Annotated in this window: 59 protein-coding genes (1 of these 59 only partly in view); 7 read left to right on the plus strand and 52 right to left on the minus strand. The window is 34.2% G+C overall.

Annotation, left to right across the window (positions count from 1 at the left end; genetic code table 11):
- The 18 genes from OO013_RS16390 to OO013_RS16475 all read right to left on the minus strand — a co-directional run.
- A protein-coding gene (locus tag OO013_RS16390) for a radical SAM/SPASM domain-containing protein (protein ID WP_266058049.1) crosses the window boundary here: on the minus strand, window positions 1-733 show its 5' portion. It extends 149 nt beyond the left edge of the window; only the first 733 of its 882 coding nucleotides appear in the window; it begins with the start codon at window positions 731-733; the stop codon falls past the left edge of the window.
- A 374-nt stretch (window positions 734-1,107) separates the two neighbouring features.
- Complete coding sequence (locus OO013_RS16395) at window positions 1,108-1,734, minus strand: hypothetical protein (RefSeq protein WP_266058050.1); 627 nt, start codon at window positions 1,732-1,734, stop codon at window positions 1,108-1,110.
- A gap of 556 nt (window positions 1,735-2,290) precedes the next feature.
- Entirely contained in the window at window positions 2,291-2,791 is a 501-nt protein-coding gene (locus OO013_RS16400; protein ID WP_266058051.1) for a hypothetical protein, read from the minus strand.
- A 99-nt stretch (window positions 2,792-2,890) separates the two neighbouring features.
- The gene (locus tag OO013_RS16405; RefSeq protein ID WP_266058052.1) at window positions 2,891-3,367 is read right to left on the minus strand and encodes a hypothetical protein; all 477 of its coding nucleotides are present in this window, start codon (window positions 3,365-3,367) and stop codon (window positions 2,891-2,893) included.
- A 163-nt stretch (window positions 3,368-3,530) separates the two neighbouring features.
- Window positions 3,531-4,688, minus strand: a complete 1,158-nt coding sequence (locus OO013_RS16410) for a hypothetical protein (RefSeq protein ID WP_266058053.1) — start codon at window positions 4,686-4,688, stop codon at window positions 3,531-3,533.
- Between the two features lie 2 nt (window positions 4,689-4,690).
- Window positions 4,691-5,416, minus strand: coding sequence for an ABC transporter ATP-binding protein (locus OO013_RS16415; RefSeq protein ID WP_266058054.1), 726 nt, complete (start codon window positions 5,414-5,416; stop codon window positions 4,691-4,693).
- Between the two features lie 3 nt (window positions 5,417-5,419).
- Window positions 5,420-6,637 (minus strand): ABC transporter permease, encoded by a 1,218-nt coding sequence (locus OO013_RS16420; RefSeq protein ID WP_266058055.1) that lies wholly within the window; start codon window positions 6,635-6,637, stop codon window positions 5,420-5,422.
- Window positions 6,638-6,654: 17 nt separating this feature from the next.
- Window positions 6,655-7,869, minus strand: a complete 1,215-nt coding sequence (locus OO013_RS16425; protein ID WP_266058056.1) for an ABC transporter permease — start codon at window positions 7,867-7,869, stop codon at window positions 6,655-6,657.
- A gap of 1 nt (window position 7,870) precedes the next feature.
- Entirely contained in the window at window positions 7,871-8,623 is a 753-nt protein-coding gene (locus tag OO013_RS16430; RefSeq protein ID WP_266058057.1) for an outer membrane lipoprotein-sorting protein, read from the minus strand.
- Between the two features lie 304 nt (window positions 8,624-8,927).
- Window positions 8,928-9,269 (minus strand): ASCH domain-containing protein, encoded by a 342-nt coding sequence (locus tag OO013_RS16435; RefSeq protein ID WP_266058058.1) that lies wholly within the window; start codon window positions 9,267-9,269, stop codon window positions 8,928-8,930.
- 46 nt (window positions 9,270-9,315) lie between these two features.
- Complete coding sequence (locus tag OO013_RS16440; RefSeq protein ID WP_266058059.1) at window positions 9,316-9,687, minus strand: hypothetical protein; 372 nt, start codon at window positions 9,685-9,687, stop codon at window positions 9,316-9,318.
- Window positions 9,688-9,749: 62 nt separating this feature from the next.
- Window positions 9,750-10,172 carry an acyl-CoA thioesterase gene (locus OO013_RS16445; RefSeq protein WP_266058060.1) on the minus strand — a complete coding sequence of 141 codons (423 nt, stop codon included), beginning with the start codon at window positions 10,170-10,172 and terminating at the stop codon, window positions 9,750-9,752.
- 205 nt (window positions 10,173-10,377) lie between these two features.
- Window positions 10,378-11,559 (minus strand): TMEM43 family protein, encoded by a 1,182-nt coding sequence (locus tag OO013_RS16450; protein ID WP_266058061.1) that lies wholly within the window; start codon window positions 11,557-11,559, stop codon window positions 10,378-10,380.
- Between the two features lie 233 nt (window positions 11,560-11,792).
- Window positions 11,793-13,208 carry a pyridoxal phosphate-dependent decarboxylase family protein gene (locus tag OO013_RS16455; RefSeq protein WP_266058062.1) on the minus strand — a complete coding sequence of 472 codons (1,416 nt, stop codon included), beginning with the start codon at window positions 13,206-13,208 and terminating at the stop codon, window positions 11,793-11,795.
- 259 nt (window positions 13,209-13,467) lie between these two features.
- A complete protein-coding gene (locus OO013_RS16460) occupies window positions 13,468-13,755 on the minus strand; it encodes a YdhR family protein (RefSeq protein WP_266058063.1) in 288 nt (95 codons plus the stop codon).
- Window positions 13,756-13,808: 53 nt separating this feature from the next.
- Complete coding sequence (locus tag OO013_RS16465) at window positions 13,809-15,455, minus strand: serine hydrolase domain-containing protein (protein ID WP_266058064.1); 1,647 nt, start codon at window positions 15,453-15,455, stop codon at window positions 13,809-13,811.
- A gap of 216 nt (window positions 15,456-15,671) precedes the next feature.
- The gene (locus tag OO013_RS16470) at window positions 15,672-16,796 is read right to left on the minus strand and encodes a sensor histidine kinase (RefSeq protein ID WP_266058065.1); all 1,125 of its coding nucleotides are present in this window, start codon (window positions 16,794-16,796) and stop codon (window positions 15,672-15,674) included.
- A gap of 195 nt (window positions 16,797-16,991) precedes the next feature.
- Window positions 16,992-18,107, minus strand: coding sequence for a ligand-binding sensor domain-containing protein (locus OO013_RS16475; RefSeq protein WP_266058066.1), 1,116 nt, complete (start codon window positions 18,105-18,107; stop codon window positions 16,992-16,994).
- A 121-nt stretch (window positions 18,108-18,228) separates the two neighbouring features.
- Between OO013_RS16475 and OO013_RS16480 the strand changes: the two genes are divergently transcribed.
- A complete protein-coding gene (locus OO013_RS16480; protein WP_266058067.1) occupies window positions 18,229-19,137 on the plus strand; it encodes a winged helix-turn-helix domain-containing protein in 909 nt (302 codons plus the stop codon).
- Window positions 19,138-19,204: 67 nt separating this feature from the next.
- On the opposite strand, the gene OO013_RS16485 is transcribed toward OO013_RS16480, so the two are convergent.
- The 6 genes from OO013_RS16485 to OO013_RS16510 all read right to left on the minus strand — a co-directional run bounded on the left by OO013_RS16485 (window position 19,205) and on the right by OO013_RS16510 (window position 24,542).
- Window positions 19,205-20,281, minus strand: coding sequence for a hypothetical protein (locus OO013_RS16485; RefSeq protein ID WP_266058069.1), 1,077 nt, complete (start codon window positions 20,279-20,281; stop codon window positions 19,205-19,207).
- A gap of 56 nt (window positions 20,282-20,337) precedes the next feature.
- Window positions 20,338-21,423, minus strand: coding sequence for a serine hydrolase (locus OO013_RS16490; protein WP_266058070.1), 1,086 nt, complete (start codon window positions 21,421-21,423; stop codon window positions 20,338-20,340).
- 433 nt (window positions 21,424-21,856) lie between these two features.
- Complete coding sequence (locus OO013_RS16495) at window positions 21,857-22,222, minus strand: GerW family sporulation protein (protein WP_266058071.1); 366 nt, start codon at window positions 22,220-22,222, stop codon at window positions 21,857-21,859.
- A gap of 24 nt (window positions 22,223-22,246) precedes the next feature.
- Window positions 22,247-22,792 carry a hypothetical protein gene (locus OO013_RS16500; protein WP_266058072.1) on the minus strand — a complete coding sequence of 182 codons (546 nt, stop codon included), beginning with the start codon at window positions 22,790-22,792 and terminating at the stop codon, window positions 22,247-22,249.
- Window positions 22,793-23,007: 215 nt separating this feature from the next.
- On the minus strand, window positions 23,008-23,871 hold the full coding sequence (locus OO013_RS16505; protein ID WP_266058073.1) for a TonB-dependent receptor plug domain-containing protein: 864 nt from the start codon (window positions 23,869-23,871) through the stop codon (window positions 23,008-23,010).
- Window positions 23,872-24,044: 173 nt separating this feature from the next.
- Window positions 24,045-24,542, minus strand: coding sequence for a pyridoxamine 5'-phosphate oxidase family protein (locus OO013_RS16510; RefSeq protein ID WP_266058074.1), 498 nt, complete (start codon window positions 24,540-24,542; stop codon window positions 24,045-24,047).
- A gap of 261 nt (window positions 24,543-24,803) precedes the next feature.
- Between OO013_RS16510 and katG the strand changes: the two genes are divergently transcribed.
- Window positions 24,804-27,101, plus strand: coding sequence for a catalase/peroxidase HPI (gene katG / locus OO013_RS16515; protein ID WP_266058075.1), 2,298 nt, complete (start codon window positions 24,804-24,806; stop codon window positions 27,099-27,101).
- A gap of 73 nt (window positions 27,102-27,174) precedes the next feature.
- Here the strand turns inward: katG and OO013_RS16520 are convergent, their stop codons facing one another.
- The 13 genes from OO013_RS16520 to OO013_RS16580 form a co-directional block, all read right to left on the minus strand.
- On the minus strand, window positions 27,175-28,413 hold the full coding sequence (locus OO013_RS16520; protein WP_266058076.1) for a M56 family metallopeptidase: 1,239 nt from the start codon (window positions 28,411-28,413) through the stop codon (window positions 27,175-27,177).
- Between the two features lie 2 nt (window positions 28,414-28,415).
- Window positions 28,416-28,790, minus strand: a complete 375-nt coding sequence (locus OO013_RS16525; RefSeq protein WP_266058077.1) for a BlaI/MecI/CopY family transcriptional regulator — start codon at window positions 28,788-28,790, stop codon at window positions 28,416-28,418.
- 290 nt (window positions 28,791-29,080) lie between these two features.
- The gene (locus tag OO013_RS16530) at window positions 29,081-30,730 is read right to left on the minus strand and encodes a serine hydrolase domain-containing protein (RefSeq protein WP_266058078.1); all 1,650 of its coding nucleotides are present in this window, start codon (window positions 30,728-30,730) and stop codon (window positions 29,081-29,083) included.
- A gap of 99 nt (window positions 30,731-30,829) precedes the next feature.
- On the minus strand, window positions 30,830-31,909 hold the full coding sequence (locus OO013_RS16535) for a helix-turn-helix domain-containing protein (protein ID WP_266058079.1): 1,080 nt from the start codon (window positions 31,907-31,909) through the stop codon (window positions 30,830-30,832).
- 341 nt (window positions 31,910-32,250) lie between these two features.
- Window positions 32,251-32,613 carry a response regulator gene (locus OO013_RS16540; protein ID WP_266058080.1) on the minus strand — a complete coding sequence of 121 codons (363 nt, stop codon included), beginning with the start codon at window positions 32,611-32,613 and terminating at the stop codon, window positions 32,251-32,253.
- Between the two features lie 7 nt (window positions 32,614-32,620).
- Window positions 32,621-33,793, minus strand: a complete 1,173-nt coding sequence (locus OO013_RS16545) for a sensor histidine kinase (protein WP_266058081.1) — start codon at window positions 33,791-33,793, stop codon at window positions 32,621-32,623.
- 257 nt (window positions 33,794-34,050) lie between these two features.
- Window positions 34,051-34,467, minus strand: a complete 417-nt coding sequence (locus OO013_RS16550) for a DUF3995 domain-containing protein (protein WP_266058082.1) — start codon at window positions 34,465-34,467, stop codon at window positions 34,051-34,053.
- A gap of 148 nt (window positions 34,468-34,615) precedes the next feature.
- A complete protein-coding gene (locus OO013_RS16555; RefSeq protein ID WP_266058083.1) occupies window positions 34,616-34,963 on the minus strand; it encodes a hypothetical protein in 348 nt (115 codons plus the stop codon).
- Between the two features lie 44 nt (window positions 34,964-35,007).
- On the minus strand, window positions 35,008-36,180 hold the full coding sequence (locus OO013_RS16560) for a hypothetical protein (RefSeq protein ID WP_266058084.1): 1,173 nt from the start codon (window positions 36,178-36,180) through the stop codon (window positions 35,008-35,010).
- Between the two features lie 5 nt (window positions 36,181-36,185).
- Window positions 36,186-37,409, minus strand: coding sequence for an NADase-type glycan-binding domain-containing protein (locus OO013_RS16565; RefSeq protein WP_266058085.1), 1,224 nt, complete (start codon window positions 37,407-37,409; stop codon window positions 36,186-36,188).
- A gap of 288 nt (window positions 37,410-37,697) precedes the next feature.
- Window positions 37,698-38,582: a TlpA family protein disulfide reductase gene (locus OO013_RS16570; protein ID WP_266058086.1), complete on the minus strand. Its 885-nt coding sequence runs from the start codon at window positions 38,580-38,582 to the stop codon at window positions 37,698-37,700.
- A gap of 147 nt (window positions 38,583-38,729) precedes the next feature.
- Entirely contained in the window at window positions 38,730-39,977 is a 1,248-nt protein-coding gene (locus tag OO013_RS16575) for a serine hydrolase domain-containing protein (RefSeq protein ID WP_266058087.1), read from the minus strand.
- A 33-nt stretch (window positions 39,978-40,010) separates the two neighbouring features.
- Window positions 40,011-40,433 carry a MotA/TolQ/ExbB proton channel family protein gene (locus tag OO013_RS16580; protein ID WP_266058088.1) on the minus strand — a complete coding sequence of 141 codons (423 nt, stop codon included), beginning with the start codon at window positions 40,431-40,433 and terminating at the stop codon, window positions 40,011-40,013.
- Between the two features lie 207 nt (window positions 40,434-40,640).
- Between OO013_RS16580 and OO013_RS16585 the strand changes: the two genes are divergently transcribed.
- Both OO013_RS16585 and OO013_RS16590 read left to right on the plus strand, forming a co-directional pair.
- Window positions 40,641-41,714, plus strand: a complete 1,074-nt coding sequence (locus OO013_RS16585; RefSeq protein WP_266058089.1) for a sensor histidine kinase — start codon at window positions 40,641-40,643, stop codon at window positions 41,712-41,714.
- Entirely contained in the window at window positions 41,707-42,423 is a 717-nt protein-coding gene (locus OO013_RS16590) for a LytR/AlgR family response regulator transcription factor (protein WP_266058090.1), read from the plus strand. The genes OO013_RS16585 and OO013_RS16590 overlap by 8 nt, the downstream gene beginning before the upstream one ends.
- Before the next feature lie 85 nt (window positions 42,424-42,508).
- Here OO013_RS16590 and OO013_RS16595 read toward each other — a convergent pair whose 3' ends face one another.
- From OO013_RS16595 to OO013_RS16625, 7 genes are all read right to left on the minus strand, one after another.
- On the minus strand, window positions 42,509-42,877 hold the full coding sequence (locus tag OO013_RS16595) for a YrdB family protein (protein WP_266058092.1): 369 nt from the start codon (window positions 42,875-42,877) through the stop codon (window positions 42,509-42,511).
- A gap of 9 nt (window positions 42,878-42,886) precedes the next feature.
- Window positions 42,887-43,489, minus strand: a complete 603-nt coding sequence (locus tag OO013_RS16600; RefSeq protein WP_266058093.1) for an alpha/beta hydrolase — start codon at window positions 43,487-43,489, stop codon at window positions 42,887-42,889.
- Complete coding sequence (locus OO013_RS16605) at window positions 43,486-43,755, minus strand: hypothetical protein (protein ID WP_266058094.1); 270 nt, start codon at window positions 43,753-43,755, stop codon at window positions 43,486-43,488. Before OO013_RS16605 ends, OO013_RS16600 begins: the two co-directional genes overlap by 4 nt.
- A gap of 195 nt (window positions 43,756-43,950) precedes the next feature.
- Window positions 43,951-45,270 (minus strand): Na+/H+ antiporter NhaA, encoded by a 1,320-nt coding sequence (nhaA, locus tag OO013_RS16610; protein WP_266058095.1) that lies wholly within the window; start codon window positions 45,268-45,270, stop codon window positions 43,951-43,953.
- Between the two features lie 163 nt (window positions 45,271-45,433).
- Window positions 45,434-45,895: a hypothetical protein gene (locus OO013_RS16615; protein ID WP_266058096.1), complete on the minus strand. Its 462-nt coding sequence runs from the start codon at window positions 45,893-45,895 to the stop codon at window positions 45,434-45,436.
- Window positions 45,896-46,115: 220 nt separating this feature from the next.
- Window positions 46,116-46,721, minus strand: a complete 606-nt coding sequence (locus OO013_RS16620; protein ID WP_266058097.1) for an ankyrin repeat domain-containing protein — start codon at window positions 46,719-46,721, stop codon at window positions 46,116-46,118.
- The gene (locus OO013_RS16625) at window positions 46,711-47,532 is read right to left on the minus strand and encodes a hypothetical protein (protein WP_266058098.1); all 822 of its coding nucleotides are present in this window, start codon (window positions 47,530-47,532) and stop codon (window positions 46,711-46,713) included. The genes OO013_RS16620 and OO013_RS16625 overlap by 11 nt, the downstream gene beginning before the upstream one ends.
- A 258-nt stretch (window positions 47,533-47,790) precedes the next feature.
- On the opposite strand from OO013_RS16625, the gene OO013_RS16630 reads away from it, so the two are divergent.
- Complete coding sequence (locus OO013_RS16630; protein WP_266058099.1) at window positions 47,791-48,462, plus strand: autotransporter outer membrane beta-barrel domain-containing protein; 672 nt, start codon at window positions 47,791-47,793, stop codon at window positions 48,460-48,462.
- A 2-nt stretch (window positions 48,463-48,464) separates the two neighbouring features.
- Window positions 48,465-49,562: a BamA/TamA family outer membrane protein gene (locus OO013_RS16635; protein WP_266058101.1), complete on the plus strand. Its 1,098-nt coding sequence runs from the start codon at window positions 48,465-48,467 to the stop codon at window positions 49,560-49,562.
- Window positions 49,563-49,775: 213 nt separating this feature from the next.
- Here the strand turns inward: OO013_RS16635 and OO013_RS16640 are convergent, their stop codons facing one another.
- From OO013_RS16640 to OO013_RS16675, 8 genes are all read right to left on the minus strand, one after another.
- Window positions 49,776-51,023: a serine hydrolase domain-containing protein gene (locus tag OO013_RS16640; protein WP_266058102.1), complete on the minus strand. Its 1,248-nt coding sequence runs from the start codon at window positions 51,021-51,023 to the stop codon at window positions 49,776-49,778.
- 128 nt (window positions 51,024-51,151) lie between these two features.
- Window positions 51,152-51,604, minus strand: a complete 453-nt coding sequence (locus OO013_RS16645) for a WD40/YVTN/BNR-like repeat-containing protein (protein WP_266058103.1) — start codon at window positions 51,602-51,604, stop codon at window positions 51,152-51,154.
- Between the two features lie 215 nt (window positions 51,605-51,819).
- Window positions 51,820-52,164, minus strand: a complete 345-nt coding sequence (locus OO013_RS16650) for a DUF6970 domain-containing protein (RefSeq protein ID WP_266058104.1) — start codon at window positions 52,162-52,164, stop codon at window positions 51,820-51,822.
- A 77-nt stretch (window positions 52,165-52,241) separates the two neighbouring features.
- Window positions 52,242-52,967, minus strand: coding sequence for a hypothetical protein (locus OO013_RS16655; RefSeq protein ID WP_266058105.1), 726 nt, complete (start codon window positions 52,965-52,967; stop codon window positions 52,242-52,244).
- Between the two features lie 148 nt (window positions 52,968-53,115).
- Window positions 53,116-53,505: a group I truncated hemoglobin gene (locus OO013_RS16660; protein WP_266058106.1), complete on the minus strand. Its 390-nt coding sequence runs from the start codon at window positions 53,503-53,505 to the stop codon at window positions 53,116-53,118.
- A 221-nt stretch (window positions 53,506-53,726) separates the two neighbouring features.
- On the minus strand, window positions 53,727-55,370 hold the full coding sequence (locus tag OO013_RS16665; protein WP_266058107.1) for an arylsulfatase: 1,644 nt from the start codon (window positions 55,368-55,370) through the stop codon (window positions 53,727-53,729).
- A gap of 179 nt (window positions 55,371-55,549) precedes the next feature.
- Window positions 55,550-55,819 (minus strand): hypothetical protein, encoded by a 270-nt coding sequence (locus tag OO013_RS16670; RefSeq protein ID WP_266058108.1) that lies wholly within the window; start codon window positions 55,817-55,819, stop codon window positions 55,550-55,552.
- Window positions 55,820-55,955: 136 nt separating this feature from the next.
- Entirely contained in the window at window positions 55,956-56,402 is a 447-nt protein-coding gene (locus tag OO013_RS16675; protein WP_266058109.1) for a hypothetical protein, read from the minus strand.
- 281 nt (window positions 56,403-56,683) lie between these two features.
- Here OO013_RS16675 and OO013_RS16680 point away from each other — a divergent pair, with 281 nt between their 5' ends.
- Entirely contained in the window at window positions 56,684-57,412 is a 729-nt protein-coding gene (locus OO013_RS16680; protein ID WP_266058110.1) for a hypothetical protein, read from the plus strand.
- The last annotated feature ends 259 nt before the right edge of the window (window positions 57,413-57,671 follow it).

The raw sequence follows: 57,671 nt of genomic DNA on the forward strand, positions 1-57,671 counted from the left end.
TTTTTAAATTACCCAAATTAATCGATGCCTTTTGGTCTAAACAACAAGGCACAACGGTTCCATTAGAATGAATGCCTATATGACTGATTGTTCCATGGCAACGGCCTTCTAATCCCTGATGTGGTAATGAAAATGAAGGCCATTCGAAACGAGAATCAAAATTGAGATAAAGTCTATTCCAGATCCGCTTCGATTTTATTGCCCCCAGTTCAATATTTCTATTGATTGATATATCAAATTGAGACTCGATCATGGAAAATATATCTTCATTATCAGAAGCATTACTATTCAGATTCCATAGCCTGAAATTTATATATAGATCAGGCTTCTCTACATTTGCTGATTTTACAAACTCCAATATTGGTGAAAGATATGATTCAATTTCCCTTTCAGGAAAGTTGTCTTTAAAAGCCTGAAGTGAGAAGTTTATCTGACGAATACATTTAGAATTTAAAATGTTATTCTTATGCTTTTTGATTAAAATACCATTGGTAGTCAGGTCGACTTTAGTATTGTACTTATCACAGATTTCTAAAATATTTAAAAACTTTGGGTGGGCAAGTGGTTCCCCTAGTAAATGTAAACAGATAACTTCCGTTAGTGGAGCTACCTGTTTTATAATGTCTTCAAATTCAATCAGATCCATTATTTTTTTATCCATTTCCACTACAGGGCAAAAAGAACACTGCACATTGCAGATATTCGAAATTTCCAGGTAAACTTTTTTAAACATCCATTTATCAATTATGAATAACTGTAGATCTGATTTTGATTTTCACGCTATTTACGTCTAAATTTCTTAATCATAACAATAATTTTTGTTTTTGATTATAAAATATAAAACTGCAATGAATCTTCTGGAATCTGGAAGACAGCATAACAAAACAGGGCCATTAGTTTCTGATACTAAATGGCCCTGTCTGTTATTACTTATTAAAAAAACTTTATTGAATAATTAAATCCCCGGTGATATTAATTTTTCGGTTAGACATTAAATCTGTTAAGGAGGCTTTTAATTTACAAGGATTATTTATTTGATCACCAGTAAAGGTGATATTTATCGGTAACTGGTTATTTTTAAAACCATCAGGATCAACACCCGTTAAACTAAACGTCTCTAAAACATTGGAACTTCCCATTATTGTCGATAATTTCAATTGATAAAGATGGGAAAGCTTTACCGTCAACTATTTCCAGACCATCTATTCCTTCTAAAGCAAATATAAATTCGTTAGCAATATTAATTTCATTATTGACTACCACATGGTTTTCGGTTTTATCCCAAAGATAAATTTCAGTGAAAGTAAGTTTCTCCTTTTTTATTTTTAATAGTTTATTAGCTTCCATGGTAAAAGGTAATTCATAATTTAACGAACCATCTCCTTTTTTATCCCAGATTTTAACAAGTGCTTTATATGATTCTTCGTTATCATGGGGTAATACTGCGGTAAAGTTAGCTTGAAGTTGCAGTGGTGATAACTCTGTTCCATCTTCCAGATTTGCTAATAGGTCATCATTCTGTAGAACTGTATCCTTATCATTCTTAACAATATATAAAGATAAACCAGGATATGATTTACCATTTTCATTTTTCAGGCCTGTGATGTTATTAAATATAAATTTAACCTTCTCACCATTTATAAACTTGTTCCTGTTTTCAATTACTCCATTAATTTCTATAATAATTTCATCTGAACTTAATCCATCTCCTCTTGTATAGGCACCAGTGTTCAAATCTTTATTGGTTTATTGGTTAAATTCACAGGCAAATAAGGCTAATGTAACTAAAAAGCATTCAAATAATTTTACTCTTTTCATTTTTGTTGTGGTAATTGAAAAGGCTATTTTAAATCTCATTTAGCCTTTATTGTTTTGGTTAATATTAAAAAGTTTTTCGATTCCCGGAATATATAAAGCTCATCATGATATGCTGAATAAGTTATTATTTGTTCCCAGATAAAATGCGAAAATAATTCTTTTTAATTTAAAATCAAATCTTGATTTAATGCTATGTGTTGTGTGTTTTAATTAAAAGATTTATAGTACAATTTAATGCAACTTGAAACTAAGGATATGGAATTGATTGAGAATTTCACTTCAGCCTGGCATACAATAACAACACCCGATCTTTAAAATTACCCATGAAATCAAGAATTGGATTAATTGAACATGTAGCTTAAAACCAAGGTATAGTTAGTTCTTTTCACCGGATGATGTCAAATTTTGTATGGTAATTGAATTAGACAAGATATTTTAACTGATTATTATTTTGTTACAAAACAGGCTGGAGTTAAAAGTACCCTAAAACAAACAGAGTATATATAAACAATAGGGTGTTTACTATAAAGAAACTTACAGTTTGTTCTCTGTTATTAATAAAAAACAATCCTGTAATTGCACAGGCGTAAAAAATCACCGGTATATAAGCCAGAATGTTTAAAATTTTCCATCGGGCAGGCAATTCATATTCCTTACTATCAAGTTTAATATAACCCGTTTTGACTTGTCTTAAGACAGGCGTTATTGATAGTCTTATTGAATCAGCCTCCCAATATTTAAATTTTTGAAAGGCCTGAATCATATAATTGTAATTCTCAGTTTTTAAATAGCGATAATTTGTTTTTGTTTTTCCTCTTCCGGTAAATCTACCGTAATGTGAATAAGCTTCTCTTTTAGTATAATTGAGTTTCTCAGTCTTTTCGGGGCCCGGTAGTATATAGAAATCCACAATTATAATAATTGCTAATATTCCAAAAAATATATTGATTCTCTTTAGAGTTTTAAAAATCATTGGTAAAAAGTTGTTAGTCTACCATTTTAGCTCAAATTTATATTGTTCTAGCCTTAAAATAGCAATAGTTTACAGCAGGTAGATATTGGTGCTTGATGCTTAAATGGGATTGGGTGAATTTTTTAGTTTCGGTAGAATTTGTTGTAGTTGGTGGTGATTGCGAATTCCAAAAGTAAAAGTAAATCCATATTTATCTTTTAATTGGAGCGCGAAGCCATTGTAATCAGTTAAATAAGCTTTTTCATTCTTGTAAGTTAAAAATCTTCTTCCTACCCCCTTATAATCCTGAATTGCATTATATTCTTTAATTTCATAATCATAACATCCTTCAAGTTTTAATTCTCTCCAATAAAAATGATAAGGTGTGAATTTGTATTTAATTGAATTCTCAAAAATAATAATTTTTAAACGCATAGTTACCAGGATAAATAGTAATCCGATATCTAGCGGTATAAGAATAATGATGGAAGTAAAATATTGGTATAAAAAAAAGGTGTTACACAATATTAAAAATACTATAAGTATTAAAATATCCGTATAAGGTCTCTTTATTTCCTGAAAAAGAACTTTTTTCATTATATAGTTTTATTTAAGAGGAGGGATAAGAATTGCTAGGTCATTAAAAATTCTATCCGGATCTCGTGAAATTCAGTAATTAATAATATTCCTTTATAGCTAAAATGTTATGAATTTAACCGCAATTTATATTATATACTAAGAATTGAACTTTTGTAACCAACTAAAAGCTCCACTTAAGTCTGGCATACAATAATTTCGCTTGAGCTTTAAATTTACCAGTGTAATCATCAAAGAAAAACTGCCCGATGACATCAAGATCCAGATTTGGCTTAATCGAATAAGTAGCTGTCGGATTGATAAATATCGCCTGGGTAGAAGGGTAGTATATCGTGGCTAATCCCCCGGTAACCAGCGGATGAAAATTATAGGATGTCTGAACGAGTATAGAATGGGTGAGCGGAGATAAATTTCTGGCAGTAAGTCGCTGAGTTATATCAAATATTGGAATTGCAGTAACCAGGGTATCACTACCATCCGAGTTATAAAGGTAGGATCCATGAAGATATAAAGAGCTTTCAAAACTGTAATCAACAGATATAGAAGCCAGTAAGGCGTTAGAAAACTCATCTTTATCAGTATAAGGTTTAAAATAGCTGACTTCCCCTTTAAAGCCGGCATCACCTAAATTACCTGCCCACCCAACTCCTGCAGTCAGGTCTTGTCTGGCTTTCCCTGTAAAAACCTGGAAGTCATACCCCTTTTTATTGAATTTATACATGCCAGCTATGACCATTTCATCAAAGTCATTATTCGCAGTAACAGCGAATTCGATACTTGAAGCAAATCCAAGGTATTTCCTGATTCGAAGTGCATCACTACCCGGGCGCTCTTCATAATCAAAATCAAAAAAGGAATAGGAATTAAATATATCGTTAGGATTCCATACCAGGTTTACCCCCCAGTTTATGCGCTGCCTTCCTGCCCGTACTTCCCACTTTTCGTTATACCATTCTACATAAGCCCGGTCGATCATTGTGTGAAACAACCATGACTTATTTTTTGGTCCGTAAAAAGACAGATCGAAATAATCGTTGTTTCGATCCACAAATTCTCCATAGTTGGGTATTGCTTTAACCAGGTCACCATAAAAGAGTCTGTTACGTACTTCCAATTGGAAATGCCATTGCTCATTGGGATACCAGTCAAAATTGAGTCTGTTGTGGATGAGGTTATCAATCAATGTGGAATCATCAGCGAAGTTGACAGTTACCAGGTCTTTTATATAACCTGACAGGGTCCAGTTTTTAGGTTTGTCTTCTTGTGCCTCAATTGAAAGTATAGATAATGCCCATAATATAGTAAACCAAAACAAACGCATGGTTAAGTAGTTACTTTATTGGTATCGCGGACTTCATCATTAGAAATAGCACCATCGACAAGAGTGATAACTCTCCTGGCACGGTCTATAACTCGTTGGTCGTGGGTTGAAAATATAAAAGTCATACCCTCATCTTTGTTAAGCTTAGCCATCATGTCGAGAAGGTTTCCGGCTGTTTTTGAATCCAGATTTGCTGTTGGTTCATCAGCCAATACGAATTGTGGTTTGGACGCTAAAGCCCGTGCTACAGCGACTCGTTGTTGTTGCCCCCCGGATAATTCAGAAGGCTTTTTGTCACCCTGATCTTCAAGACCGGTTTCCTTCAATAGTTGTTCGATTCGATCCTTGCGTTCTTTTTTACTTTCTTTTTGTAAGAGCATTACAAACTCGATGTTTTCTCTGGCAGTAAGTACAGGGATTAGATTATAAGCCTGAAATACAAAGCCGATATTGTGTAGTCGAAAGTCGATCAGCTTATTTTTACTTAAGGTCGATAAGTCTTTACCATGAATCCACACTTTACCTGATGTCGGCGTGTCAAGACCACCTAAAAGATTGAGTAAGGTAGTTTTACCTGATCCTGACGGACCAACCAATGCAGTAAATTCCCCCTTCTCAATGTGCAGATGTACGTTGTTTACTGCTTTTACCGGTACGGCCCCTTCATCGTATATTTTGGAAAGTTCCTCGGTGTGGATTACACAATTTTTATGGTTATCATCTTTCATGACTTATATTTTTCTAATGGCTTTTACAGGATCAAGTCTTAAAGCTGTGATAGCAGGATAAATCGAAGCCAGAACAGCTGTGGCTGCAACCAGAATCATTATGTTAAAATAGTACCTTGTTTCAAGTTGCGGATATATAACAGATTTAAACCCAAAGGCAGAATACCCTTCTTTATAGATACCACTCATGTCAAGCCCGTTGGTACCCAGGTATTCTATTGTTATAAAAGCAAAAAGTAAACCCAATGGGGCTGCGATCATCACCATAAAGATGGTTTCCAGGGAAATCATCCCAAAGAGTTTCCATTTGTTCATTCCGATAGCCATGAGCATGCCTATTTCCCTTACTCGCTCTAATACCGCCATGAGCATGGTGTTTACAATGCCAAAGGAGAGAGCAAGCAATATGATTACAAAGAAAATGATCATATACTGATCGAGTGAGTCGATCATAAAACCAAGTTCCGGGGCCAGTTCTTTCCAGCCTTGGGTCAGGAGATCCGGATACTTCGAAGTGAGTTTTTCCTGGAATAGAGGTACATTATCAGCATCTTTTAACAGGATAGCGATTTCATGAACATTGTCGTTTGTATTCTGTAATTGAGAAAGATCTTTTTGATTAACGTATAAATTACTCTCTTCCAGCGTTGAATTATAACTCTGAAAAATGCCAATAATTCTAAATGCTCCTGCGACAATGTTTCCATCAATATCCTGAAATGTGAGTACGATCTTAGAACGGAGTTTTACCTTAAGTTTTTCTGCCAGTTTCTTACCAATAATTACTTTGTTTTTATCCTCAGGAGAAAGATATTCACCTTCGGTAACATTATGGCTCAGTTGCGTTACGCTATCTTCTGATGCCGGATCAATGCCAATGAATTTTCCTCCGAAACTTTTTCCTGGTGAAGCAACCATTCCAAAAGCCAGTACCCTGCCACTTATATCTTTAACAGCTGGATCGTTATTTATATCATGTATAATTTCTCCACTATTGGTTATAAAGTATTTCGGGTCATTATCCTTTTCATATTCAGGATGATGAATTTGAAGGTGAGATACTTCACTTCCAATAGCGTCTTGCAATCTCTGGTCGATCATACCATAGATATAGGCCAGGATAAAAGCTCCTGCCCACATCCCCAACATCACGGCGATGATGACTACAAGGCTTCGCACCTTATTTCTCCAAATATTTTTCCACGCTATTGCAAAAAGCATCGTATTGTTTATTTAAGTTATGTCCGCATTGCAGTCACAGGATCTAATTCTAATATCTTTAATAATGGATACACGGATATCACCAATGCAATAATGAGCACGATTAAGGTCTGCTTGTAAAATATGAATGGTTCGACTGAAAAATAATAAATAGGTTCAAATCCCCATTCTTCATAGATCTTTTGCAAACTTCCACCGACTTCAATAGGGTATAAATGAAAATATACAACCACAGGTATACTAATCAGGGTTCCGATTGCTGCACCTAACAAGGAAATGAATATGTTTTCTAATATAATCTGAATGGAAAGCTTAAATCGACGCATGCCGATTGCTACAAGGACTCCAAATTCATATTGTCGTTCCAGTGTCATCATAAGTACCGTTCCGAATATTCCGAAAGCAATCAGAATATAAAGTACCATAAGGAAGACTACATTTTCTCCACGTTCATTTTGCAACATTTGGTTAAGCTCGGGCATCAGTTCTTTCCAGCCCATTATCTCATATTTGTCCGAAATAATTTTACTGAGTTCTGTTTCCAGTTTATCGGCTTCGTTTACATCATCAATGGCTAATACCAAAGCAGTGACTCGGTCCGGAGCACCATAAAGTTGTTGAGCCAGCTTAATCGGCAGGTATACCATTCTTTTATTCAGGTCCGGACTGGCAAAGTGAAGCAAGCCTTTTATCGGGTATTTGTCTGCGGCATTAATTCCATGATATCCCTGGCCGATGATTACAAGGGTATCCCCGACGCCAAGACCCAGATATTCAGCTAATCCTTCAGCAACCAGTACCTGTTTGTCGTCTGCGGTTAAATATTCACCTTCTGATACTTTATTATCCAGTTTAGTGACAATTGGCTCAGCTTCCGGTTCGATACCGACAACCATACAACCCCGGGTATGTTCCTCTGATGCAGAGAGAGCAAAAGACTCCAGTCTTTTAATCACACCATGGATGCTTTCATGATCATTAAGCTGATTAATCAGGGTATCATTGATCAGCATTGAATTATCAAGGGACTGATCATCCCAATAGCCATTTTTATGCACTTGTATGGCTCCGGAATAAAAGGAGACCACATTATCTTGCAGCTTGTATAGCACACCTTCGGTAACGGAACTCATTACAGTGGCCAGTAAAACTGCAAATACGATACTGGCAGCCGTAATCAGTGTTCGCTTACGGTTTTTCCAGATATTCCGCCAGGCCAGTTTCAGCAACATCTTATTTTACACGTTTCATATTTTGTAAAGAAAAGAAGTCTGTGGTGATGGGAATATCATAGGCTACCGATTCATATTCAATGATCGTTTTATAACCATCTTTATCTACCGGGATGTATTCCATTTTAGCAGGAAGGAGTCTTCCTCCCAACTCCCTGATATCAGAATATATGATCTTGTTTACCAGATATCCATCTTCATCATAGAGTTCTGTTTTAAGCTCCATAAAATCTTCTTTGTCAATCCAGCTATAGATCTTGCCCCAAACTACCGGGGCATTAGGTTTTGGGATAAGCTCAATTTTATACACCTGCCTACCTAAGATCACGGAATCTCCTACAAGTGAATGTTCATAATCTTCAACGATGGAGGATTCTTTAATCAGGTCGTCATTAGTAAAGTCGGAGCCCATCCATGATTGCATCATCATCGAAGGAGGGAGTTTGATATTTCTTTCGATAGAGGGTATCCAGTTCCAGATTTCTTTGTCTCTTTTTAAGAAAACAGTTCCTTTATCACGTGCCGGTGCTGTAACTAAAATGAGGGAGTAGTCCGTGCCATGTGACCAGCTTTTCAGTTCCATCTCCCGTTTCCACGTAGGACGTTTAATGGTGATGGTCATGGTGGCTTTTCCGGTATCACCTCGTCTTTTCATATCAGCTTTTTTTACAATTTCTTTTGCATCCTGGCCTTTTATGAGAATAGGAAATAGGAAAATCAATATTGCTAGGATGAGTAGTTGAAGCCATTTCATGATCCGGTCCTGTTTTTATTGATTCCAATAAAATCATTTGTTTAATAAAATGTAATGACCATCTTCACTTGAGGAGGTGATTTTGATCAATGGTTGTTGCTGGTAAATGTTATTTATGTAGATTTTCGGCAATACAATTGCCATTCTCGATCATCCTCATTTCAAATGAGGACGATTGTTTTCTCCGTTGACACCAATAATAAAAGTTGTTTTATCGTCCTTGTTAGCGAAGCGTAACGAGGATGTATTGAGACCAGCGTTTGTAACGATATATAGAATATATTTCCTCTTTATTTTGACCCATTTAGTCGATAATATCAAAAGAAATAATAGTCAACGGTGAATTTTTCTTGATATCAGGATAATACTTTTTCAGGTCATTTTTCAGTGTTTCCACAGAATCATAGCCATCACTTATAGCATCGGCTTTTTCAAGGTCGCTAAAGGTTTTACTGTAATCTAGTTTTTTAATGATGATGTTAATTGGTGGCTTAGAGCTAAAGGTTAAAGAGGTTTCCAAATCCTTGAAAAGCATATGTCCATATCGGATCGTAGTTGTCTTGGTTTTTGACCTGACCAAATCATAATAAATGTCCTTTAAATTAATAGACTCAGCAATATATTTCCGGACCTTGTTTTTACTCATTTTTGAACATATATAAAACAGCCTGTGTTATCTTGGGAATGATGCTTTATTGTTTCTCCAATATATATTTATCTCCTGTAGAATTAGTCATGATCAGGGTGCCATTATCATATTCATAGTCCCACTCACCATTTAAGATTAGCGACCAGTCAAATTCAGCAGTCCAGGGGCATTCGTTAGTAAAGGTAATGGCGCTATTTGTAACCATATAAGTACCACTACATATGGCAGGGAATTTTACCGTTTCACTTTGTCCGGAAAAGGTTCCATTCTGAAGGCTCAGTTCCACGCCTGATGTATTACCATTTCTTTCAAATGTTCCCGTATATTCTCCTTCAATTTTGAGTTGAGTTTCATCATCATTACATCCATAAAGGGTAATGAATAATCCTATTAATATAAAAAACTTAAATCTCATAAGTGGTGAATATTGATAGTATATACGACTATTTAAACCACAAATTTTATTCCATTCTTATTTTAATTTTTTAATAACATTTGGCTTATCACTTCCTTAGCCTGATCACTTAGTGGGTGACTGCCTTTTTTTTCTTTATGGGTTTGAACAATGACAGTCTCAGCCTTTGCAACACAAATATTTTCTTGAAAGATCATCTGGAATAACACAATCGAACTATTTCCAATTTTAATCACACCAGTACCTATTTCTACTTGACCGGGCCAATGAACTTCCTTGACAAAATCAAGTTTTAGAGAGGCAATAACAAAGCTGGTTTCTTTACTAACAATCGGGTTGGAACTGTTAAAGAAAAACTCAACTCTACCGGTTTCTAAAAATGTAGAAAACACTGCATTATTGACATGTCCCAGCCGGTCGGTATCAGCATATCGGAGTTTATCATAGCTTTTAATGGGGAAATCTTCTAATTGTAAATCTTTCATGGTAGTTCAATAAATGAAATTATAAAAATAGCTTTTTTTAAATCAAACAAATTGTATTTCTCTCACACTATAAAAATGATTTAAAAAATGATTTATTGAATTTGGAAATTCGCTTACTTATTAATTGCATTTCAATTTAAATACAAGGAGTCCGATATTTCATTATCGGACTCCTGATTTATATGATTATAAAATAAATATTTTGCTATGCTGTTGCTGTTCTGACCTTTGATTTTCTAAACATTAAAAATGCCGTAATGCCAACACCAACTACTAACAGAGATACCCCAAGTATCGGACGATAAAAAATCCATGCAATAGCGATGGTAATAATTGATAGTGAAAGTGCAGTTAACCCGGCAAACAGAGATAACCCAAAATCTACAATATTGCCCAATATGGGTAAGACATCTGCTAGAACCACTAATGGTTTAAACACTAATGAAATGCCAACAAACATCAGGAAAAATCCGAGTAATCTAAGTAACCACGTTATTATAGTATTCTTTTTTTGAGCTGAGGCAAACATTTGGTCAGCTGAATGAACTCCGGCAGATACTAATTGAATGTTTGTGCCATTACTGGATTGGAAAGGTTCAAATGTATTACCAATTTGTTTTGATACTATACTGTATTCTTCACCTGATTGAACTGTTTCAAATGAAATCTTAATATCTCCAATTTGTGGTGAAGAAGGAGTTCCCTGGCCAATGTATATTTTTTGAGCTAACACTCCATCTGAACCTTCATTTATTAGCCTGGCATTTTTATGTTGTGTTGTATCTAAAGAATTGATCGGGTAGGGCTGGTAATTATTCATCTTTGATAATAATGATCCTGATACGTCAAATGAACCCATAGTTGCGTCAGGAACGGAATGTGTATAACCTGCGTAAGGAAAACTTTGAGGATTTGTATGACCTTCTGTTACCTTAAAGTTATTGGAATTTTCAATTGATTCTTTCCAGTCTTTAGAATAGGTATATTCTTTGGTTGTTTTTTCACTTCCTCCAATTTCCTTTTCCTTCTTGGTTTTCGTTTTTTCTACCCACTGATACATCGATACTCTTCGTCTTAACTTTAACGCATTAGACTGAACGTTAAACTCGTTATCTTTAAGAGTATCATTGGTGACAACTTTTCCAGTTAAGTGCACAAGTTTTCCCGCGTTGTTATCCGATAAGTCATTTGAATTAATTGAGACTACCTGACTTGCTCCTTCGGTTAGTCCTTCTGCTGTTCTGACAGCACGGCCTTCATTTAACCACAACACAATAAATGAAGCTAAAAAAAGTAAAACACCGAAGAGAACTTTTTTTATCGACCCCATAATTCTTGAGCCCCAGCTTTCCGTTGATACCTCCCTGAATGAATCTTGATTTTCCATATTTATATATTAAAAAATTAATTATTACTTAATTAAAAGTCATTTCCAAAAATCAATAGAAGAGGTATTTCAATTTGGTCGGGACTTATAGGTATTGTTAATACCAGCTAAGGGAAAAGCGTAACCCTATTTCTCTAAATTTATATGATACATTTCAGCAGCATGTTGATAAACAGATCCGAAAATAATTTATTTTTAACCAAAATCAAATATTCACTAATACTATGTCTATCTCAAGATCTTAACATACTCATTTGGTCGTCAACTATTTTTTTTGCCTTTATAAGTGACTTGACAGAACGGGAAATATCTTCTTCACTGGTAACCCAAGAACAGATACTTACCCTGATAATACGTCTGCCTTTCCATACAGAACCACCCACCCAGCATTCCCTCAGGTTTTGTACTTCCTCTATTACTTTATCAGTTACGTCATCGGTTTCACACTGCACAATCACCTGATTAAATACTACTTCATTGAGTACTGAAAATCCATCTTCTTTGGCAATCTCATTAGCAAATTGAATGGATCGTTTATGCATATTGGTGACCATTTCATCGATACCTTTTCTACCGAGGTATTTTAAGGTAGCCCAAAGTTCAATGATTCGTGCTCTTCTGGACATTTCAGGGGTGAAATACATTCCATCACGATCCTTTCCCTGAATAATATACCCTCCTGACATATGCAAAGAAGACATCAACGCTTCCTGGTCATCACACATAATTATTCCTGAATCATAGGGTGTATTTAAAGTTTTATGACCATCTACTGCCCATGAATTGGCATGCTCAAATCCTTTGGTCAGATGTTTGAGTTGCGTTGTGGCACCAGCCCAAAGCCCAAAAGCACCATCGATATGGATCCAGGCACCTTGTTCTCTGGCTTTTTTACAAATCGAGTTGAAATCATCAAAAGAACCGCTGTTTACATTTCCGGCCTGTAGTATCAGGATGGTGTGGTTATCAAGCTCGGGGATTTGCTCAGGGATTATCCTGCCCTCATTATCAACATCTACCCATTCGATGTTGCCTTTTCCCAGCCCATTTAAAGCTATGGCTTTTAATACAGTTGAATGAGCATCTCTACCTGTTACAACCCTTATTTTAGGAGCACCAAACAGCCCATTTTCATTGAAATCCCAGCCACTATTCTGAAGCACGCGATACCTCGCAGCTGCAAGACCACAAAAGTTTGCCATCGATGTCCCACTTACGAAACCTGCAACAGTTCTTTCCGGAAGTCCGAATAGTTGGATCAGCCAATTTTGAACGACAGTTTCGAGTTTTGAAGCGATAGGAGACAGAACCTGCATTGCTGTATTCTGATCCCAGAATATCGACAGATTTTTAGCTGCGAGTCCGGCAGGAACTACACTTCCATTAACAAAACCGAAGTAACGGCCACCGACCTGTGTAACAGCAGCAGGCGAGCCATGTTTATGGAGAAGATCAATTACATCGTGTGCATTTCCCGAATTTTCAGGGAGTTCTTCGTCAAATACAGATAAATTTTCGAGAGCTTCTTCAGTTGGGTATACATTTCTATCTAAAGCTTGTGACAGGAATTCTAAACCAAAAGATTCAGCTTTTTTAAATAATGATTCATCCTGAAACTCAGATAGCATTTGTTTTTGCAGATTCTTCATTTGAATTTATGATAATCCCCAAAATGGGAGTTGTGACATATTTAGGTGGTCAATTTAATTTATCCATTATTAAGGTCAAATAGTTAATCGGCAACGGTGAAAGATTTTTTTAGTCGGTCACAGATTTTAAGATGAGAAATAGAGGTCTCTACTATAAGTGTTTTTCAGATTGATAGGGCATAATATATTTCTGAACCTTGTAGGAAGGTTTGTGCTAAAGAAATGTTCTAGGATGATCTTAGTTGATTAGCATCGACATTTAATCTCTTAATTGAAATAATATATTCATCAGTTCGATGTTGGGTGGTTCTGTGATCTCATATACTTCAGGGATACTTTTTGCCAGATCAGAATTTCGAAAAGACTGTAGAGATTCAGGAGAATCCCAAATATAAATACCTCCATATTCTCCTTCCTGATTGGTTTTGACATAATATTTTTGCAAAAGACCATCTATTGCTTTGAACTGCGGTTGTCTTTCTTTTGCTTTCCTTAACAGTTCTTCTTCCTGAAGATTTGTTTTCAATCTGATGAATTGTAAGATCATAATAATTAAAATTATTGGTATATAAAGTCAGCTAATTTGAGGATAAGTTCTTTTTATTGTCTCTGAAAATAGACATTCATTGTACGGCCGCTATAAATACTCAAGCCTTTTATTTCTCCATCTTCACTTCTTGCGAATTTCAGGCTCAATCCTCTGTCGGATTTAAATATATCTCTTGTAACTGGCTCTAATTCTATTTCTCCAAGCCACCGATGTTTAATGCTCAGATTATTATCGTTATTTTCGATATGATATATTGTTTCCAATTCATCACTCCAGTAATTGGCTTCAAATTCTTGTAATTCTCCTTGTTGTGGAGCCCATTTTTCAACTTTATTCAATGTTCTTTCGGAACCATTAATGATAGTAAGTTGAATTTCACCGGTTTCCAGTTCGTTAAATTGTATATGACCATTCCAGCCGTCCATTACAAAGGTATTTTCTGATGAAGGTATTAGCTTTCTTTGCCCGTTAATTGACAGGGAATCATCAGAGATCGTAAATTCTATCGTGCTATTTGTAACAGGGGAGAGGTATAATCCGGAATATTGTTCCAGTATATTTTTATTTACAGCAACAGGTTTGCTCTTAATTTCGGAAGAGGAGGTCATGTGCTCACCAAGTATAAGTTCAGCGATTTCTGTTGATGGAAACCATCCTTTACTTCCAAAGTTTGATATGATGATTATTCCTAAATCATAATCAGGATAATAACTCAATTGGGTTGAAAATGCTTCATGTCCTCCTGTATGGCTGTATCTTTTTAAGCCCCTGTAATTTCCAGATCTTATTCCTAATGCATATTCAGAATCAGTTCCATCAGTTAGAATATAAGGATCGAGAAATAGTTTTTGTACCTCGCTGCCTCCGATTTCTGCAGTTCGATAATTATTTATCCATTTGACCAGGTCGGTAATACTGGTATAAATATCGGCGGCACCAAAAATAGCTCTGTTGCTTTCTTCGTTAACAAAACCTTTATCTTCTTCCATAGAATAGGATTCCGCAGCATTATAAATTACCTCGCCAACATAACTTTCAATCTGAGTGTTATTCATGTTAAGTGGGGTCAAAATGTTTTCCTGAACCCATGTATCAGCTTCCTGTCCGGTCACTTCTTTTAATACCTCTGCTAAAATCACCCAGGCTGTACTATTGTATGTCCAACGGGAACCTGGGGCAAATTCTAAACCAGGCTGATTCCTTACTACGTTAATGCATTCCTCCCTTGAAAGACGATCGATGCCAATATCTCTACCGGCCAGGTAAGACATAGTATACGCTTCGCGGTAACCACTGGTATGGGAGAGTAGATGTTTTAATGTTACAGGATGGTCAAATTCTGGCCAGTCATCCATGTATTTACTCACAGGGTCATTTATATTGAGTTGTCCATTAACATGCAGCATGGCAAATGCATAACCAAGAAATTGTTTACTCACCGAGCCAATATTATAAACCATTTCAGGATCGTTGGAAATGCCATATGATAAATTCGCCATTCCATATCCTTTACTCAAGGTTAATTCACCATTTTGAACGACTCCTACTACCACACCAGGAGTAGAATCATTCACCTGGGAGGGTATCATTGCATCAATTTTAACCTCAAGATCTTTTTTGGTAGTGATTTGACCATAACTGGTTAGTGAGCAGATTATTCCATAAACAATTATCGTGATAAGAATGGAGTTTTTCATTTTCGGAGTTTTGAAAGTAAATAATAATAAGGTTATATCAATTTAATGGTTTTAGCTTACAATGCCCGGTGTTCCAAAGTATTGTTTATCTAAATATTCCGATGGAATGTTAACAAGTATTTATTAAATATAAGCGAAACGCTCTTTTTGTAATACTTTAAATGGGTAGATAGCAAACGGTAGATAGTAAATGATTTTAGTTCTGCAATAATTTAATTAATACCTGGGTAGTATCACATTAAATGTAGTCCCATGCTCTTTATCACTTTCCAGCTCCACCTTTCCTTCATGAGCTTCTGCTATTTTGTTAACGATAAATAAGCCAAATCCAAAACTGCTTTGTTTGCTTTCTGAATTGCTATCGGTGTCTTTAAACATACCTTTGAAAATGATTTCTTTTTTATTTTCAGGTATGGGTTCTCCTTCGTTATGAACTGAAATAATTGCTTTTTCATCTTCTGCTGAAACATTTATATCCACAGGTCCTCCTGGCTTACCATATCGCAGTGCATTAGTAGTCAAATTAGATATAACCTGGCCGATACGAAGTTGATCCCATTGTCCGTTTATAGGTCCCGGTGAATTAAGGTGTATATCTGCATTTGGGTAAGTGATTTTAAATTCTTCAATAACATGTTTGCATTGTGAAGTCAAATCACATGATGTTTTGTTGATAGTAATGCCTGTTCCAAGTCGAAGATTTGTTAATTCGAGCAGATTTCGAATTAAGTCGTTCATTCTCTTAATACTGGTTTTGGAATGTTGAATTAATTCTTTTCCGTCTGGTGAAAGGTCTTCCGTTTTTTCAAGGAGTTCCTGGATGGATGATATACTGGCTAAAGGACTGCGTAAATCGTGCCCCAGAATTCCCAGGAACCAATTTTTGCTTTGATCCATTAAATTATGATACCGGGCTACTGAATGCATCCAGGCCCTGTCAATAGCTTCATTGAAACGGATTATATCTTCAAATTTTTGTTCACCTCCTTCAATACCTATTTTTTCATCGTAAAGACGCAATACACTAGCTCTTAAGGCACGGAATTCCGAACTTACATGGACAATGTCAAAACCAATGTCTACACGCTGTTCTCCATGGAGTTTGGAAGGTTTATTGTCGTGTTCAAGTACTTTTTCTAAGTTTTTTGATTTTTCCTCTCTTTCTTCTTTCGTCTGGAATTTTTTCATTTCCTCCGGGATTTGATCAAGCATTTCACTAATATGGTCCTCGATCATTTTACTCCCCATGCTCAAAGCGGGTTCAATATAATTTTGGGCGTAATTAACCCATTCCTCTATGATCAAATCTTTATTTTCTTGTATGAATTGTGCCAGTCTCATAATACGGAAGATAGAATTATACTTAATTAAAAAGAGATACTGCGTACAACTTGCAGTATCTTGATTAAAATAATTAAAGTTTTGAATTAATACAACGGTTGTACCAGGAATTAAAAATGTGAAAATGGATCAAATTCATTGGGTGTTACGCTTCAGGGTAAATGTTTAGATTGTTTGGTGAGAATAGAGTTTGATTTAACATTTTTCCCATGGTCCATCCCGGGTGACACGGGCAAAATGAGTTCCATCAAAAAAGTACAGACCGTCACCGCCTCCTATCCATAATAATCCATTTTCATCTTCATAAATTGTTTGTACTGCCCGAATTTTAAGACCTTCAGATACTCCGAAATTTTTTAGAGTTTGTCCATCAAACCGGTAAACTCCAAATCCTTCAGAACTAAACCAGATATTGCCGGTTTTGTCTTCAAAAACCACACAGACCTCATCGTCTCCTATATCACCATTAGTATGGCTGAAGTTAATAAATTTACTATCAGTTAATTGACTAATCCCTCCATAACGTGAGCCGAACCAAATCCTCCCTTTTTTATCTTGTAAAATACTCATCACATAATTATCGCACAGACCATCCTTCGCGGAAAACTTTTTGAATTGGTCCCCCATCTTATCAGATGGTGTATATTTTATCACGCCTTCACCATCAGTGCCAAACCAAAGGCTCCCGTTTTTATCTTCGATTATTGTTGATATTCTGATTTTAGGGTTATTTATACCCGCATTTGATAATGTGAATCTTGAGAATTGATTCTCTTTTTCAGGATCATGGTTAAAAACTCCATTAGCTGTGCCAACCCAGATAATACCTCGGCTATCTTGGAAGATTGTCCAGATCCTTTCTGTATTTTGTCCATTCTTTATAGTGTAATTAATGAATCTGGTGCCATCGTATTTTGAAACACCTCCATTAGTAGATATCCAGATGTTGCCTTTCTGGTCTTCGATTATTCCGGTGACCTGGTTTCCACTTAAGCCTTTCTTGGTAGAAAAATATTTAAGTGAATCTCCATCATATTGAACTACTCCAAGTGAATTAGTGCCAAACCAAAAATTATCCTCGTTATCCTTAAAGATTCTTCGAACATACTGTGCAATGGATTCTGTCTTATTAATTTGAAGACCAAATTCTTTCCCATATTGCTCAACGAATTGTAAATAGTATTCCTGATCAGGATTGTTACTATTTTTAACAAGATCATTTTTTGCTATCTCTTTCTTTTCAGGTCCTTTGCAGGTAACAGTAACAAGAAATAGAAACACTTTTACTGTGACTAATAGAAGTTTATTCATCGTAATTATTTTCTTACGAAAGTAAAATGTATCACTTCGATACATTGTTAAGAAGTGTAAATTAATGTAAATCCTATAGTAAAACGTTTTAAATAGTGTCATGATCAGGTAGATTTGTAAAATGACTCTCAGGGATATTAAAGTATTTGTACTCTTATTTAGCTTGTTCTTATTTACCAGGGATGATAGTATTGGTCAATCGGACATCAAAGAGTCACATATTTTAGTGTCTTTGCGGATGATCGGTCACCAGGTTTTGTTGTCTACAGGAGATAGTACTTCCCGGGTTTTACCGATCGAAAAAGAAGGTGAACGATATAAAATTCAGTTTTCCTCAGAATTTAAATTTGATCCGGATGAGATTGTAAAGGTGGTTGATCATGTAGTTAATAATAGCGGTATTGCTGAAAACTACATTGTAGAAATTGAAAAATGTCAGACAAGTGATATAGTCTATAGCTTTCAAATCAGCGAATCAGAGCAATCAAATCTTGTTCCCTGCAGGGGGAGAGTCCAACCATCAGGATGTTATGTTTTATATTTTACTATAAAAAATGTAAAGTCTCAAAATCTGGCTAATGCTAACCTGAATAAAACGATGTCTTATGGAATGGGGAAAATTGAATTCACAGAAATTATCTTCATTTCCGTATTAGCGATAATGTTCATTGGTGCTACCATTAATTTTACTAGCGGACCAAAACGAAAGACTGAAGAATCTGAAAAAATTTCGATAGGGGGATACCAATTTGACGCTCAAAATACAAAGCTTTATTTCAATGAAGAAGCAATCGAACTAACTAGTAAAGAGTCTGATTTGCTTTTCCTTTTATACACATCTGTAAATACTACGGTTGAGAGAGACCATATTTTGAAAGAAGTATGGGGTGATGAGGGTGATTATATTGGGCGGACTCTGGATGTATTTATATCCAGGCTGCGTAAAAAACTGGAAGGAGATGCTTCCGTGAAAATTGTAAATGTTCGAGGGGTAGGGTACAGGCTGATCTTAAATAAGGAAAATAAATAAGGCCATATCTTTAACTGAGTATATAGTGGCCTTATATATTTTAAAAAGTTGAATTTTAATAATTAAATCACTTAACCTCCATTGAAAATTCTCTTTCGATCTGTTCCGGAAAATATAAATAAAAGTTCTGGATGTTATCGGCTGCATATATCACCAGGTACTTTTCACCAAACTCTTCTTTACCTTGTTTTTCCTGGTTTTCAGCCGCAAATATTCTGAGAATTTTATCATTTACCTTAGCATCAAACTCATCTGGTGTCATATCAGGGTTATCCTTGAATAAATTATAGTTAAAGGCGTAAGTCGTAATTTTCCCTTCACCTGTCGGTCCGGATTTAATTGATTTATCTTCTTTTTTTAATTTGATAAATTCAAAATAAGGTATTTGCTTTATTCTGTTCCCCTTATCATCAATATTGATGAATTCTAAATTATTAAAAATGGTTTTGTCTTTATTCTTGAAATTCAATACTACCTTATTGTCAAACATATCAATTACCTTAAATGACAGGCTGTCTATAGAAAGAGTCTTTCCAACATCTGATCGTGTGATTTTTTTGTATTGATATCCTGATGTTACTAAAGCTTTAAACGTTACTTTTCCACGAGCAGAATCTAACTCTTTTTCTTCAAATCGAAAGGTCGCTGAAACAGTTACCCAGTTATAAGAATATGACGATCCATCCCGATAGCCTGCTTTAAATTTACTACCAAAATTAACGCTTCCTTTTTCATCAATTTTTATCTGATTATTGTTTTTATCTCGTAATTCTGAATCAATTATTTTCATGTCGTACAAATCCAACATTCCCGACTCAATAAATTGTGGGAAATAAGAATTAAATTCTAATCCATTACCCATAAAATCATTTTCTGAAAAGGAGAGAGTTGCATTTTCGATCATACTGTCCAGAGCAGTATTTAATTTTTCATCTGGCAGGTTTAGTTTATCCCAGGGAAATGAAAAATCTTCTTCAAGTTTTGAATATAGTTTTTCCTTTTTGAAAAGGTTAGAATTTGTCTGATATAAAATGCCCTTAAAAAACTCGACAGCTTTTATTTTGGCTGAATCAATTTCCTGACCATTAATATTAATAGAAAGAAGAATGAATAAAGAGATAAATAGTATTTTGGATTTGTACATAAATTAAAAAGTAACTTTTTTTAATGGAATAAACTATTTTGGGGTTGTTGCTATCTTTATTTCTTTAGTTCTTTTTCCACTTCAGACCTGAACTCTTTATCAGTAAGAATTTTTAATTCAAATTGGTTCATACTCATTTGAAGTCTTGTGTTTTCAAGGAATTCCAGATCATTTAAAAAATATGCCATTTCTGTCTTGTTCCCTTTTTTATCAGTTGCATATAGTGCTTTAGTAAGAACAAAGGCAGTTGATCCCCCTTTCATCCCAGAATGCTCTAGCCATTGACGATTTGCAGGGTTGTCAAGTAAAAACTCCATGACTTCATCAAGGTATTGCTGTGTTTGGTGATTAAAATATGTTCTGGAATTAATTTTCTTCATAACCCCAACATATTCTTCAACTGTTGATTCTGGTAAATTGTCAGACCAGATTCGTTGAATGTTCATACTTAAATCACCTTTATCCTTCTTGTAAGTGCTGTCCTTTTTCAATTTTTCATGAATAACATTTGTTGTTTGGATGTATTCATCAATTGGTAATGCTTTAAGTTTAGATTCTAGATCCTTGTTATCAGAATCTGGGAATTTTTCTTTTCCTACAAAAAGTGCTGATACGATATAGTAGATTTCTGAATGTTTTTTAATTCCCAGGCTATCTAAGCGATTATTAATATTTTCCAAACCAAGCTTATCTGATAGCCATTCCGTGTTTGCATTGGAGCTGAAAGCAATCATTCCTTTTGCAATTTCTCGAATAGAGATTTCATCATTTTCAATTTTATCACTTACCTTATCCAACCACTTTTTATGAGCCCCGCCATCCGTATTAGGAATGTAGAATTTATCCAATTCTTTGATCGAAATTTTTTCGTCCGGATTGATCATTCCACTGGAAGCTTGTTTAGCATATTCTATTGCAATTATGATCTTTACTGTACTTGCTAAGGGCATCATTTTATCGGGACTTTTATCTACGAGCAATGTGTCATTCCGATATAATTTGATTGCTGATTTCTCAGGATTATCTTTGATGAAATTTAGAACGAAATTTTCGTTTGGTTTAAAATAGTAAACTCCAATTGCTCCCAATAATAAGATAGTTCCGGCTACGATACCTAAAACAATAAACGTCTTTTTTATCATATGATTTCCTTTTATTCTGCATCAAGAGAAAAATAAACTTATATAATTCCTGATACAGGATGGTTGTTTTGGTTGACAGTAAATATGTTATTTTCAAATAATGTCAATTGTACAATACTTGCTTTTTAAGATGACAAAAATTGTCATGATTTTTTGAAGATATCAGATATTCATGCCGGGAGAAACCTAATTTTGATAGTCGGATTGAAGATTATGTTATCGGAAGATATGGGATGCAAATAAATAGACAAGATAAGTAGTGATACTAGAGTATTCAATAAACACAGAAAAGGGCTATAGATTTCTTTTGTAATTCGATAAAGAGGCAAGGACAGGAAGTTTAAAACCCCCTCATTAGGAATGAGGGGGTCGGGGGGATTTTAAAGCTTAAAAAGCGATTTTAAAGGATTCAAATATATATGTAGATTCTTATTTAGTTTTTTGCTTTTTCTTTTTTATCTAAAATTTTATTAACCATATCAGGGATTTTTTCAAATGCCGCAGACATACCTTTACTACCTTTCGTAGCGGGTAAAAATGAGATTTCTTTATCTCGAGTAACAAGGAAACCTATTGGGTCGATACCTAAACCAACACCGGCTCCGCCACCTTCTCCTTTACCTGCTTTATTTGAATCTCCGGATCCACCTCCACTACCAAAACCCATTCCAATTCTGACAACGGAAACGCAGGTGAATTCCCCCAATTCAAAAGGCTTACCTATTATCGTTTCAGTATTTGCTTCATCTTTGATAAAGTCGGTGATTTTGTTTAGTAATTGATCAAAGTTAACTTCCATGGCTGTATAGATTTTATTTTATAATCATTTGCTTATCAGTAATTTAATAGCAGGAGGAATGATTTTTATTAGCCTGTTATTTATAATTAGTTCCAGTTCATTCTTTCCTGTAAAGTTTATTTCAAATGTCCTTTCAGAACGGTTTAGTAATCTAACTAAAGGGTATAACTGCGCATTTCTAACGTAATCATCCGTATCGACATTTACTCTTAAATACTTTAATTTAAAAGTTTTAAGTGCCTGAAATGCAAATTTCCTAATTGCTGCTGCAGATTTACCTTTTTTCTCTTTCCGAACTTTTAATTTTCTACTTGTATCCTTTTTATCTTTGGTCTTTTTCTTCTTTACTTTTGAAGGTTGGATATCAAATTTTCCAACCAGCGTATTTAAGTGTATTATTGGGTCCAAATCATTGATTTCCAGATCTGCATTGATCAAGCCTTTTAAGTTAAAGGAATACTGATCCTGCTTAGTATTGATTATGATAAATACTGGAGCTATTAAAATCCAACTCATCATGATCACCAATATTCCTATCAGAATTAACAGTGTATAAATAACCCAGATCATGTACTGAATTTACTTACCCTTATTCTTATAATTAATGATAAGGATCATCCTTAATAATGACTTTTTAATTTGTTGAAGATCAGTTTATTGATTAGTTCCTTTTGGAAATTTTTATTATATAAGAAAGGCCCGATATTATTGAAACTATCATCAATAATATCGGGCCATTTTAAACAGATGTAATTCTTTATACTTTGGCTTTGTTGAAGCCTGATTTAATTTACGGTGGTTACCAATACTACTCCATTTTTTGCTCGAGTACCATATAATGAAGTGCTTCCGTCATCCTTTTTAAGTATTTTTATACTTTCTATTTCGCTTTCAGTATATTGGTTCAGGTCAGTTACACTAGGACGTGGGATACCATTAATTACTATCAAAGGGAAATCAGCCGGATCTGTTTGATCATTTATGTTTAACTCTTTTCTAATTTTGGTTTGAGCTTTTTTATAGAAGTCAGTTTTTTCCTGATTATCACTCATGAATTTGTCAATAGAAAAAGAAGTCATCCCCCAACTATAAGTTCCCGGTTCAAGGGAAACTTTAAAATCTTTGATAATCTTTTCAGTATCTATTTCATTGTTGATATCCCTTAATATTTTGACCACTTTTTCTCTGTTTTGATTGATTTTGGATGCCGGAGACCACATACTAACTATTTTATAGCTTTCCGGAGTTGAAATTTCAAGGTAGACCATTGATCCGTCGATTGCTTTGTATGGATCATCTCTAACAGTCATCACCTCATTTTGAAGAACAGAATTTAATAGTCTTCTTGAAGTTGCGGAATTAAAAATCGTGTCTTTCATTTCAGGTTCGCTTCCAGTGGTAAAGACTTCATATTCAGCAGTGGTCTCCTCCTCGACATTGAGTGTTAAAACAGAATTCCATTGCCATATTCTGATGTTTAATGAATCTTCTGATGGTCTTAAATCCTCTAATCCATGTGTTTTAAGTAAACGAGGAAGCTGCTCGATAAAATTATGGACTTTTGGATTGTCAGGAATATTGAACTGCTTCTGACAGAATAATGAATTACTAAATAGTAATAGGAAAAAAACAGTGTTGATGATTCTCATTTTTTCAGTCTGGTTTAAAAAGTAGAAGTGAATATGAGTTCCCGGCATTTCACCAGGTATTATAAACTTCTCCTATAGTTGATAAATTATTTGGACTCAAAAATAAGATGAAAGGCTTTTATATGGTATAACTTTTATAAAAAAATAACCCGGCTTTAACCGGGTTTTACTTATCAATTACCAAATTTTTCATTTTCTCCCATATCTGGGACGGATTCTTCTTTAATATTTGCTTTAGCTACTTCATAAAGTTGAAGAATTTTGTTTTCATCAGTCACCCAATGTTCTCCTTTGTTAATTTTCACTTCCAACATTGCAACTTCAGGATCGTCTTTGCCTTCTTTGAACCAGGCACTGGCCCATGCATTCCAGTATTTGTCAATAAGCTCCTTATCCTGTGTTAATTTGGCTTTTCCGGTCAGTGACACATAAACCTGATTTTCAGGATCAGAGAATGTGATGCATACATCACGGTCATTTTTTATTTCATAGACTTTTGCATCACTTTTCGGAGTATAAAAATATAAAGTGCCATCATAGGCATCCTGTACTAAAGACATCGGTCGTGCTCTTAATCGTTCGCTACCATTATCCTCTTGAGTTACGAGCATTCCGACTTTTATATCTTTAATAAGGTTCCAAATCTTTTGTTTATGTTCTGGACTAGACATGATTTTGGCTGGTTTTAATTAAACATCAGTTTATATATTTACTAACGTCCTGTAATGGTAACTGTTTAATATAATTTCGATTTGTGGTATAAGGAGGAATGGCCTGTTAACGGGATGGTTGAGAGAATATACCAGTCATGCAACTTGATTTTTGATAGATTATCTCTATGATGTGATAAATATTATCAATTGGATTTATTATGATTCTGCTCAATCAAAGCTGTATAATTGCACTTGAATCACAATAAATTAATTGCCAAAATGAAAAAGATAACAGCATTTTTACTGCTGATTGTTCTCGTGACTTTTTTACCAGCCTGCCAGCAAAGCAGTGCTAATGAGGACACTACATCAGCTGACGGAAGTTCCGGTGCTACCATGAAGAGCCGGTCGAACAAAGTTGCTACCAGTAATGCCGAATGGTGGCCTAACAGTTTAAACCTGGCAGTCCTTCGCCAGCATTCATCATTATCTGATCCGATGAATGAGGAGTTTAATTATATCGAAGCGTTTAATAGCTTGAATTATGATTCACTTAAGAGTGATATAAGAAAAGTATTAACTGATTCTCAGGATTGGTGGCCTGCAGACTATGGTCATTATGGTGGATTGTTCATTCGAATGGCATGGCATAGTGCCGGAACTTATCGTACTGCCGACGGTCGTGGTGGATCAAGATCAGGTATGCAAAGATTTGCACCGCAGAACAGCTGGCCGGATAATGCTAACCTTGACAAAGCAAGAAGACTTCTATGGCCTGTAAAGCAAAAGTATGGAAAGAAAATTTCATGGGCTGACCTGATGGTGTTAACGGGAAATGTTGCCCTTGAAGATATGGGGTTTGAAACTTTCGGCTTTGGAGGTGGAAGAGAAGATGTGTGGGAACCGAATAAAGATATTTACTGGGGTTCTGAAAAAGAATGGCTGAGCAATGATGAGCGCTACTCAGAAGACGGGGAGCTTAAAAAGCCACTTGCAGCAGTCCAAATGGGACTTATTTATGTCAATCCTGAAGGACCAAACGGTAATCCTGATCCGTTATTAGCAGCTGAAGATATCCGTACGTCATTTGGACGTATGGGGATGAACGACGAAGAAACTGTTGCTCTTATTGCTGGTGGCCATACACTTGGTAAAGCCCATGGAGCGGGTGACGCATCAAACGTAGGTCCAGAGCCGGAAGCAGCACCAATCGAGGAGCAGGGATTCGGATGGAAGAGTGAATATAAATCAGGTAAAGGTGCCGATGCAATCACTTCAGGACTTGAAGGCGCATGGACATCATCTCCGACTAAATGGAGTCACCTGTATTTCTTCAACCTTTTTGAGCACGAGTGGGTATTGACAAAAAGCCCTGCCGGAGCACATCAGTGGGAACCTAAAGAAACAAAAATGAAAGTTCCGGATGCATTTGATAAAAATAAAACACATAAGCCAATTATGTTTACAACAGACCTGGCTTTAATTGAGGATCCAGGGTTCAGAAAGATATCAAAAAAGTTTTATGAAAATCCTCTATTATTCAACGAGGCATTTGCTCGTGCATGGTTTAAGTTAACACACAGGGATATGGGGCCTAAGACAACCTATTTAGGGCCTGAGGTGCCGGAAGAAGATCTTATCTGGCAAGATCCAATTCCAGCAGTAGATCATAAATTGGTAGATGATAATGATATTAAATATTTGAAATCAGAATTATTAGGTTCAGGTCTTACAATAAGCGAAATGGTAGAAACTGCCTGGGCATCTGCTTCTACTTACAGAGGTTCTGACAGAAGGGGAGGAGCTAACGGTGCTCGTATCAGACTTGCACCTCAAAAGGACTGGGAAGTTAATAATCCTGAGCAATTGGCTAAAGTATTGGCTGTTTACGAGAAAATTCAGAAAGAATTTAACGAAAGCCATGGATCAAAGAAAATCTCAATGGCCGATCTTATTGTACTTGGAGGAGCAGCAGCGGTAGAAAAAGCAGCAGCTAATGCCGGATATCCTGTTGAAGTTCCTTTTGTGCCGGGTCGTATGGATGCTACACAGGAACAAACTGATGTCGAGTCATTCGCATTGCTGGAACCAATGGCTGACGGATTCAGAAACTATCTTAAAACAAAGTATATGCTTTCTACTGAGGAGTTGTTAGTCGATAGAGCACAGCTACTAACACTAACCGCTCCGGAGATGACAGTACTGGTGGGTGGTATGAGATCTTTAAATACTAATTATGATGATTCGAAAAATGGGGTTTTTACTGATACTAACGATCAGTTGACCAATGATTTCTTTGTTGCATTGATGGATATGAGCACAGAATGGAAGCCGGCTGATGACAGCAAAGAGCTATTTAATGGGTATGACAGAGAAAGCGGTGATCTGAAATATACTGCCACACGTGCTGATCTCATTTTTGGTTCAAATTCAGAACTTAGAGCAATATCAGAGGTTTACGCTAGTGAAGATGCTAAAGAAAAGTTTGTTAAAGACTTTGTAAAAGCATGGGATAAAGTCATGAAGCTCGACAGGTTTGATCTTAAGTATTCTAAGAATGATAAGAATGCTATTTAATTTAGTTAGATCCAAATAGATAAAAGCCCCGGAATTACCGGGGCTTTTTTATTCTGGAGAATTTGAATTTATTCTATTTAGTAATAATTAAAATTATCCCATCGTATTCGCCATCTGTATATTCTTTCATTGTGGCCTTATCCTTAATCACTTTTATCGATTTAATATCATCAGGATTCAGGTCTTTAGGGGTATACCCATCAGGTTTAGTCTTTCCGTCAACGATGTATAATACGTTTTGAAGGTTTGGTTTTTCATCTGATGATTTAGTCGTCACAGAAACACTTTTTTCACCATTTTCTTCTTTCCGAATATCAATCGATTTTATTTCAGATTTGTCCAAATTATCTATGCTTGACACCTTTTCTCCATCAACATAATAGTCAGCATTTTCTAATGATGGATTTTTTGTGTCTGCAATTTGACTTGGGTCGTTTTCTTTAGTGCATGCTACACCTGTAGATATTAGCATTATTAATGGCACTATAATTAATGCTTTTAAGGAAGATTGATTTTTAAAATTGACGTTTTTGTTCATCATGATTATTCGTTTTTTAATTAGTGATTGATTAAAAGGTGATGTGATATTGATCAGGTTTTCCTCAGAAATCTGATTGATTATAAGTGCCTGATATTCAAGCTTGTTTATTCCTGTATTAATAACTCCATAATCAGCTTCGTATTCATGGATTAATTCTAATTCACTTTTATAAAACCAGATTATCGGATTAAACCATTGAGTCGCTGCTAAAAGCTGGCAAAGAATCAGGTCAATTGAATGATATCTTAATGCATGAGTTTTTTCGTGAAGGATTATTTTTTCTACTTCTTTTTCTGACAAGGTATCTTTTGGTATGAATATCCATTTCAGAAAGCTGAAAGCTGTTTTTATATTTTTATTATAAACCAGTATATACTCTTCCTGCTTTACCTTCTTTTCAGAATTATTTAGCAGGAGTGTGATTCGTATAATATTTAGTAGAATCCTGAAAAGTAGGATTGCAACAATTAGTATATATATCCAAAAGGCGATATTTATCCAACTTAACTCGTTTGAATCAATAGATCCTCCAACTTCTGATGAACGAATTAGTGTATTGATTAATGCAGGATCAGTGATCAGATTGGGTTCAAAATTATTGCTGCCAATTGTCCAGGGTTGAAAAGGTATTAAGACCGAAAATACCAACCCGGTAATTAAATACAAGCGGTTAATTTTAAATGACGCCTTATTATTTAATAAAAGCTTATAAACTCCATAAAATAAACCAAGACTGAAGGTAGAAATGAATAAATAATAAAAAACAGACATAATTATTTCTTTTGAGTTTTTATTTCTTTCTCTATCATATCTTTTAATGATTCCAATTCGTGAATATCTATTTCTTTATCCTTAACAAAATGGGAAACCATTTGCTTGATTGATCCATTAAAGAAACTTCCGATTGTTGTTTTCATGATTTTTTTAGCATAGGTATCTTGAGAAACTAATGGAAAGTAAACATTCGTTTTACCATAGGTTTTGTGATCGACATACCCTTTCTTTTCTAATACTTTAACAACAGTGGCTACTGTATTGTATGCAGGTTTAGGTTCCTGAATGCGTTCCAATATGTCACTGACGGCTCCGTCTTCTATTTCCCATAATGCTTTTAGAATGTCTTCCTGGGCTTTTGTGAGTTCTTCCATGACGTAAATTAATTGTCTTTTGCTAATGTACTATAAAATATTTATATCTACTATAATTGTAGTAGATAATTTAAATGTTTGAGATAAACATAATTTGATTAGTTCGTATTATGATGGAGTGATCCTCATACAAAGAGATGAAAAAGCGGAAGAGGAGGGAGTTAATACACAGAGAAAAAGTGATAAGTTTCTTTCCTCATAAATTTTTAGGAGGAAAGAAACTTTAAGATTAACCTGGGTTATGTTCCATTATAAATCAATTTGAAACTAATATTCAAGAGAATTTGGTTTTAATTAATTTTTCGAAATTTTAAGTTTTTGATATTTCGACCGGATAACTGAAATTCAATAATATCTCCCTGGTCATTTTTTATGAAATCAACCTTACTAAAAACCGACTGATTAGTATAAAAACTATCCTGTGCCAAAGGGAATAGTTCAAAATCCCCATTAATAGAATGACTCGCTACCAGCTGGTTATTTTTCATAACTAATTCATAATTGATATTAAACTCTTCATTTTTATAGGCACCTTCAAATTTAAGAAGGTCTGATTTTGAAGGGATATCTTTTGGTTTTAGTTCTACTTTTTTACAGTCATATTTAAAATCAGCAATATTAAAGATGAACCCATTTTCATAAAATGAAAACTTAGTTGTTGGGACATAAGGGAACAGAAATTCCCCATCTCCTATAACAGGTAGCGGTGCTTTTCCCTTTCTTCCAAATGATTGAAAGTAGAGCGTGTCATTTTCAGCAAGAATATTGTAATAAGTCCCCGGAAACATTTCATAGGTTCCTTCAAAAGCTTTGAGTTCTTTATTACTGTATCTCACTTTCTTAGGTGCTGAAGGCTCTTCCAGGTGTTCTTCTAAAAAGAGATCAACAATGTTATACACTATATTCAGGGGTGTGAAGTCATTGTTATTGCCCAGGATGACCACTGAGAACATATATTCAGGTATATGCAGCAAATACGATCGAAAACCTGCAGTACCACCGCCATGAAAAACTACGTCTACACCTCTATAGTTTTTAAATTCTAATCCTAGCCCATAGTCAATCGTTTTTCCTGAGTTAAGTGTAGTGGTTTGTGTCATTTCATCAAAAACCACATTATTGATCTTATTTGGATTCTGAAATTCAATGGCCCATTTGCTAAGATCATCGATTGTTGTACTAATTCCTGAAGACCCGTTGGCCTTCATATTTAATACGTAGTTTTTATACATATCATTTTCCTTTTTATAAGAATAAGCCTTGTTTTTAACGATAATCGATGAACTACTTACCGCCATGGAATGATCCATTTGCAATGGTTTAAATATGCGATCTTGCAATACTTCCTGAAAAGGCTTGCCAGTAACTCGTTCTATTATTTCAGCTAATAAAATAAACCCTGTATTGTTATATTCATACTTAGCACCCGGTTTAAAATTCACCTGTTTGATGTTTAGTAACATCTGTGCAATTTCCTGGTGTGTTATATTATAATCCAAACCTTTACCTGCAAGGTTTGCTAGTTCATTAGAGTTAGGCAGACCATGTGTATGGCTGGCCAAATGTCTAAGGGTGATTTTATAAGGAAGATGTTTAAGTTCGGGTAGATGGTTTCTTATATCATCACTCATTGATAACTTGTTTTCCTTTTCTAATAATACTGCTAAAAAAGCTGTGAACTGTTTTGAAACTGATGCGATATTAAATGCAGTTGAATCTGATATTGGAATGTTATATTCAAGGTTTGCTGTTCCTTTTTGATTTTTATAAACAACGTTGCCATTTTTTATAATTGAGACAGCAACTCCAGGCTGGTCAGAATTATAATTATTATGTAATAAAGAACCTACCTGTAGGAATAAATCATTTTTATTTGACTCTTGTGCATTGAGTAAGTATATCGATAACAATAAAAAGCAGGTCAATAGTGATTTCATCATTTTTGTTTTTTCGTTTAGTTTTCAACAAAAATGAGGGTTAGAGCCTGTTTAATTGTCCGGATAAATAAAGTCGGACTGATTTTTTAGTCGGAACCTTTATCAGGACAAAGCCTTTTTCCGGTATTGAGTAGGGGTTTGATCAGTTATTTTTTTAAAAGCGGTATAAAAGGATGATTTTGAATTGAAACCAGCTTCGTATACAATTTCTAAAATAGTCAGCTCTTTATTATCCGGATCTTCTAAAAGTTCTTTCGCCTCTTTAATTCTGTATTCATTGATGAAATCAAAAAAATGCTTTCCCAGGTGATGGTTAATTAAAATAGAAAGATCATTTTCTGACATTCTAAGTTGATCGGCCAATTTCAATAATGTTAGTTCGAAATCCAGGTATGGCTTTTCTGTATTCATGTAAGCAATGAGTTTTTCCGTTTGCTCATCGTCCGGATCACTTTTTTTGGTATTTTTTAGTGAGGGTTTTAAAGGTTTTTGAGAGAAATTTATTCCGGTGAAAAGCTGCGGGGTAAACATAGCTTTTAGCACAAAAAATGTAATCACCATTAGAGCAGTGATACTTATAATTATATAAATTTCTAATATATACTTGAAATCAGTGTACTCAAATATCCATTTGATTAACACAAAAATGTGGGCTGCAGAAAAGATTATTATAATTTGGGTTATCCACCGATAATTTAAATGTGCCGGATTCGAATAGTTTTCCTTATAGATAGTCTTGTATTTTTTAAGAAAAATGAAAATAGCAATGATGTAGGCAAACCATTGCAATTCAGCAACAATTAGAAATATATCAAAAGATAGATCTGATTTGGAAGTCATTATAAAGACCACAGTGAAAATCAGAAATAATAAGGAATGAGTCAGATATTGGAATCTAAGCTTAAAGTTCGAGTAGCAGACTGATAAGACATACAGATAGAGCAATGGCATTTGTAGCAGGGCGGTAGCTGTTTTAATACTTACCAGAATTGGGTAAGATTCAAATCGATAGTTAATAAACAATCCTGTGAAATCAATCGAAGTTACTATTAAAAACAGGGCGAATAATTGATTGGATAATTTTTTAGAGCTTTTAACGGTTAAGAGAAAAGCAGAAAGTAACCACATCATGAATACGATGATCTTACCGATACTATTTATTAATTCAATTTTACTATCCAACCCCATCTTATTTTAAAAGTTACCTACTCAACAAATAACCAATAGCCTTCATTTAAACTGCTGTTTTACTAAAAAATTGTTATTAAAAAATCTCCAAAAATAGAGTATTAGATTGCCATAACAAAGAATTTATAGATCTTAAATATGTGGTTATAAGGATTCGGAATAAGACGGGAATTATTGGTAGTAAAGATATTATTAAATATCAGGCTATAAACCTGAAACTGATGACAGGATGATAGCTGAATATATATTTAACTGGTATAAAGAAATCGTAAGTCAGGTCCAATGAACCAGAGTTTACAGGTGGAATTTATCTAACATGGAAAATACATGAGTATTCAAATCATGGTTTTTAATTTCTCCACTTTTTCATTCGTAAGAGGTTTTTCAAAATACTCTATTACACAAGGGTAACTCCTGGCTTTCTTTTTGTCAGCCGGATGCGGTGATGAAGTCAGCATAATGATTTTTACATTTTCACATTGTGCTTTTTCTTTTTTTTCTTCAAGAAATTCCCAGCCATCCATTACCGGCATGTTAATATCCAGGAAGATTATGTCTGGGCATTCTATTTGAATCCGTTCATATGCTTCCATTCCGTTTAAAGCTTCATCAATTTTCTCAAAACCAGCACTTTTAAGTACTGATTTAGAAAGAAAGTTAGTTACCTCATCATCTTCCACCAGTAATATTTTACTCATTGTCTTTCTAATTTAAATATACTTTAAACATTGCTCCTTCATTTGGCTTGCTTTCGACTTCGATTTTTCCACCGTGGGTATCTAAGATCGATTTAACAATATACATTCCCACTCCTTTACCTTCAATATGGGTATGAAGCCTTTTAAACAGACCGAACATTTTATCGCCAAATTTTTCTGAGTTGAAACCCAGTCCATTATCTTTTACAGTTAAGCACGTTCTTCCGTTATTTTCACTTGTTTGAACCTCTACCTTTAATGGGATCTCAGGATTTCTATATTTTATGGCGTTGGTAAGCAAATTTTGCATAATGCTTTTTAAGTGGAGAGGGGGATATTTAATTTCCGGGCAATTTGAAAAATCCTCTGTAATTGTAGCATTTGAATTTTTAATTTGCTCTTCTATCGTTTCTTTTATTTCTTCAAATAGTTCGTCGAATTTGATAAGCTCTTTATCATTATTGAGGGTAGTTTTAAAAGTAATTACATCGTTAAGTGAAAATACTGTACTATGTAATTGTGTGATGTTTTTCTTCAACTTATCAAATAGCTCCTTATTATCCTCATCTTTAAAAGACTCTTCATTAATCATGTCTTTAAGGATATTAATATTGGTGATTGGAGCTTTAAGGTCATGTGCAGCTACATAGGCGAATTCTTCCAGTTCTTTATTTTTTAATTCAACTTGCTTTGAATGAGCTTCAACTTTTTTCATTTCAGATTTAAGGGCATCATTCAATTCTGCCAGTTTCTTTTCAGCTAATATGTGATCAGTGATATCTTGTATAAATACATGTATTACCGGCTTATTCCCCAACATAAATTTGCATGGTGTGGCCTTAGCATAAAATACAGACCCATCTTTTCTCTTAAAACTGGTTTCAACACTGAGTTTATTCTCCTTATGCATTCGATCTAAAATCTCATTAGAATGAACGAGTTCTTCTTCAGTATGTAAATCAAAAACTGTTTTTTCCAGTAATTCTTCTTGCTTGTATCCGAATTCCTCCAAGGCACTATTGTTTATATCAATTATGTTCATTTCCATATCATGAACAATAGTTGGTATGGGAGAGTGTTTAAATATTTGTTTGTAAATATCTCCTTTAACATCAATAGCTTTGAAGTTGTTATAGGATTTTGAAGAAGGGCGATCTTTTCTGGTTCTTAAATTTTCCATAGCCTAATTTTTAAATAATAATGTTTGGTCTGCTGGTTTTAGCGAGTTGCTAAGTAATAATAACGGTCTATTTTAGCCTTTATTACAAGTAAGGAATGAGCTGTTTGTTATGGTAATGCCTGTTTTGGTATACTTAAAATAGGTAATTTTTGATCAACAGAAAAGATATTTGCTGCCTAATAGGTATTTATCTTTTTATCCTGATGCTGGGTCTAATTAAAATGATATTTGAATTCTATGTAGTTGAGATTTGGTTCTTAGATTATTTGAATAATAAATCCTAGTATCCCAATAATAAGGCAAAGTGGAGAAAAGAATTTAGTATCCCTTTTTCCGAAATCAGTATCTTTTAGCTTCTTAAAAAATCCAACATATTTAAAATCTCCTATTGCTCTCAGGATAAATATAGATGGAATGATCCAGCCTCCATATTTCATCACCCACCCAGGAATCTGATGGTTAATTATACCTGATTTAAATATATAGAACATTGCAAAAAAGATCAGGCCAATACCAACAATAGCACTGTCTGCTTTCTTAGGATTTAATATTCTTTCCCCATTTTCTTTGGTTGGTAGAGATTGGGCAAATCCAAATTCGCCACCGATTACCCAATTAAGGTGAATAAGGCCCAGAATAAGAAAAATAAAACTTAATATCAGTGATGTAGTCATGGTTGTTCGTTGATTTCCTTCGCTAAAGTTATGTTATTTTTCAAAGTTAGTCAATAGACTAATTTTAAATAGGGACATAACCATGGGTATCCCAATTTCTAAAATGGAGATGGGCTGCTTTTCTATAATACCTACTTTGAAAGTGATACTATTTTTGTTCCTTTCTCTGAAGTTTCAAGTTGGCTAATTCTTTATGAAAGAAAATACCAGGAGCCAAAACGAAATGAGAAATCATTATTACATTAAATAGTATATCGGTTGTATCATAGGATGTCATTATCAAACCTTTTACCAGTTGATAGGCAACCACAATGAGAATATTTAATTTTGAATGATTCCAAAAAGTAGTTATAGTCACTACAAGAAATATAACATTCTTAAACGTATATTCCAGATTGAAAAAGATATCACCACCGTAAAATTCAAAATAGGTGATTATTTCGAGGATAATGGTCAGGGTTAAACAAAGGTGTAGTAAAAAGTTCTTTCGTGTCATTTTACTGCGTAGTTCAATGCAAAGTATTTTTAATATTTAGAGTGTTAATCATTTGTAACCACTAACCAGGGTATATTGAGATTTCCTTTTTTGAAGTTAACAGTAACTTGTTCACCTATATTTACTTTACTATAAAGCTTTTTATCAACACTTATTTCTTCAATTTCTTTTTGAGGCCCCCAGGATGAAAGTTCTAAATAATGTGTGGTACTTCGACCTGAACTAATTCTTTTGTTTAGAATTTTAGCCGTATAAATTTTAGCCTGTGAGTTGTCATAATAGCAATTATATTGAATAACTACCCCGATACTGTAAGCGAAAAGAAATAAGGTCAGACAGGCAATTGTTATAAAGTTTGTTTTATCCTTAATTGTGATTTGTTTCTGCTTATTTAATAGCAAGATCAAGAAAATGACAGTGATTAAAAATGTGGGCAGCCACACATTAGAAAAATCGAAAATATTAAAATCTAAAATTGCCCTGAGCATTATTCCCAGAGGTGGAAATATGAAAGAGTAAATGACAGAAGGGTATGCACTTCCTTTTTTTTCATCTATATGAATTAACCCATTGGATAATTTAACTGCTATTAATCCTGTAATCGGTATAAGTATTCCAGCCAAAATAGCAAATTGATATGGCGTTGGATAGAAAATAATCCAGAATGATGATAATCCAGCTAGCCAATTAATTACTCTTGAAGTTTTTCTTGCCTTTTGAAGCCTATCTTCTCTTATTTCCAGAGATTCTCCATAGGTTTCATTACTTAGTATATCCTGTTCTTCTTCAAATGTATTGACTTTATCAAGATCAGGGAATCTAAGTGAGAACCAAAACAATATTTCACCATATCCGCCAGTGTATTTACTTATTTTAATCCGTTTTTTATTTTTTGACTTAGGTTCGACAAAAATATATTGTTCATTTACCGTATAGCCTTTGACTTCATCAATGGTCAGGATTCTTTTATAAAAGGTGCTTATGTAAATAATTCTATCATTCTGAATTAATAGCTTTCCCTTATATGTTTCAGCCAATCCATAGATGATTAATACTATCATGGCAATTGAAACAGGAATAATAATCCAGGATGCATTAGGTGAAAAATTTTCCTCTTGAAAGGGAAGGGATAATACCCAGCCAAATAATCCAAGCAATACTGGTGAAAACAGATAAATAAATATTGCCCATCCTTTCGCTATTTTATATTCCTTCATTGATATTACTGATTATTACTGTCACCATTTAATTCTTCAACACCTACTACCAATCCGTTTGCAATGAAGTTGTTGCCAGTACTTAATTTGGAGATTGTATAAGTTTCCTGTTCTCCCTGCTCAAATTTTAAACTGATCAATCTTTCAAAACCATCGGGGGTTATAAATAAGTCACCTGGAACGATGGTTTTAATATTCTCAAATCCCTTGTATTGACTGGATTGACTTGGCAAAAAAGAGGCCCAACCTTTGTTTTGAATCATAAATGGATGATCCAGTGTAGCGGTGATTTTTAATCCGCTTTCAAATTGATATGTTATCATTCTGTGATGAATAACATTCTCCAGTTTTTCAATTCTTGCTGATGTAACATCCCTAGTTTCCAGGTTCATTTGAGCTACTAAATCACCAACCTTAAGATCCTGAATGTTTTTTATAGAATTGTCTGCCATTTGAATTTTGGTATCACGAGCAAAACAATGAACATCAATACCATCAAAAAATATCTCTGAGATCACTACATCATCATATTTTTCACCTTTATATACATCGGCTATTTCAAACTTTAATTCCCAGTCCGGTGTGCTATCAGGGACATCCCATCCATTGCCTATCGGATCAAATTCAAATGTTTGAATTCCACGGATATCTCTTAGATTTAAAATCGCAAAAGGCTGGTTGTTCAGGTAAACCTTTAGTTTTTTGACTCTTGAATTATTTATCCATGCAGACTGACTTTTGACATATCCGTTAACCACTTTAATTTCGGTGATACGAGGGGCTTTAGCTGCAAATGTATAGGTTAAATATTCACCAATTCCATTTCCTGGAGCACCTTCTACCCAGGCATATTTAAAGTTGAGGTCATGGGCGTTTTGAGGCTCATAGCTATTATCGCCCTGGGATTTAAGATAACTGGAAGCAGTAACCTTTTTAGGTCCACCTCCACAATACCAGCTACAAGCCATGCCTTCGATATCCCAATAGCTTTCTATTGTTTCGTCAATCTTATCGAGAACATCCTTCTCTTCCTGGCTTAAACTTTCATAATCAATACCGTTAGATAATTTCTTCGATATTTTTAAATATGCATTATAATTATCATTGAATGCTTTTTCGTCTTCAACACTAAATTCTAATAGTTCAACTGATGATGGATCTAATTCCCTTACCTGAGAAAAGGCAAATTGGGATAAAAATATTAGTGCGATTAAAAAGTTTAGTTTCATTTCAGGAATTGGTTTTAGTTGAATCGACAGTATAAAGTTGATAATTGACTCTTAATATATTAATCTATTGTTAAAAAAATCGAATGATTAGCTAAGCAAAAAATCTTTAGTTTTTAATACGCTAATTTCCCACTAAGTAACCGATGTGTTCTTGTAATTCAAAATGAATGTGTTGAAAGGTATAAAAAGCGATAAATGACCATTAAAGATGCGGTTTCTCACTTTCTTTAACGTGATGATTCAAATTACTTTTGCTTAGTTTTTTTTAAGGGAGCAAGGCAATTCTTTTTACAGTTTTTCCGTATTTAATAGAATATTTTTTACTGCTTCAAGTGAATGATACTTCTCATAGCTACCATCAGGATGAACTATCAAATGCATTGGAATTCCCTGGAAATTAAAGGATCTGCTGGTCAATTGTTGGTCCGTAGAAATCAGTTGTAAACCGGATGGATTATTTTGATTGATATAACGGAGCCACTTGTCCTTATTGGTATCGAAGGAAATATCAATAAATAGAATTTCATTGTTGTTTTTGTACTGCTGCTTCAATTTTTGTAATTGAGATTTCTCCTGCATACAGGGAGCACACCAGGTAGCCCAAAAAGTTATCAGGTGAGTTGTTTTTGGTATTTCAGCAATATTTATTTGATGGTTATTTTTATCAATCAGCAGATGATCTGGCAACTTATTGTCATCTTCTTTATTGAATTCCCATAAGGTCGTTGCATTTAATAAATCTCCATTTTCATCATATTTAAAGCCATCATTCACCAAAATTAGTGGTTGAGAAAAGAGAAAGAAGATAAATATGCAAGTAATACCCGTCCAGGCAATCAACCTGAAATTAAATGGTATTTCAGTACGAGAGACAATTAAAGCAAGTATTCCAACTCCAATTAGATAGAGAATAAAAGGGAAATAGGCGAAATTAAATGGTTTGAATAAAATAAAAGGCAGAAATAAGAAAGGAAGGTACTTTATTGGTGTTTTCCTGTTTATTCTTCCACTAATAAATATACTGATGATTGTAATCAGTATTGGTATCCATTTTAAGGTATTAGATTCATAAATTCTCAACGGGTTTAAAAAAAGAAACAAGTAAAACATTAAACCCATGATAATAGTGGAAATGACAATTCCGGAAATTATTTTTATTGCTGGTTTCTTCATTTTTTTGAATTATTAAATACAAGTAAGCCTGATTAAAAAGAAGACGATATTTGAATAGGAATCGCCTTCATTTTTTCTGTTTAATAAAGGGAATGGTTGATCTATAGATCCTAAATATTATTATTCCGATAAAGTACTAATTGTTATTCATAGCAAATTTTTTTTACGAATGAGAAAAATAGCACCCATAGTGATCAATAAGTATCCAATTATTAACAAAGTGATTATAAAAGGCATATTTCGCTCCATTACTACTCGATCAGCAATTCCTGCTTCCCGGAACATCCATTCATCAGCAAGAACGGATGCATAACTATAGTTTCCTGTTTCGAAAATTATAATACCATCGCCGGTAAGCAAATCTATTCGAGCTGCTGAATTGATGGCATCATTGCCGCTTCCATCGTGACCAATAATTTTTGAATCTGTATAGTCCTGACTATATAAATGAGGACCTAATCCATATATCCCGATATCATGCCTAAAGCTTTCGGCTTCAGTCATTATTTTAATCGTGGAATCCGACAGAACCTGATTCCCTTTCAGCTGGGCAATCATAAACTTCGCAATGTCAGAGGTTGAAGTCATAAGTGAACTAGCCGCTTTGGCTGTAAACCTGTTCATTGGTCTGGTGGGTCCATCATTCCGGTAAACAGGAACTAAACCTATTTTGGTGCTATCACTCAAAATGTAACTTGAATGAGTCATTTCAAGAGGATTAAACACTTGTTCCTGCATGAATTTCTGAAAAGAACCTTTGCTTATTTCTTCAATGAGCAATTGAAGTAAAGCATAACCGGCACCTGAGTACATATATTGACTTCCCGGTTCGTAACCTACCCTGGCTTTACCTTCGGCATAAGATCCGGCATCGGCTGCTTTTGTCAGTGACTCCTCCAATGTTTGCATGTTTTCATCTTTGGTGAAACCATTATATCCTAAGCCATCATCCAATCCGGCAGAATGCGAAAGTAGTCTTCTAACCGTAACTTTATTATTGTCATATTCACCGGGAGGGAGGTGCCAACGGGTGAGGTAATTGTCAATTGGTTCGTCCAGATCTATTTGACCATTTTCGACAAGTTTCATGACTCCTACTGATGTAACCCACTTGCTTACAGAGGCGACGGGAAAAGCCGAATTCTGATCAATATTATGCCCTTCAATGTCATAAAAGTATTCTTCTACTACTACACCGTCTTCTATCAAGGCCATGGCAAGGTTTCCAACATATTCATTTGCAACTTTATCTTTTGCTGCTTCAATAAACCCTTGAGGAGAATTGTCTAAAGTGATCGGTTTTAATAGAAAGCCATTAATAAACCCGAACCCAATAAAAGCGGACCATAGTAATACAGATAGAATTATCAGTGTAATTCTTTTGGTTAATCTCATGTTTGATGTTTTTTGGTTAAGATGCTGGCGGCATCAATTTATTTTATAATGAGGCTTTAACCAGTTAAGCATTATGGTAAAAGCCCTGCTAACCAAAAATATAAAACAACCAAGCAGGGTAGGGAGGATAGTTTGCTTGAAACCACCGGCCATTTGATGAGCTTTAAGACCACCGATTTCTTCCATTTGATCCAGGATTTCGATCATTTGTAACAGTGGGCCAAATACACCCAAAACAAGGGCGAACAATCCAATCGAATTAATTAATGTGATCGATTTTTCTAGCTTTGGGCTCTTCTTTTTAAAATGATAAATGCCACGGCCAATCAAAATCAAGGTTATTATTAGACAAATGAGAAGAATAGACATAATAATAATTCCGCCATCCTGCATTCTCTCAAAAACGATAGAGAAAAAACTAACCTGATCCTCACTTTGATTAAATGCTAATGCCATGTTTATATTTTTGATTATGCCCAAATATATTCTCATTTTTACCTTGAATTTTTTATTTGAGACCAACTGCCGATTTACAACAGCATTAAACTATTTTGCTAATATGAAGGTAACAACCATAATTTACTTTGTTATATATCGCTTTAAATCTGTTGTTCGTCGCAGAAAGATAAATAATTTCGAAATTATGCAGATATTGTGGTTTATATGAGCATTCGCTACTTTTTATATCAATTTTTTCAGAAAATACTGCTTCATTCCTTATTCTGGATTATTGTCTATATATTTTTTAGCTACTGCTTTGAAGAACCAACAGGTATTCCAAAAGATCTGAACAGATTTTCGGTCTTTTTAATGCCCGTAACCATCGGTACAACCTATACTATTATCTATTATTTGATACCTAAATTTCTTTTGAAAAAAAGATATTTCGTTTTTGGTATTTATAGTTTTTATACGTTGATTTTATCTGCGTATGCGATCATACTTTCAATATTTTACGGACTTATTTTTCTAACTGGTCAGGCTGAAAGGGTAGTTTCTTTAAACAGAAGTCTGGTTTTTACATTACTGGCAGTTTATATGGTTGTATTTTTTGTAACTGCTTTCAGATTATTGAAGTATAATTATTCGGCTATTGCTCAAACAAAAGAATTAGAAAATAAATTCCTCTTATCCCAGCTCAAATTAAAAGAGCAGGAATTGAAATACCTGAAACTACAGATTCATCCACATTTTTTATTTAATACGCTAAACACAATGTATGGGTATGCATTGAAAAAGTCTGAAGAAACTCCTGAAATGATTCTTAAATTGTCTAATCTGCTTGATTACCTTCTTTACCAGGTAGATAAGCCTATGGTTAGTTTATCGAGTGAAATTGCTCATATAAAAGATTATATTGATCTGGAGAGAATCAGGTTTAGCGATACATTAGAAGTGGAGCTGGATATCGATAATTATGATTACGATATAGATGTTGCACCTATGTTATTAATCCCTTTTGTAGAAAACAGTTTCAAACATGGTGATATCGTAGATAACAAACTCATGATTTTTATGAGATTAAATGTAGGTCCGGAAGAAATGAACTTTAAAGTCAAAAACTCTGTTATAGAGGTTGATCCGGATATAAAAGAGAATGGCATCGGACTCTGGAATATTAGAAAGAGGCTGGATTTACTATATCCGGATTCTTATAAACTCTCAATCAAGGCAGAGAAAAATTGTTTTGAAGTTGAGCTCAAGCTGAATCACGCTAAAGTAAACTATGATGAGTAAACAAATATCATGTATTATAGTGGATGACGAACCAACTGCCAGGGAAATACTGCTCAAACATCTTTCTCAAATAGAACGCATTAATGTAATTGGTTCATGTAGTAATGCGGTGGATGCCTTCAATTTGATCAACACTCACCAGATAGATTTGATTTTTCTGGATATCAATATGCCGAAAATCTCCGGATTGTCTTTTGCTAAATCCATTAATAAAGACATCAAAATCATTTTTACTACTGCGTATAGAGAATATGCGATTGATGGTTTTGATCTTCAGGCAGTTGATTACTTATTAAAACCGATATCTTTTGAGCGACTATTAAAGGCGGTAAGTCTATATACCGATGTGTATCAAAAGGAAAATAAACCTCAAATGAAAACCGAGGAAGTTTCCAATGATTTTATTTTTGTGAAAGCCGACCGTAAGATGGTAAAAGTTAACTTTTCAGAAATAGTTTATATTGAAAGCATCGGTGATTATTTAAAAATACATACCCTTGACGATACAATAGTTATCCGTGATACGATGGGTAATATTGAAGCCAAGTTGCCAGAGAAGGATTTCATTCGAATTCACCGCTCATTCATCACGTCAGTAAAATTTATTCGATCATATACCAGTGAATCAGTGGAGGCAGGTGATAAGTCTCTTCCTATTGGTAGAAGCTATAAATCGACGGCATTGAAGAGCCTTGAAAGTGTTGGGTAAGATTAGGAGAACATGCATATCATTTGTCGCATGATCAATTAGCCTTGGTATTAATTTAATCTTAGTGAATTATTCAAAGATTTGATTACCGTGACAATAACCACCTTATTCGATCATAAGAAACGAAATAATGCACAACTACTACCATGCCAAGGAGATAACTTAATATGATATACCCAATGTCATTTAAAAACCAGACTGCAAATCCAAAAAATAGTAATTCAATTACCAATCGTATGATCCCTGGTATTACAATTGGTGCTTTTCCCGATCGGCTTGGATCTCCGGGGACATTAAATGTACCCCAAATCACAGCCATTGTTACAGGTATACTAATTGCATAGGTAAACCTCAGCCATCCATCTCCATTTACCCATCCCCACAAACCGGCAGAAACCAAAGCTATTAACTCCAGAATAAAACGAATGGCCAGATTTATTGGATGTGATCCCATTAAATGAATTTATAGAAGAGCATTTATCCTCTCAATAGTTTCATCAGGAAGATCCGTTAATGTCATAATGTGATCTGTGTCAGTCTCCCAAAATTGCTTCGGCTCTTTAGCGGCCTCGAAGACATTTTTACCTCTCTTAAAAGGAATCTCTTTATCCGATTTACTATGGATAATCAGTTTAGGAGTGTTTTTTATCAAGGCTATATCCCTGACTGCAATGTAATCCTGGTTAAAATCTTCCGGGGTGTCTTTAGCCTTTGCTTTAAGGAATTCTGCCGGAGCATAATCAATCGCCAGACTTTGAGCAGATTCAACAGTTCCATCTAATACCAATAAGTCAACCTGGCTTTCATTATCTGCTGTAATTTTAACAGCTAATTGACCACCCAGTGACATTCCATAAACAATAGATTGTACACTATCTCCTTTAGCCTTATTTAGAAAATCTGTAAAGGCCACCTGAGTGTCTTTCATAATACCTTTATATCCTGGTTTACCAGTGGATTTCCCATATCCTCGCCAGTCCAATGCATAAACTTCAAAACCATTATCGACCAGTGTTTTGATCATTGGTTGATAAAAACTGACGTTTCCGCCCGAGCCATGGATCAAAAAGACATTTGCTTTTTTTCTATCTCCGGCTGAAACTGATAGGTATAGATCTTTAATGAATCTTCAACGGTTAAGATACTTTCTGTATAATTCAGGTCATCCATGCTTTTCATTTCTTTTGCAGGAAAATAGTAAAGCACAGATTCATCATTATTAACAATTGCCTGTAATCGTGGATTAGTTTGGTAGAAATAAACTCCAATTCCAATTCCTGAAATGAGGATGATCAATAAAGAGACTCCAATTATTTTGAAAGCTTTTTTCATAGTGAGTTAATTAAAAAAGTCTTTAGGATGTGAAAAAATCAATGATTTAAATCCTGACCCTATTTAGTTTTCGATGTTTTGGTTAATAATTCCTTTATACCATCAAAATACCAGAATTAAGCTTAAAAAAACAATAATATATCCTTAAAATCAATATAAGGATATATTATTCATGCATGGAGCTTATTGCTTTGGTTAATTTATTTTCTCTGGTTCGACTTTGTTACTATTTGACCATCTTAATACAGCAAATCCAATCACAGCTGAAATTAAAGAACCAATAAGGATTCCGATCTTTGCAGAGTCTATATAAACCGGATTATTTTTAAAGGCTAATCCGGCAATGAATATTGCCATTGTGAATCCGATACCAGCCAAAAAGGCAACACCAATGATATGCTTATTTCCAATGTCCTTTGGCACTTCTATAATTTTAAATTTTTTCGCCAGTAGAACGATGGTTGATATCCCAATGCTATTGCCCAACACCAGACAAATTATAATGTTGATCACTATTGCAGTGTCGATTGCTGTAGCACTACTAAATGCAACTCCTGCATTGGCAAGGGCAAAAATTGGGATGATAAAGTAGGCTACCCAACCATGAAGGTTATGTTCAATGCGTTGAACAGGAGATTGGTAACGATCTGTCCAATATTGCAGACAATCAATTTCAGCAATTTGCTCCTTAGATAATACCGGATCACTTGAAATCTTTGCTTTTTTAATGTTATCCGTTATTTGTTCCAGGTTTTCTATGAATGAAGGAGTGTCGATCTTTTGCCGGATAGGTACAGAAAATGCAACTAATATTCCAGCAAGGGTAGGGTGTATACCAGCTTTTAGAAATAGTATCCAGATGATAATACCCAGGCTTGTTATGATATATTTTGAATAATATCCCCTGAAAGCCAGTGCATATAGTATTCCTAACAGGATAAAGGCATAAACTAATAACATAAAATCGATATTTCCGCTATAAAATATGGCGATCACCAGTACAGCACCAATATCGTCTACAATGGCAAATGCAGTTAAAAATACTTTTAAGCTTAAAGGAACCCGATCGCCAAGTACATTTAATACTGCTAGGGAAAACGCGATGTCTGTAGCCATGGGAATTCCCCAGCCCACACTAGTATCAGGATTATTATTCAGGAATATATAAAATAAAACGGGTACTGACATTCCTCCGATGGCACCAAAAAGAGGGAAGGAGATTTTCTTCAATGAATTCAACTCACCGATCAAGAACTCCCTTTTGATTTCTAAACCAATAAGAAAAAAGAAAATTGCCATCAATCCATCATTGACCCATAATAAAAGTGGTTTTTTTAGTTCTAAAATTGGGGTGCTAAACCCGACTTTATATTCCCAAAGAGACTTGTAACTATCCACAAAGGAAGAATTAGCCCATACCAGGGCTATTATAGTAGCAATTAGCAATAAGATTCCACTAAAACTCTCAATTTGTACGAATTTCCTGAAAGGGGTGATTATGATTTTTTTGATCATGATTGAAGGTTAAAATTGTTGTTTTAGAATAGATCAGGAGAAGTTTATAGGTATTAACACTTATATAGAATAAAATAGCTATTTACAGCCTAATTTCAAATAATGATTTGAGGTTATTAAGTAATCTGATAAGATTTGGAAGTTAAAATCATTAAAGAATGATTCATTTCAACCATTTTTTGTTTGAGGCATAAAGTGCAATTAAAAATTGCATAATAAAAATAACAACAGATATAGAAGAGAGGATTAAACTTTGTTTCGGAATGAGCTCCCAGACCCTGCCATCATAAATGAACCATCCATCGCGGAGCAATACCCCAATTAAAGTGATTAAAAGAAACCAGATACCGGTTCTTTTGCCAAATAATACCAACGTCAAACCAATGACACTTGAAACCAGGCCAATTCCTCCGGCAATCATCACCCATTCAGGTATATCCAGGTAAAGAGCTCTTCCTTGTTCCGGCATCGCTGCGATTTGTGCTTCAGTTAAACGATTAGCGATATAATAAATATATATCCAGAAAAAATTGAAAAGTAAAAAAACAATGAAAAGCAGGCGAATTCCGTTTGGCATTTTTCTGGTTGAGAGATCTTTTTCTAAAACTGAATCAGAAGAGGGCATAGGAAATAGTTTATTGTTTCTTGATAAAGATTAATATGGTTGAGGTAGAGAAAATAGTTTATTCGTACACTCTTATTCAGTTATAAATTAATTGTTTTAAGGTTAAAATCAAATTTTTAAACTTTTGCTCGTGGTAATCAATTATATGGGATGAATAAACTTTTGGGTTAATCTGTGATATCTTTTTATTCGATAATTACTATTTAAAGGGGGGTATCGATTATTGATCAAAATTTTTTATCAACGCCTTCAGTTTTTGATCATTTGATATTTCAAGCCATCTACGCGAATTAATACCATGGTTGTTTAAGAGATCCAGGTCAGCTCCTTTATTTAATAACTTTTCAATAATTTGATATCTCAGATCATTTATATTTTTTTGATCTGGTCTCCACGTTTTCCCATACTCCCTTATAGCTATGAAAATCAGATTATTACCATTTTCATCTTGTGCATTTACATCTATGTTCCCTTTTTCAATTAGCAGCAAGGAAACTTTAGACAAAGAGTGATCAGAAAGTGATACATGAAGCGAATTATATCCTTCCCTGTTTTTAATGTTAGGATTGGCGCCATTTTCTAATAAATAGTTAATAATGGTTAATTGGTCAGGAGTATCGCGGTATTGGTTTAAAACTGTAAGGGCTTTTTGTAATATTGGGTTATTATTTTCATTGTCAATAAAGCCATTGCAATCAATTTTATATTTTTTGATCAGTCTGAATATCTCCTTTTTATTAGCATGAATTAATGCTTGTTCAAATTCTGCTCTTATTTTATCTGGAACAAAATTGACTTTTGTGTTTTTACGGTTGTTAAAAAACATCTTTTTTGTTTATTGATCTACTTGAGAAGTTCGTCTGATTGGTTTGATTAGGAGTGGGGCCTTTAACAGTAATGGATGCAGAGATTTCTTCAACAGTTCCTTCTTCTAATTTTGAATCAAATGAAGAGTAGATGGTAATATTATATTCTCCGGGTTCAATAGGCGTGAAAGTCAGAACTGCTGTTCTTACATATTGATCCAGATCATAATCAAGGTTAACTAATTTGCTATTAACGGAAATCTTTACACTATCATAAGTGAGATTATTATATAAATAGGGTTCAAAGGCAGTATGAGTAAAAATAATTTTTTCTCCCTGTGAATAGGTATCTTTTGAAAATGCATATGAATTAAAAAAGATAGTTACAGGAGCACTAATATATTGGGCGTGTTGTTTTAGAATGTCAGATTCATATAGAGTCAAAAGGAGAATTTTTTTATAAGGATCTTGGCCTGAATTCTTTTCATATATTTCTATAAGATCTTTGTATTCGGAATTATTTAAATTAACTGTATTTGCCAGGCTATCTAAAGTTTCTTTATAATTTGAAAGGATAAGATTTATATCTTTATCATCCATATTTGAAGCTCTCTTTTGAAGAGTCATGATGATTTTTGTGTTATCAATTATAAATTTATTTTTATTGCGAGCACCATATGCTTCCCACTCCTTAAGAATTTCATAACTAAGTTGACGATTGGCCTCTTTGATAAATTCGATGCTCAGTTCGGATATTTTATCATCATCTTTAGATTGGCAATTTATCAGGAAGAAAATAAGTGGTAAAAATAAAATAAACTTTTTCATCATTAAAAAATCAGGTTATGTGCCAATATAACAAATCTGCTTTTAATGTTTTAATACTTCTTACTCGAGAGATCTGGAAGTTACATTTCAAAACAAACTAAACTATATTTTCAATTGAATTACTGCATTCATATTGCACTCAACTATAGCTTAATATATATAATATGATTAACTTATTATAAGGGAGTAAGCAGGTTAAAAAGCACTTATTTTTTATCTAGATATTGCGATTATTTTATTATTTCTAAATGTGTGAATTTTATGCATGGTGGATTATCATTATTTAAATGGGGTATTATTTTCCTTACATACTTCTTGTCCTTTGCAGAGGTACATTCACAAAACGAAGATAGTGTAGGCACTCCGTTTATTAAGGGTAAATGGATATCAGGATTATCTGGGACTATAAGTTCGGGTACTGCTATTAGTGATACTACTACTCAGCGTGCTTTCAACAACAATTACGGAATGAATTTGTCAACTGGTAAATTCATCGCTAATAGGTGGATGTTAGGTTTGATATTTAACTCAAGCAGACAGAACTCAAATGATATAATTAAAAGAAATTTAGAACAGTTGTTTATAGGGCCTTTAGTTTCCTACTATTTTTCTGATAATGAAACCGGATCATTATTTGTTTCTCTTTCTCCGGGTTATACATCTTTTCAGGATGAAATATCTTTAGTTAGAAATGGCCTTGTGCAGGGTGAAAAAGTCAAAGGTGATGGGTTTGGTTTATATTTTCGGTTCGGCTATACATACGTGATTCACCACCGAATATTGCTTGAATTTGGCCTTAACGTATCCAATTCATGGGTAGGGGCAGAAAGACTATCTTTCCCCGCCAATTCCCGCACATATAATAATCTCCAGATTGGTACTCTTTCTTTTTCTTTTGGGTTTAATGTATTACTTGATGATTTCTTTTTTTAACCATGAAGAGAGTTGTATTCATATTGGCATTATTATTCACTTTCAGTACTTATGCTCAAAGAAAGGAAACTATATATCAATTTGACACAGCAAAAATTAAAAAGGTACAATTTATCGCTTTACCTGTTGTTTTCAGCACACCTGAAACAGGTTTCGGGTTTGGTGGCGGAGGTCAAATATTTATCCCGGGGCGAAGCAACATCTACAATAACAGATTATCCAATATGTTATTTACTGCTATTTATACAACAAATAAGCAGTTTATACTCGACCTAAAACCTCAGCTCTATATTGGTAAAGGAGACTATTTTTTTGATATGGCCTATAAATTTAAAATTTATCCAAATCAATTTTGGGGAATAGGTAATCAGACACCTGAAAGTAACCAGGAATCATATGATATGACATCTCATGAATTCCGGATAGCATACCTTAAAAGATTACCGCCAAATCTCAATTTTGGTTTTGAATATGTGTATCAAAATCATAATGTAACCGACGTTGAGGAGGGAGGAATACTTGATGAGGGCAATGTTCCCGGACAGGATGAAGCAATAATCAGTGGTCTTGGAGTTATTTTTAACCTCGATAGTCGGGATGACGTTTCATCGCCTTTTTCTGGTCATTATTTACAAATGAATGCCCGTTTTTCAAGTGAAATATTTGGAGCATCTTCCGGGTTTAATAAAATGATTCTCGATTTGAGAACGTATCTTCCTGTCGGCAAAAAGAGTATCCTGGCATTACAGGTTTATTCAGAAAACACCTTTGGTGAAATTCCATTTCAGGGGCAGGCATGGTATGGTGGCGGGGACAGGGCCAGGGGGTATTTTAAAGGAAGGTATATTGATAATCAAATGTATGTTATTCAGGCTGAATACAGGTTGAGATTTCATCCAAGATGGATCGTAGCCGGATTTGGTCTTATTGGGGAAGTAGCGGAATATTCGAGGGACTTTTTAACTGATTTTAAACCTGCAGCAGGAGGTGGAATCCGGTTTAAAATCAAAAAGGATCAGCCAACTGTTATCAGGCTGGATGTTGGTGTAGGGAAGGGGCAGGGAGCGAATATTTACTTTGGAGTAAATGAAGCCTTTTGATAATTCATTTAATAAGTTTATGTCTTCACTTAAATTCTGAGTGTTTTATCAGAATCTTTACAGAAGCCATAAACAAAAATGAAAAAAGAATTGGTAGTTTATTTATTCTCATAGTTTTCAATTAAAAAATAGATGCTTTCATAGTTACTTGCGAAAGGACATAATAACGGGAATTGTTATGGGGTGATGAAACCATAATTTTTGAAAGATATTTTATTTTACTTTTATAGCCTGAGGGCCAGTCAAAAAGCCATTCAATAATTCAGCACCATTGACCACATTGGTCGAATCTCTTAAAAATCGAATAGCTGCATCACCTTGTTCCATATAAAACTGGTTATTCGACTGAGGTATTAATGCAGTTTTATTTGGTCCCAACATAACAAACAAACTATCGGCTTCTTTAACGACTTCTATCATCATATTTTCATTCAATGAATAAACCCCGGCATATTCATTGAATAATTTAGTATCGATGTCAACAGGTTTTTTTAGTAGAGGAAGTTCGTACTCTTCATCGTGAAGTATGGAGGTGATACTATTGGTAATTTCCGCAGAGACTGGATGTCTTCTGTTACTTAAAACAACAATAATAGTTTGTGTTTGAAGTTCTTTGTAAACAGAGTAACTAAACCCATCATTTTCAATATATCCTGATATTGAAAGTGAATCGGCTGATGACTGACCAATACATTTAACAAGGTCTTCTGCTGTCGATTTTATACCTCTGCTGCTAAATGCTATATCTGGATTATAGGACGGAGCAATTTGCAGTTCGGGGCCATTACCACGATAATTATGATATAGATATCCGGTAGCCAGGTTGGTATCTTCTCTTATAAAATAAGTATTTTTCAATCCCAGATCGTTGTTATAATCTTCGATATTTTTCTGAAAACTTTTACCAGTTACATTTTCAATAACAAGTCCTAATAAATTATAATCCAGGTCACTATTTACAGAATTTTCAGTTGTGTCTTTAACTAAGTTAGTAAATGCAACAGTCGAATAATTCTCCGAAGGATTGTTTTCACTTATGGTACTAATGGCCGGGAATCCGGTTTTATGATTTATCAGGTCGCTTATTGTTAAATCACTATTTATTCCAGGGACATATTCAGACACTTTATCTGATCGGCTTAATTTTCCTTCGTTCTCTAATTTTGCAAGGAGTCCTGCGGTAATGAGTTCTGAAATTTCCCCGATTTTAAACGTGGTAGATTCTGTAAATGGTTTGTTATTTTCATAGTCTGCTAAACCAAATGAATTTGAATAAATAACATTCGAATCACGAGACACCAATATTACTCCACTAAATCGATTTAACTCAAGGTAACGATTACCTAATTGATTAATAGTTATTCTAGTAGTATCAATTGTTTTATTATGATCTGTTTTTCTGTCAGTGTTACAGGAAAAAATAAAAATTAATAGGGTAATACAGGTTAAAAAATTCCTCATTAAATAGGCAGATTAAATTAATTGGTAGTGATTTTAGTATTCTAGTTCATAATTGAAATTCGAAGCTAAGTTATTTCATCAGGAAATAAAAGGATTAAATAGCAATACCACATTAATAAGTGAACTGACTATTTAATAGTGCTAAAATTGTTTTTATAGACACCTGATGGTGTAGAAATGTAAACGGTATTGTCATAAATGGAAATACCAGTTATAACAGGTGCTTTTATTCCGGAATTTAATTTAATCCAATTCACACCTTCTATTCCTTTATAAAAAAAACCATCACCAAGAGAGCCAGCCATTATTATGTTGTTATTAAAACATCCCAGGGTTGAAATAGTAATGTATCCTCTTTGCCGGGCAGTATTTTTAAGATCTTCAGATATGTTTTGCCAGGAACTACCATCATCAGTGCTTGCTAAAATTCCATTAGCGTATGATCCGGCATAAAGGTTTCCGCCACATTCGGTCATACTCCAGACATTTTCTTTAGAAACTAATGTCCAATTGTCATCATCTGATCTTTTCCAGAATCCGCTACGAGTACTAATGAATATAGTGTTTTTCTGATTCGACATTATAATTTCTAAGCAAATACAGATAAACGATATCTTTGGAATAATTTATTTCTTCTAATTCCTTTTGGAGCTCCTTTATATTTGGTGTCTTAATTTCAAAATGTTGAGTGTAACTATAAAATGGAATCAATAGCCAAGTCAGAATTAACAATTTTAATTTCATCAATAGCTTTTAGTCACAAAGAAAATACATTTTCATTATTGTGAGTTGGCAATTAATAAATCTTTTCCCAAATTCTTTTGATAAATTCTGCATTACAAAAATCATCTCCATTTATTGTAGTATTACCGTATATTCCACCTAAGGCCCCTAGGGAATTACAATTTTGATCTAGTACTGCTGCTGTCATATCGGCTCCACAAGTACCCTGACTTACAACATACACTCTTTTGTCCTGGAACTTATATTCATCAATATAGGGGTCATCACATATCGAATTATTCCTAAGTGATTTAATATGATCTTCAATACAATTATTATAATCTTTTTTGATATCTGATTTTTCGCATCCGCCAAGTGAAAAAATTAATATAATTAACAGGTGTTTAAAGGTTTTCATAGTTGTTAAAAATGAAATTAATAAAAAAAATTATGTCAAAACTATTTTTAGTTTACAGCAAATTTTATTCCAAATCCTCATCCTAAAAATTTTATCAGATCTTTATGAAAATCATATTTAATAATAAGGGAAATAATAGGAATTGACAAGGCAAGAAAAATTAGTCCACCAATAGAAATGATCTTAGGTTTCCTGTATTTTTTAATATCGTAAATTATCAATGATAAGGGAACCAGGTGCATTAAGACCAGGAAGTTTAATGCAGGACTAATATCTTCAAGACTGAATGGCCGCATAAAACGATCAAACGCTGGTACTAGAAGGTATATACAAGCGATAAATAGTGCTCTTTTGTGTATATCAGTCTGTTTTCGTTTTAAATAACCAATGAGAATAAAAATAGAACTGCATAGTGTAAGATATAAGTTTCCAATGGCCAGCATACCAGAGTTTTCAAAGGTTCTGATTTTCTCACTATAAGATTTTTTTACCTCAATTACTTCACTTGAAATTTCAATTACCACATTAAAGTTTGTAAGAAGCATAATAATAGCAAGTACAAACCAAAATATTCCATTTTTCATATGGTTGACCACTTTTCCCCTGGCGATTAATAAGTTTTGATGGAAATAGCCAATAAACCAGGCTATCATAATTACTCCGTGGATAGTCAGGTATATCGGGATAGAAGTATCTTTAAATAAAGGACGCAATAAAAAGCTTGGGATAAATCCAATGAGGACAATGATCAGAAACAATATGCTCCAGATAAAGAAAAAATTATATTTCACTTTGATAGACATAGTAAGTTTCTGAATTGTAAGGTCTTAACGGTTTGATTTTAATATAAGATTTAGGGGGTTAAATTAATAATCAATTAAGAATTTTCTAATTAAGATTAAAAAAGGGCAAACCAGAGGAATGCCCTTAAATAACCCTTTAGTTAATATTTTACTTGCCTATCATTTGATCTTTAAGGGAATAGGCTATTGCTAAAACATCTTTCTGGCTTTCCTCATCAATATTATGTTTTTTGAGAGCAAACATAATGTCGTCGATCACACTCATGTATTCTCCTGCACTAATGTTCATGCCTTTGTGTGCTGCAGGCATATCTTTTCCGGTATATTCCTCCGGCCCTCCACTTCCTGAAGCCAGAAAGTTGATTAGATGTCTTCTAACTTCATTATAGTGATTTTGATCTTCTTTCAAGGGTAGGAATCGTGCTTTTACAACTGGGTTTTTCATGTGGGCATCTACAATATCATCGACCAGGGCCTCAATGCCATTAGCCCCTCCAAGTCTTTCATAGAGGCTTTTTTGGTTAACTGTGGTACTCATTGGTGTGGTAATTTGGTGTATTATAATTTAACCATATTTGATGAGTACTAAAAGCTGTCTTAAAGCTCAATTGTTAGCTGAGGAAAAGTAAAAAATTAATTAAAAAAAGTTTCTTCTTAACATTAGTTTCAGAGCTTGTAAAAATCAGGTTTTTGGTGATTCGGTCGCAGAAATGAATTCTGTTTGCCTGTTAATAAAATTGTCGTTCACTATTGTAACTTCTATTCAGACTTTGAAGGTCTTTTTGTTAATAAACGTGTTTCAGTTTTATACTTTTCCCATTCTTTGATCAACTCCTGGTATTTTTCAGGTTCTTTATCTTTAAGATCATGTAGTTCAGCCAAATCCGTTTTCATATTATATAATTTGAATGAATCGACAATGAATGGTTTTGAAATATTGGTGATCTTCCAATCTCCTTTTCTGATCATTGACCGAAATGAATGCTCTAAAGCAAATACATAATCTTCTGAATGAACCTGATCATTTTTTCCATTAAGAAATGGAAGCATAGATTCACCTTTCAAAGGATAAATCTTTTTACCATTGAAGTTATCAGGATAGGTTGCCCCTGCAATTTGATAAAAGGTAGGCGCAAGATCTACCAGGGTGGTGAAGTTATTATGAATCTCATTTTTTCTTTGCACACCAGGGCCAGTAATGATCAGGGGTGCTACCATTCCTCCTTCAGTTGTATACCCCTTAAAATATTTGTAGGGAGCAGAACCAGCTTCTGCCCACTGAGGACCATAGGATATGAAAGAAGAAGGTTTCCCCATGTTTTCATACTCATTAGAGAAGTGTTCCCTAATAAAGGGACCGAAATAGTCATTGTAATAAAAGTCTTCAGATGCAGCTCCATTATCTGACATAAAAACAATCAGGGTATTTTCATATTCACCGATTCTTTTTAAGTAATTGATCAATCTTCCGATGTTATAATCCAGGTTGTCGACCATACCCGCATATAATTCCATTTTTCGTTCTTCGATCTTTTGTTGCTTATCAGATAAAGAATTCCAGGGGGAAACATCGGGGTGAAGGGGTGGGAGAGGCGTATCCTTTGGAATAATACTTGCTCTTTTTAGGCTTTTCAATCGTTCTTTTCTCAATTCTTCATAGCCTGCACCATAATTTCCTTCATATTTTCGCCAGTATTTTTCGTCTACCTGAAGTGGCCAGTGCGGAGAGGTATACGCTGCAAAAGCAAAAAAAGGCTTATCATTATTTCTATTTCGATCGATATATTCAATGATTTTATCTGTGTAGAAGTCTGTTGAATAATTACCATTATCCCATTGAGCAGGCTGCCCGTTTTCTGTATATAATGAAGTAGGGGTGGATTCAAAAATTCCCTGGTCGTTGTAGTGATTACCTGCACCCCTGAGCAATACAAAAGAATTATCAAATCCCTTTTGATGAGGATTATCCTCAGGTCTCAGTCCAAGATGCCATTTTCCGGCCATAAAAGTATGATAACCTACTTGCTTTAATACCTGGGGGATTGTAGCTATTCGATCTGTAAGATGACCCTCATAACCGAAGAATTCAGATGTTGCACTTTGACGTCCCATACCGGCAATATGATTATCATTGCCTGAGAGAAGCATCGCCCTGGTGGGGGCACATAGCGGTGCAGTATGAAAGTTATTAAAGATCACACCTGACTTAGCAAGCTGATCAATGTTTGGCGTTTCTATATCGCTGCCAAAACAACCAAGATCGGCGTATCCAAGATCGTCAGCAACAATTAATAGAATATTTGGTTTTATCGCTTTCTTATTTGCAGAGGGATTGTTTGATACAAAAAGGATAGCAGCTAATAGCGGAATAGCGATCAACCCAAACCTGATATTTTTATTCATTGGTGTTTTTTAATAGTAAATCTTTGTAAACCAAATGGTTGTTATTAAAATATGGAAAGAAATTGATATTGTAAAGAGAAAGTGTCACACAGATTTAACAAAGAAATAATAAGTTGATTAGAATATTAAGCAAAATGAGCCTAACTGAATAATACTATATTTAAATTTAATCATTCAGTTCAGGATTTAATTTCGAATTCGCTGAATTTAATATTAAAATTATCTCTTTCTTCTATATCATTAATTAGTTCATCATAGGGATCAAATGATATCCATATATAATTGTTATTGTCCAATAAACATTTTACATGGCTTATGTATTGGGAATTAAAATCATTTTCAAAGAATTCAAATATTAACGGGTTTTGAATAATAAGAGTGAATTCTGACCCATCTTTTAGCAGAGTAATTTCCAGCTTATTTTGATTTGAAGAGTTATTTGATTTCAACCAATTAATTTTAACACAAATAATTTGACTATTCCTTAATTTATTTTCAAAGTCTGGTAGCCTTTCCAATTCTTTATTGTATTCTATTAAGTCATTAAAATATTTTGTTGTGAATTTTTATAGTGGTAACCTGATTTCATTTACTTCTGCCAAGCGTCCAGGTGCCTGTTAAGGGTGTAATAGAAGCATCAGTATTCGATATTTCAAAAGTATTGGGGTCTTTTATACGAAGGGAATATTTATAATTATATTCTTTATACGAAAGAATTAATGTGTCATTAGAGATAGTATAGCTTCCTGGACCTACCTTATAATCTGATTGCCATTCTTCGGTGTCAAAACGTAATTTAGGATCATACCTGGGGTAATATTCATTATTTGAAGTGAATTCCAATCCTTGCTCATACCAATAGGAAATCGTATAAGTTTTATCAGATACGGTACCATTCAGATCTGTATATTTGATTAAATTCCATTGGCCCTCAATTTTAAAATCAGCCACAGTAGGAGTAGGTGTCGGATTGTTATCACAACCGACTAATCCGAGTATAAAAAGAAACGTGATTATTAAAAAATTCCTCATACTTTTCAGGGAAATGGTATTTATAAAAATTATTATTAATTGTGTGAAATTAGTGGTTTAAGTTTGGAAATTAAATTTTTTTATATCAAAAAAATCAACCTGTCCAATCAATTTGAATTTCATAGGTTATACAAAAACCTTTTTCTTTGAAATATATATTTTAAACAGTGAAAATCTGTGTTCTATCGTTGAAACTATTATGCTTAACTAAAATGGTAAATATAAGATAATTAATAAAAAATATTGATTATCTTATATCTCTGAACCAAATTATAACAGCCATGAAGCAATTAATCATGCTGGCCGCAGTATGTATGTTATTCCATACTGAAGCCTTACCACAATCAACGAATGAGCCTGCTGCACTTTCTGAAACCATGTATTTGTTAGCAAAACCTGGAATGAATAAGGAATTTGAAGAAGGCGTCGCTAAACACAATGCAAAGTATCATGCACCAGGTAAAGACAACCAGGCTATGTTACGAAGAGTAGAGTACGGTAATAAAGCCGGTTGGTACGTATGGGTAATGACCGGATCGTACTCATCACTAGATTCAAGACCTGATGATGAAGGTCACAGTAAAGACTGGGAAGAAAATGTTGGAAAGTATGTCGAAGAATATGGTGATACAGATCTATGGTCATTAAATAGAAAGCTATCCTATGGTCTTGATAAATTTCAAAGTCAAAAGAGATATGAAGCCTGGGCTTTAGATCTTAAACCATGGCAAGGCTACCGGTTTAATGAAGCGATGACTAAGTTAAAGGCAGCTTTTGAGAAAATGGGGAACAGAACTATGCTGGTATTTGATAGCGAAGTCAATAGAAAAGGCGGACCTGACAGAGGGATCGTTTGGGGCTATGACAATTTTGCAGATCTTGAAACCGACAGTAAACTTGTAGAAACTTATAAAAGCCTCTACGGAGAAAATTCCTGGGATAATTTCCTTGAAGAATGGAAAGCCGTAGTAGTAGAAGTTGACCAGGAACACCGAATAAAGATTGATTAATGTCTGAGAAATATTGAATGAAAAGTCCCGGTAAAACGGGGCTTTTTTTTTAACTTAGTACTTGTTCGATACCGTTATAAGGTTACGCTTATTGCAATTAATTCCAACTCTTCCTTCCAAAGTCATAGAATAAAGAGTATACCTGAGTTCAATCATTTGAAGCAGGAATTCTACATTTTTATGTTAGGAGCTCTTTTTTTCAAATTCTTGTCAATAATTATATTTGGTATTGCAATAAACAATTCTTAGGTTCTTACCA

It is taken from the genome of Mangrovivirga halotolerans (assembly GCF_026241165.1).
GTDB classification, from domain to species: domain Bacteria; phylum Bacteroidota; class Bacteroidia; order Cytophagales; family Cyclobacteriaceae; genus Mangrovivirga; species Mangrovivirga halotolerans.

Bases quoted from the DNA above. Each gene is read 5' to 3' on its own strand.
- OO013_RS16470 (WP_266058065.1), bottom strand. From the start codon at position 16,796: ATGAGACTGGCACAATTCATACAAGAAAATAAAGATTTGATCATAGAG.
- OO013_RS16545 (WP_266058081.1), bottom strand. From the start codon at position 33,793: ATGGAAAATTTAAGAACCAGAAAAGATCGCCCTTCTTCAAAATCCTAT.
- OO013_RS16650 (WP_266058104.1), bottom strand. From the start codon at position 52,164: ATGAAAACCTTTAAACACCTGTTAATTATATTAATTTTTTCACTTGGC.
- OO013_RS16630 (WP_266058099.1), top strand. From the start codon at position 47,791: ATGCATGGTGGATTATCATTATTTAAATGGGGTATTATTTTCCTTACA.
- OO013_RS16565 (WP_266058085.1), bottom strand. From the start codon at position 37,409: ATGAAACTAAACTTTTTAATCGCACTAATATTTTTATCCCAATTTGCC.
- OO013_RS16665 (WP_266058107.1), bottom strand. From the start codon at position 55,370: ATGAATAAAAATATCAGGTTTGGGTTGATCGCTATTCCGCTATTAGCT.
- OO013_RS16620 (WP_266058097.1), bottom strand. From the start codon at position 46,721: ATGTTTTTTAACAACCGTAAAAACACAAAAGTCAATTTTGTTCCAGAT.
- OO013_RS16440 (WP_266058059.1), bottom strand. From the start codon at position 9,687: ATGAGATTTAAGTTTTTTATATTAATAGGATTATTCATTACCCTTTAT.
- OO013_RS16560 (WP_266058084.1), bottom strand. From the start codon at position 36,180: ATGAAGGAATATAAAATAGCGAAAGGATGGGCAATATTTATTTATCTG.
- OO013_RS16570 (WP_266058086.1), bottom strand. From the start codon at position 38,582: ATGAAGAAACCAGCAATAAAAATAATTTCCGGAATTGTCATTTCCACT.
- OO013_RS16505 (WP_266058073.1), bottom strand. From the start codon at position 23,871: ATGAGAATCATCAACACTGTTTTTTTCCTATTACTATTTAGTAATTCA.
- OO013_RS16420 (WP_266058055.1), bottom strand. From the start codon at position 6,637: ATGCTTTTTGCAATAGCGTGGAAAAATATTTGGAGAAATAAGGTGCGA.
- OO013_RS16540 (WP_266058080.1), bottom strand. From the start codon at position 32,613: ATGAGTAAAATATTACTGGTGGAAGATGATGAGGTAACTAACTTTCTT.
- OO013_RS16480 (WP_266058067.1), top strand. From the start codon at position 18,229: ATGACTCTCAGGGATATTAAAGTATTTGTACTCTTATTTAGCTTGTTC.
- OO013_RS16465 (WP_266058064.1), bottom strand. From the start codon at position 15,455: ATGAAAAACTCCATTCTTATCACGATAATTGTTTATGGAATAATCTGC.
- OO013_RS16625 (WP_266058098.1), bottom strand. From the start codon at position 47,532: ATGATGAAAAAGTTTATTTTATTTTTACCACTTATTTTCTTCCTGATA.
- OO013_RS16405 (WP_266058052.1), bottom strand. From the start codon at position 3,367: ATGAAAAAAGTTCTTTTTCAGGAAATAAAGAGACCTTATACGGATATT.
- OO013_RS16500 (WP_266058072.1), bottom strand. From the start codon at position 22,792: ATGATCTGGGTTATTTATACACTGTTAATTCTGATAGGAATATTGGTG.
- OO013_RS16485 (WP_266058069.1), bottom strand. From the start codon at position 20,281: ATGTACAAATCCAAAATACTATTTATCTCTTTATTCATTCTTCTTTCT.
- OO013_RS16425 (WP_266058056.1), bottom strand. From the start codon at position 7,869: ATGTTGCTGAAACTGGCCTGGCGGAATATCTGGAAAAACCGTAAGCGA.
- OO013_RS16605 (WP_266058094.1), bottom strand. From the start codon at position 43,755: ATGAAAAAAGCTTTCAAAATAATTGGAGTCTCTTTATTGATCATCCTC.
- OO013_RS16580 (WP_266058088.1), bottom strand. From the start codon at position 40,433: ATGGCATTAGCATTTAATCAAAGTGAGGATCAGGTTAGTTTTTTCTCT.
- OO013_RS16520 (WP_266058076.1), bottom strand. From the start codon at position 28,413: ATGTCTGTTTTTTATTATTTATTCATTTCTACCTTCAGTCTTGGTTTA.
- OO013_RS16655 (WP_266058105.1), bottom strand. From the start codon at position 52,967: ATGTCTATCAAAGTGAAATATAATTTTTTCTTTATCTGGAGCATATTG.
- OO013_RS16475 (WP_266058066.1), bottom strand. From the start codon at position 18,107: ATGAATAAACTTCTATTAGTCACAGTAAAAGTGTTTCTATTTCTTGTT.
- OO013_RS16450 (WP_266058061.1), bottom strand. From the start codon at position 11,559: ATGGAAAATCAAGATTCATTCAGGGAGGTATCAACGGAAAGCTGGGGC.
- OO013_RS16575 (WP_266058087.1), bottom strand. From the start codon at position 39,977: ATGAGATTAACCAAAAGAATTACACTGATAATTCTATCTGTATTACTA.
- OO013_RS16615 (WP_266058096.1), bottom strand. From the start codon at position 45,895: ATGCCCTCTTCTGATTCAGTTTTAGAAAAAGATCTCTCAACCAGAAAA.
- OO013_RS16555 (WP_266058083.1), bottom strand. From the start codon at position 34,963: ATGACACGAAAGAACTTTTTACTACACCTTTGTTTAACCCTGACCATT.
- OO013_RS16635 (WP_266058101.1), top strand. From the start codon at position 48,465: ATGAAGAGAGTTGTATTCATATTGGCATTATTATTCACTTTCAGTACT.
- OO013_RS16430 (WP_266058057.1), bottom strand. From the start codon at position 8,623: ATGAAATGGCTTCAACTACTCATCCTAGCAATATTGATTTTCCTATTT.
- OO013_RS16675 (WP_266058109.1), bottom strand. From the start codon at position 56,402: ATGAGGAATTTTTTAATAATCACGTTTCTTTTTATACTCGGATTAGTC.
- OO013_RS16590 (WP_266058090.1), top strand. From the start codon at position 41,707: ATGAGTAAACAAATATCATGTATTATAGTGGATGACGAACCAACTGCC.
- OO013_RS16640 (WP_266058102.1), bottom strand. From the start codon at position 51,023: ATGAGGAATTTTTTAACCTGTATTACCCTATTAATTTTTATTTTTTCC.
- OO013_RS16525 (WP_266058077.1), bottom strand. From the start codon at position 28,790: ATGGAAGAACTCACAAAAGCCCAGGAAGACATTCTAAAAGCATTATGG.
- OO013_RS16645 (WP_266058103.1), bottom strand. From the start codon at position 51,604: ATGTCGAATCAGAAAAACACTATATTCATTAGTACTCGTAGCGGATTC.
- OO013_RS16550 (WP_266058082.1), bottom strand. From the start codon at position 34,467: ATGACTACATCACTGATATTAAGTTTTATTTTTCTTATTCTGGGCCTT.
- OO013_RS16435 (WP_266058058.1), bottom strand. From the start codon at position 9,269: ATGAGTAAAAACAAGGTCCGGAAATATATTGCTGAGTCTATTAATTTA.
- OO013_RS16415 (WP_266058054.1), bottom strand. From the start codon at position 5,416: ATGAAAGATGATAACCATAAAAATTGTGTAATCCACACCGAGGAACTT.
- OO013_RS16410 (WP_266058053.1), bottom strand. From the start codon at position 4,688: ATGCGTTTGTTTTGGTTTACTATATTATGGGCATTATCTATACTTTCA.
- nhaA (WP_266058095.1), bottom strand. From the start codon at position 45,270: ATGATCAAAAAAATCATAATCACCCCTTTCAGGAAATTCGTACAAATT.
- OO013_RS16530 (WP_266058078.1), bottom strand. From the start codon at position 30,730: ATGATGAAATCACTATTGACCTGCTTTTTATTGTTATCGATATACTTA.
- OO013_RS16660 (WP_266058106.1), bottom strand. From the start codon at position 53,505: ATGAGTACCACAGTTAACCAAAAAAGCCTCTATGAAAGACTTGGAGGG.
- OO013_RS16460 (WP_266058063.1), bottom strand. From the start codon at position 13,755: ATGATCTTACAATTCATCAGATTGAAAACAAATCTTCAGGAAGAAGAA.
- OO013_RS16455 (WP_266058062.1), bottom strand. From the start codon at position 13,208: ATGAAGAATCTGCAAAAACAAATGCTATCTGAGTTTCAGGATGAATCA.
- katG (WP_266058075.1), top strand. From the start codon at position 24,804: ATGAAAAAGATAACAGCATTTTTACTGCTGATTGTTCTCGTGACTTTT.
- OO013_RS16585 (WP_266058089.1), top strand. From the start codon at position 40,641: ATGAGCATTCGCTACTTTTTATATCAATTTTTTCAGAAAATACTGCTT.
- OO013_RS16510 (WP_266058074.1), bottom strand. From the start codon at position 24,542: ATGTCTAGTCCAGAACATAAACAAAAGATTTGGAACCTTATTAAAGAT.
- OO013_RS16490 (WP_266058070.1), bottom strand. From the start codon at position 21,423: ATGATAAAAAAGACGTTTATTGTTTTAGGTATCGTAGCCGGAACTATC.
- OO013_RS16445 (WP_266058060.1), bottom strand. From the start codon at position 10,172: ATGAAAGATTTACAATTAGAAGATTTCCCCATTAAAAGCTATGATAAA.
- OO013_RS16400 (WP_266058051.1), bottom strand. From the start codon at position 2,791: ATGATTTTTAAAACTCTAAAGAGAATCAATATATTTTTTGGAATATTA.
- OO013_RS16680 (WP_266058110.1), top strand. From the start codon at position 56,684: ATGAAGCAATTAATCATGCTGGCCGCAGTATGTATGTTATTCCATACT.
- OO013_RS16595 (WP_266058092.1), bottom strand. From the start codon at position 42,877: ATGGGATCACATCCAATAAATCTGGCCATTCGTTTTATTCTGGAGTTA.
- OO013_RS16495 (WP_266058071.1), bottom strand. From the start codon at position 22,222: ATGGAAGTTAACTTTGATCAATTACTAAACAAAATCACCGACTTTATC.